The organism is Bacteroides sp. 14(A) (genome assembly GCF_000526555.1).
Lineage (GTDB): Bacteria > Bacteroidota > Bacteroidia > Bacteroidales > Bacteroidaceae > Bacteroides > Bacteroides cellulosilyticus.
Genome location: NZ_JAGH01000002.1, coordinates 2941245 through 2985711, shown reverse-complemented (window position 1 = coordinate 2985711; position 44467 = coordinate 2941245). Strand labels below are relative to the sequence as shown.

Sequence of the window (44467 nt, the reverse complement as noted above, 5' to 3'; positions counted from 1 at the left end):
TTGTTAGTAGAATAGAATTTACCGGTTTGTGCCGCCAAAGGCAGGACGGTCAAACATAGCAATAAGACTATAAGGAGGATTTTATTAAGAGCTGTTTTCATTGCATTTTATACTTAAAGGCAAGCAAAGATAAGAAAAACTTTCGAAATGGACAGGGAAGCCATTGCATATATGCTCTTTATCTCTTCGGCATTATACCTAAAGGAGCGGAACATTAAACCCTTTTGCCAGGAAGCCTTATACATCTATTGCAAAAGATGGCATCTTTTACATCGAAAGGTGGCATCTAATGATACAAAAGATGGCATCTTTTACAGCAAAAGATGCCACCTTTTGCATCAGCCCTCTTATTGATACGGATGAAAGGAATAAATGATATGAGTGAAAGGAATATGGGATTTATCACTTAATTCTCTATCTTTCGGACGTCAACAAACCTGGGACGTAACACCAGCGAATGATTTTGTAACACAGAGAAAAGTCATGTTACATTTAAATGTAACACAGGCTACAATTAAATATCCGCTTTTTCTTTTTATAGAATACCTTTGTCACAAACGAAAAAGCAATGTTTAACCCTTTAATCTGATAAATGCAAATATGGAAACTTGAGAATGAAAAACATGTCTTCACATCTTTATTAAGGAAAGAGAATATTATTGTTATCCAACTAAATTAATTTCAGTTATGAAATGCACAAATTATTGTTTTAAGCCTTTGGGGCTTCTATTCTTATTATGCCTGATACCTCTATGGGCATTCTCACAGAATATCACTGTGAAAGGTGTGGTGAAGGACGCCACAGGAGAATCGGTTATCGGTGCGAGCGTAGTGCAGAAAGGCACTAGCAACGGTATTATTACCGACATCGACGGTAACTTTACACTGAATGTTCCATCCAACAGTACCATCGTAATTTCATTTGTGGGCTACAAGACACAAGAAATTCCTGTAGCCGGGAAGACACAAATCAATGTCACGATGAAGGAAGACACTGAGATGCTGGACGAAGTCGTTGTAGTAGGTTACGGACAGATGAAACGTTCGGACCTGACGGGTTCGGTGGTATCGGTAAATGACCAGGCCATCAAGAAGTCGGTTCCGACTTCTATCGATCAGGTATTGCAAGGACGCGCTGCCGGTGTGCAGATTCAGGCAAACTCCGGTACACCGGGTGCGTCCACCTCTATCCGCATCCGTGGTATCAACTCACTGAACGCCACCAACCAGCCTATCTTCGTGATAGACGGCGTAGTGGTGGACTCTGCTACTGACGATGAAAACAGCAACCCTTTATCAAGCATCAATCCGTCGGACATCGTATCCATGGACGTACTGAAAGATGCTTCGGCAACCGCCATCTATGGTTCGCGCGCATCCAATGGTGTCATCATGATTACTACTAAACGCGGACAGGCAGGCGAAGCAACCGTAACCTACGACGGATATGCGGGCTGGCAGGAAATGCCTAAACAACTGGATATGCTGAATCTACGACAGTATGCACAGCATCACAATGACCGCTCGGCTCTTGGTCTGGTAGAACAAAGCAGTTCTTTCGTACGCCCTGACTTACTTGGCGAAGGTACCAACTGGCAAGACGAATTGTTCAGCAAAGCCTTCATGACGAGCCATAATATCTCTGTCAGTGGCGGTAACAACAAAACCACTTATGCTTTTAGCGGCGGATTCCTCGATCAAGACGGTATTGCATTAGGGTCCAGCTTCCGACGTCTTTCTCTGCGCGCCAATATCGATACTGAAATCAAATCGTGGTTACGCGGAGGTGTAAACTTCTCGTTTGCTGAATCCAAGCAAAATGTCGGTACCGACAATAATACGATTATGAGCGCACTGATACAGCAACCTACGGTCGCTGTTACATCTCCCGATGGTTCCTTCGACGGTCCGGACGATGTGTGGATGCCTGAAAATCCCGTAGGACTTGCTTCCATACGCACCAACAATAACCGTAAAACCAACTTCCGTTTCAATACCTATCTGGAAGCAAACCTACTGAAAGGATTGACTTTCAAGACGGAATTATCAGCTGACTGGAACTTCAATAACTATTATTATTATCAGCCAGACTACCAGTTCGGTATCAAAACAAGCGACACACGTACCTCACGTTGGACCAAGACCAACACCAAATACTGGTCATGGCGCAATATCCTTACTTATAATAATACGTTTGCAGAAAAACATAACATCAACGTAATGGTAGGTCAGGAAATGTCACACTCCAACTGGGAGACACAAGTAGGTACAGCCACAGGATTCCTGAGTAATACAACTCCCGACCTGAGTGCAGGTGATGTCACCACTTCCACTACCACCGGTTCACGCGTGGTGAATTCCATCGCTTCCTTCTTCGGACGTGCCTTCTACTCTTTTGACGAACGCTACCTGCTGACCGCTACCATTCGTCGGGACGGTTCCTCCAAATTCGCCAAAGGCAATAAGTGGGGTTGGTTTCCGGCAGTGGCTCTTGCATGGCGTGCGTCACAGGAATCATTCCTGCGCAACAACGCAATTATCAACAACCTGAAACTTCGCGCAGGTTGGGGTGCCACGGGTAACCAGAACGTTAGCGACTATGCTTATATGGCACTGCTCTCTTACAAAACCACTCCCTGGGGAACCGGTGTACTGACAGGCAATACCGCCAACCCTGACCTGACATGGGAAACTACTCATTCTTATAACGTAGGTATCGACCTCGGTTTATTCCAGAACCGTATCGAAGTAATCGCCGATGTATATTATAAGAAGACTAAAAATCTGTTGCTGCAACTCCCCTTGCCCGCCTATCTCGGTTCAAGTGGACAAGGTGCCGCTTCCAATCCTTGGGGTAATGTAGGTTCTCTTGAGAACAAAGGTATCGAGCTTACCGTGAATACGACTAACATCACAAACAAGGATTTCCAATGGACATCCAACCTCGTATTCTCACTCAACCGTAACAAAGTACTGGAACTCGATACGGACAATTCTTCCATTGAAAAGAGTTATCAACCCAGTTCCGCAAGCTACATCGTAACCAAAACGACCGTAGGACAGCCTATCGGACAATTCTGGGGCTACAAAGTAATCGGACGTTTCGATGAACCGACGGATTTCTACTACAAAGATGCCGATGGCAACGTGAAGCAAGTAGCCATACCCGAAGGTAATACAATTGCCAAGAACAGTACGTGGATAGGCGACTATATCTATGAGGACCGCAACGGTGACGGGGTCATCAACAACGAAGACTGTACCTACATCGGAAACCCGGAACCAAAGTTCACTTACGGTATCGGTAATACATTCTCTTACAAAGGATTCGATCTGACAATATTCTTCTCGGGGTCTTACGGCAACAAGGCTTTGAATCTGACCCGCTACCGTATTGAAGATCCCCGCTCCAACGGCAACATACTCAAATCTTCGCTGAACTATGCACAGATAGGTTTGATAGACCCCAACGGTCCGAATGACGACTATCGTAACCTCCATGTAGTAAACGGCTCTGCCACTACATTGCCGGCTTTGCAGGAATCGGATGCTAACAACAACTTCACCCGTATCAGCGATATGCTTGTAGAAGACGCTTCTTACATCCGCCTCCAGAATATTTCCATCGGCTATACATTCCCCAAGAAATGGATAAACAAGATTTTCCTCAACAATGCGAGAATCTATGCCAACATACAGAATGTATACACCTGGAGCAAATACAAAGGCCTCGACCCTGAAGTAGGTGCCATCTATGGAGATGCATTAATGACAGGTGTGGACTACGGGCGTTATCCTTCGCCACGCATCTACACATTCGGATTAAACATATCCTTCTAATCCTTTAAAAGAATTATACGTATGAAAAATAAGATATTAATCATAGCAACATTGGCCGGTTCATTGGTATTGAGTTCCTGCGAGGACTTCTTGACACACGATAATACCACCAGTGCCAACCAAGAGACCTTCTTCGACACTGACGAGGCTCTGGAAGCAGCTACCGCACCGCTTTATAACTATGTGTGGAACAGTTTTAATGATAAAGCCTACTATAGCATGGGAGACGGACGTGCAAACAACATCACCGCCCGTTGGTCAGACTATATCTATCCTTATACTAACTTTACGGAAACAGCATTGAGTCCGGGACTTGAAGATGCCTGGGGATCTTTCTACTCCGTAGTGGCACAATCCAACTACGCCATCAACAATATTAAGGATTATTCCGGTCCGCAAGTCAGTGAAAAAGCCAAAGTACAAGCTTATGCCGAAGCACGCTTCATGCGCGGACTGGCATACTGGTACATCGGCTCTTTATGGAACAAAGGTATCATCTATGAAAATACGGCAGAACAAGTAAATAACTCTGTGGTTCCTGCCAACCGTGGTGTGGATGTGATAGAATTCGCTATCCGCGACCTCGAATATGCAGCAGTCAACCTCAGCAAGACAGCATCTGATGTAGGTCGCGTCACTTGTTACAGTGCTTACGCTATTCTGTCGCGTATGTATCTCTCTATGGCAGGTTTGACTACTGAAGGCGAATACAACGGCAGTAATATAGCTACTGATTTCAACCGCGGTTCGCGCAACACGTACTATCTGGATATGGCGCGCAAAGCCGCCACGAAGGTGATCGAAGAAGGCCCGTATTCACTTCTCGACAACTATGGAGACCTCTTCGCACCAAGCACATGCAACAACAACAGTGAAGCCATCTTCCAGTTGCAGTGGTTGCAGGGTAGCACGGATGCCATCGGTTGGGGATGCAATAATTCCATATCAACCTATTTTGGCTGGTCTACTATGGTAAGCGAACAGAACTGGGGTAATGCCACCTATGCCTCTTATGACCTTGTACGCGCTTACGATCCTCAAGACCGTACCCGCCGCCATTACACTATCGCCACCGTAGGTGAATATTATCCGGATCTCAACACCAAGAACGGAGGGTACACGTATAACGTCACCGAAACCGGTTATGACAACAAATGTAACTTCAAGAAATACGTGATAGGTAAAATTGACGACAATGGCCAAAGCTATGCACAAAGCAGTGGAATGAATACCTACATGATGCGTCTGGCAGAAGTATATCTGAATCTTGCCGAAGCAATTCTTGGAAATAATGCTTCGACCAGCGAACAAGCAGCTTGTGACGCCTTCAATGCGGTGCGCAAACGTGCCGGTATGCCGTCCCTGACAACCATCACATATTCAGATATCCATTACGAACGCCGCATCGAGCTTGCTCTGGAAGGACAGTACTGGTACGATCTGCTGCGCCGTTCCTATTACCAGCAACAGGAAGTGGTGAACTACCTCAACAGCCAGGAGCGTAATGCCGGTTACGAATGGGATGAAACAGAAGCCTGCCAGTATGCAAAGACTTCTGACGGAACCGGAGTTTCAACCGCTACATCGGCCAATCTGACACTGCCTATCTCGGATGTAGACCGCGGACGTAATCCGCTTCTGAATAACGACCCGGTAGCTTACGAATTCGGTGCAAAAGAAGTCACAGAAAATGATTTGTTCAATGATTAACAAACTATAGAAGATATGAAAAGCTTAAAATATATATGGATATTATGCTTGTCATGCCTGGCCGCAGGCCTCACCTCATGCAATGAGGAGGATAAATACTTTGACAGCAAATACCAAAGCACAAAGATTGTGGTTGACCAGATCTATCTGGAAGATTATGAATCGTCTGTACCCGACCGACCGGTTACTTTCGCACGCCTCGGACAGTTGATCCGTGTAGAAGGTAGCGGACTCTATGGCATGAAGAAAGTCTACATCAACGGATATGAGACTTACTTTAACCGCGCCTACGTAACCGACCACTCCATGTTGATTCAGATCAACAGCAATACCCCCGTTGAAGACGCTGAAGAGGCAGACCGCAATAAGATCCGCTTTGTAAAAGATGACGCCACGCTGGAGCACCCCTTCATCATCCGTGCAGCATCTCCTACCATAACAGGCATCAGCAATACTTTACCTAAGGACAAGGAGAAAGTAACCGTATACGGCACCGGCCTACAGGAAACCACCAAAGTAACCCTGCCCGGCGGAATAGAAATCACAGCCGACATTGAAAGTGATGAAGACGGTGAATGGTATTCATTCATCATGCCGGAAAACTATTCAGGAAGCGGTTCCATCTATTCGGAAGGCGCCAACGGACAGGCAGCCACTCCGGCTTACTTCAACTTTGCAGACTGTATGATACTTGATTTCGATGGCAATGGCAGCCAAGGGTTCTGGAGCTGGAGCGAAACCGGTTCGATGATAAATGCTGACGACCTTGTAGAAGATCCTTATGATAGCGGACGTGGCAAATGCGTTCAGATTGTTCCCGAACGTTTATTAAAAGCAGGAGTTATATCCGGCAAACCGCGTGTATCCGAATGTTGGACAGCCGGCAATGACGATGCAGCAGATGATTGGAGCCGTATGTATTCTTATATACCGGCAACTACCCCACTGACCGAAGTAGCATTGCAATTCGACGTTTATGTGCCCGAAGCATGGAGCGGCACAGGACATCTGCAAATATGCTTATTCAACAACTTCAATTTCGGAGGTATAGGTTCCGACGATGATGGTGCTTCCAATCAGGTGGCATTCTATGTTCCCTGGATTCAGGAAGGTGCTATCGTTCCATTCTCAACCACAGGTTGGCAAACTGTAACTATTCCGTTTAGCCAGTTCAACAAATACGCCACCATGATAGAAGATAAAGAAAGCCCGGTATTCCAAAATGTGGTAGAAGACCGCAATGCCGCCACTTACAGAAACTTCGGTATGGGATTTGTCAATACAGACTTTACTTACCAAGATGTAAGCATCACATCCACAGCTTTCTCAAGCCGTATCTATTTGGACAACTGGCGTGTAGTACCTTACAAGACTGTCACAATCTCCGATTATCCTGAAGATGAAGAAACTACGGAATAAACTCAGTAGAAACCCATTAAACATTAAGAATTATGAAACTAAATAGAATTATTCTTCCACTGATGGCTTGCGCACTGACATGGAGTAGTTGCGATGACCAGATAATGGAATGGAAAAACTCCGACGGAAGTATCACAGCCTCCGACATTCCCCTTGCATTAAAGGAAAAGATAGCAAATTATGACTACATAAAATCGTATGTGGCACAATATGCTCCTAACATGAATGTAGGACTTGGCTTAGGAGCCGACCTATACATCAACGATGCGGCATACAGAACCATAGCCGATGCTAACTTCCAGATGTTTACAACCGGAAACGCCATGAAACATTCGGCTGTAGTGAAAGCGAACGGTGAATTGAATTTCACAACAATCGACGCATTCCTGAACCTGGTTCCGGCCGACATCCAGATATATGGGCATAACTTCCTCTGGCATACTCAGCAAAAACAGACATACTTGAAATCACTGATCGCACCGGAAGTTGTCGTTGAGGTAGGTGATGATGATGTATGCGAGAATATTGTCAGCAACTACGGATTTGAAGGAGGCAATGCAAATGGATGGACAGGGTTATGGGGCAAATACAACTATGCCGTAGAGCAGCCGGGCCATGACAGTGACTACGCCATTCGCTTCACCATGACCAGCGAATCAAATGCGAACTATGACTGCCAGCTGTTCTGGCCTACCGGAATGCTCGAAATAGGAGTAACGTACGCTTACTCATTCTGGGTGAAATCGGATCAGAACATAGCCGTTCAGTTCATAGGCCAGAACTCTTCTTATGGGGGCATCTACAAAGATACATTTACGGCACCTTCCGAGTGGATCCGCTGCACAGGCGAATTTACCTATGCAGAGAGCGACACTAAGGACATCGAGCGTGTGGGCATCCAATTCGGCGGAACACCGGGAAGCACGGTATGGGTGGATGATTTCAAGTTCGGAAAGAAGATAGAGGAAAAGATGATCAATATCATAGACGACGGAAAGTTTGAAGACGGAACTCTCGGCTCATGGTTCGGTTGGGGTAATGGCTCTACCCGTACTATCTCAGAAAAGGGACAAGGTTACAACAGTGATTACTGCATGGTGATGGTCAATCCTTCCGATGGAGATTCCTGGAGTGCTCAGACCGCTCACTCATTCCCAGAGACATTAACCGTTGGAAAGACCTACATGTACTCTGCTATGGTAAAGGCAACCGTCATCAATCCCGACTTCACACTCCAGGTACAAGACGCCAATGGCGGTAACGGTGAAGGATACGTAAGTGCTGCAACAGCCGTTGATCAGTGGATACCTATTGAAGGCGAATTTGTTTGTAAGAATGAAGGTATAGCTCGCCTCTGCATCAACTACGGAAAAGTTGCCGGAACTTACTACATTGACAATTTCAAATTCGGTGAAAAGAAAGAAACTGCAACAGCCCAGACTTTACGTGCATCAACCCGCGCCGGTGGCATAAGTTACAAACTGAAGACTCCTGAAGAGAAAAAAGCCGCTTTACTGGGTGCAATGGAAGCATGGATTAAAGGTATGCTGCAACATCAGGGAATGGAACGCGTAAAAGAATGGGATGTCATCAACGAACCTATTGCGGACAACAATCAATGGCGTGGCATAGACGGTAACTTCATGAGTAATGGTGATGACGCGCCGGACACTGCACCGGTAGAAGACGAAGAAAACGGTCTGAACCTGAACTGGGCAAACGATCACTTCTATTGGGGATACTACATCGGTAAGGAATATGCCGTGAAAGCATTTGAATATGCACGCAAGTATGCAGCTGCCGACGTTAAGCTCTATGTTAATGATTACAATCTGGAGACAAACCCAAGTAAGCTTGCAGCTTTGATAGACTTCGTAAATTACATCGAAGACAATGGACAAACCGTTGACGGTATAGGAACCCAGATGCACGTGACTGCTTCCAGTATCACAAGAGAACAAATAGATGCCATGTTCAAGACAATGGCTGCCACCGGAAAACTGGTTCGCGTAACAGAATTGGATGTAGCATTAGGAACATCCAGCCCCTCTGCCGAACAACTGGCAACTCAGGCCAACGTTTATCAGATGATCTTTGAATCATACAAAGCAAACGTTCCTGAATCTCAGCAGTCAGGTATTACCATCTGGACGCTGAGCGATAATGCCGCAGAACATGAATATTGGCTGTCAGGCGATGCACCGAACCTTTTCGACGCAAACTATGAACGCAAACATGCCTATAAAGGCGTATGCGATGGTATTGCCGGAAAAGATATCAGTGCAGATTTCAGCGGTGACGACTGGAAGAATGCGTATGAAACAGAAGGAGAAGAAACTCCGGCTGAATAAAGTGTGAAGACAGGAAATCCGGTAAGGCTCCGGCCTTACCGGATTCCATTCATCAAACCATTTACCAAACTATTCCCGAATACGGTAAAAACACCTATTTTACCCCCTGAAACAGGGAAATGTACGATAAACAAAAAATTATGTAACATCATTGAGGAATGATGTAACCGAAATGAAGTTTTCTGCAACACTGCGAAAAGCTTTCTAAATTATAGCTCACTATCTTTGTTGCAATGGAAAACATCTCAAATCAATACCAGAGACAAACGATGAAGAATTGGATTTTAATTTTAGTTTTGAGTGTAATGACAGTTGGGTATGTAAATGCTCAAAAGAGTACATTACAGAAACAAGGCACCGCTACTCAATTAGTAGTAGACGGCAAACCATTTCTTATTTTAGGCGGTGAATTAGGAAATTCATCGGCAGCATGCACAGAAGATATCGAACGTATCTTCCCGAAGCTGCAACGGATGGGACTGAATACAGTACTCGTTCCCGCATACTGGGATTTGATAGAACCGCAGGAAGGACAATTCGACTTCACCCTCACAGATAAAGTCATCCGTCAAGCCCGGCAGAACGATCTGAAAGTAATTTTTCTTTGGTTCGGTGCCTGGAAGAACTCCATGAGTTGCTACGCTCCCCTCTGGTTCAAAGAAAACTATAAGAAATACCCGCGTGCTTATACACAAAAAGGAAAACCACTCGAAATAGCCAGCGCATTCTCTGAAAATGTATTCCAAGCCGATAACCGCGCTTTTTCTCAATGGATGGAACACGTCGCAGCCATTGATAAAGAGGAAGGTACCGTCATCATGATACAGATAGAAAATGAGATAGGTATGCTGGAAGATGCGAGAGACTATTCTAAAGAGGCCAACGCACTGTTCAATGCACCGGTGCCCGCTGAATTAATGAGTTACTTGCAGAAAAATAAGAAAACGCTCCACCCCCAAATGCTTGAGAAATGGGAAAGCCAAGGTAGCAAGAAGCAAGGCACCTGGCAAGAAGTATTCGGAGCCGATATTTACACCGATGAATTATTTATGGCCTGGCACTACGCCCGCTATGTGGAAAGAATGGCACAAAGCGCCCGGTCCATCTACAATATTCCACTATACGTGAACGCTGCCATGAACAGCCGCAACCGGAAGCCGGGAGAATATCCTTCTGCCGGTCCGCTGGCACACCTTATTGATATATGGCATTGCGGAGCGCCCAACATCGACCTTCTTGCTCCCGACCTGTACGACAATGGCTTTACAGACTGGGTAGCTAAATATAAATTACACAACAACCCGTTGTTTATCCCCGAAATCAAACTGACAGACAATAATGGAGTAAGAGCTTTCTATATCTTTGGTGAACATGATGCCATCGGTATCAGCCCGTTCTCCATCGAAGGAGGTTCCGACTCTCCCAACTCTCCGTTGGTGAAAAGCTATCGTACGCTGAAAGAGTTCATGCCTCTGCTCGCTAAGTATCAGGGTAAAGGCGCAATGAAAGGATTACTCTTCGATCAGGAAAATAAAGAACGTATCATTTATCAGGATGATCTGAAGATAACCTGTCGCCATTTCTTTACTCTTCCCTGGGATGCGCGTGCCACCGATGGCAGTGTATGGCCCGAAGGTGGAGGTGTATTATTAAGACTGGCACCCAATGAGTATATCGTGGCAGGTAGCGGTATCGTTATCGAGTTTGAGAAAGCTACAGAAAATCAGGCCAAAGTCCGGGCGTTGGGCGAAGACGGATTTGCCCAGGCAGGAGGAAAGGGTGATGGAGTGGTAAGTGATAAGGTGATGTGGAAAGGGGCACGATGCGGCATCGGTTCCGTAGATGAAGTGAAAGTAAACGAGGACGGTACGCTCTCTTACATCCGCCGTCTGAATGGTGATCAAGACCATCAAGGGCGCCATGTGCGCATCTCAGTGGGAGATTTCCAGATACTTCATGTGAAGTTGTATGAGTATAAGTAGGTAGTAGCTAAGTAGTGAATAAAAAGATAAATTAGATATGAATCAGGTTAGTTTTAATAAAGTTAGGTTGAGTCTGGCAGTGTTACTTTGCCTTTGCGTTACTTCCATGGTAAACGCAAAGGTAAAGTTACCTGCCTTGATTTCTGACGGAATGGTACTACAACGCGAACAACCCATTAAGGTATGGGGTACGGCAGATGCCGGAGAAAGCGTACAGGTAAAGTTCTTGAAGAACGCCACCCCTACAGGTGTAAAAGGTGGGAAACTAAAAGCTACTTACACAGCCACAGCAGATGAAAACGGCCAATGGTCCCTCACCCTGCCTGCCATGAAACCCGGCGGGCCTTACATCCTTCAAGTAAATGACATCGAACTGAAAGATATTCTGGTGGGAGATGTATGGTTATGCTCCGGTCAATCCAATATGGAACTGCCCGTCAGCCGGGTTACGGATATGTTCCGTGATGAAATCTCCGCTTACGAGAACACGAATATACGGCAACTGAAAGTAGCCAATCTCTTCAACTTCCATGCACCGCAAACGGACTTGCCGGATTACGTTGCCTGGAAACCACTGACGCAGGAAAACGTCATGAACTTCTCCGCTCTGGGCTATTTCTTTGCCAAAGCCATGTATGAAAAGAACAACATACCCGTCGGACTAATAAACTCCAGTTGGGGCGGAACTCCCGTTGAGGCATGGATAAGCGAAGAAGGACTGAAAGAATTTCCGAAGTATATTAATGATAAACGGCAATATGAAGATGATGCCTATCTGAAAAGCATTAAACAGACAGAAGGTTTGAGCTTCTATCGCTGGAACACTTCCCTATACCGGGGAGATGCAGGACTGCACGAAGCAACACCTTGGTATGCCGCCAACTACAATGATAAAGACTGGAAGACCGTTGATCTATTCTCTACTGACTGGGGAACCAACGGTTTGAATCCGATAAACGGTTCGCACTGGTTTCGCAAGGAAGTGGAAGTACCGCAAGACTGGAACGGAAAAGAAGCGACCTTGCGTTTAGGTTGCATCGTAGATGCAGACTCCGTCTATGTGAACGGTACATTCGTAGGTACTGTTTCCTACCAGTATCCTCCACGCATCTATACCATTCCGGCAGGTGTGTTGAAAGCAGGAAAGAATACAGTAACCATACGCCTCATCAGCAATAACGGTTATCCGCACTTTGTAAAGGAGAAGCCTTATAAAATTGTTTGCGGAAATGAAGAAGTAAGCCTGCAAGGAGAATGGAAATACAGATTAGGTGCTTCCATGCCTCCGGCTCCGGGAATGATGTTCTTTTGTTACAAGCCGGTATGCCTGTACAATGCCATGATTGCCCCGTTACAAAACTATGGTATCCGTGGTGTACTCTGGTATCAGGGAGAGTCCAATGTAGACCGCCGCAATGAATACGCCGCACTACTGACAGCTATGATTGCTGATTGGCGTAGCACATTCGGCAACCCGGAATTACCTTTCTACATTGTAGAACTGGCAGACTTCCTGTCCCGAGATGACGTCAGCGGTCGGCAAGCCTGGGCTGAGATGCGCAAAGAACAGGCCAAAGTAGCTGAAACCAACCGGAACACCCGACTTATCCGCAACAGTGACCTGGGCGAATGGAACGATATACATCCATTGGATAAGAAAACCCTGGGACAACGCGCAGCAGAAAGTGCGCTGGAGAATAATAAATGACGGACAACCGGAAACGGATAACAGCAAACGAACAACTGATTACTGACTATTAATAACTGAATAATACAGCACTATGAACGCACTAAGTCAAAAAGTGTCTATGGCCGAGAAGATTGGCTATAGTTTAGGAGATTGCTCTGCGAACCTCGTGTTCCAGATGATGATGATTTATCAAACCAAGTTTTATACCGATGTCTTCGGTCTGGAAGGCGCCATTGCAGGATCAGTGATGCTGATTGCCCGCATTGTGGACGCTTTTGTAGACCCTACCGTAGGTATATTGTCCGACCGGACACAAACCAAATGGGGCAAATACCGCCCATGGGTACTCTGGACCGCATTGCCGTTCATGGTGTTCTATGTGCTGGCATTCTACAATCCCGGCATCGAGGATAAAGGTTTGGTAGCGGTGTACGCTACAATCTCTTATACCTTGTTGATGACGCTTTACTCGTTCAACAATACACCGTACGCATCGTTGGGTGGTGTAATGTCAAGTGACATCAAGGAACGTATAAGCATTACGTCTATCCGTTTCGTTGCCGCTACCATTGCGCAGTTTGTGGTACAGGGCTTGACGCTCCCGTTGGTAAGCAAGTTCGCAGGTGAAAGCGGTGATAAGGGGCACGGTTGGCTGTGCACAATTTCCTTATTCGCAGTCATCGGTTTCGTGTTCCTGGTTATTACTTTCTTCTCCAGCCGCGAACGTATCACACCGCCGGCAAATCAGAAAACTGATACCCGGAAAGACATCAAGGATGTATTCAAGAATATTCCCTGGCGGGCTATGTTCATCCTGACGCTCTTCCTTTTCACTACCCTTGCCATGTGGGGAAGCGCTATGAACTACTATTTTGAGAATTATGTGGATTCGGGCGCATTATTTGCCTTCCTCGATAAGCTGGGATTGGTGGCTACACAGGCCAGTGATTCGGTGGGCTATACGATACTGAATGCTTTCGGTCTTATTGTCAGCAGTCCTGAAAAGGCTTATGAAGTGGGCTTCGGTGTGTTCAACATGCTGGGAGCAGTGGTACAGTTCTTCGGCGTTATCTTCCTGTCCGGTTTCCTGGCCAACCGTTTCGGAAAGAAATCGGTATTTATCGTTTGTTTGGCTCTGACGGCAGTGTTCACCGCCTTCTTCTATTTCCCGAATGAGACGGATGTAGAGACGATGTTCGTCCTGAACTTCCTCAAGAGTTTGGCATACGCTCCTACCGTTCCGTTGCTTTGGGCTATGATTGCTGACGTGGCAGATCATTCGGAATATGTCAATCACCGCCGTGCAACGGGTTTCGTGTTCGCAGGTGTGGTATTTGCACTGAAAGCCGGATTGGGTATTGGCGGCGCTATATTGGGTTTCCTACTCTCCGGTTTCGGTTATGTATCGGGCGCAGGGATCGCACAAAGCGAATCGGCTATTCATGGTATCGTGCTTTCATCCAGCATTATTCCGGCCGTTACGTTCTTCATCGGCGTCATAGCGCTGTACTTCTATCCTATTACAAAGAAGTATAATGAAGAGATGCAGGCTGAACTGACGGAACGCAGAAGTAAAGAAGATTATTAAGTGTAAAGGCTGATAGGATTTATTCATAATGGTATAGAAAAGAACAAAAGTGATTAGTGTTTGGTGATAAGTGATTAGCGCCATCCGCGTCTAAAAGATTATTTATCATTTAACTCATAACCCGTACATTAAGAGTAAATCCCTTCAGCAACCAAATCATACCAATTATAGCATGAAATTAAAGTATTTAGCATTATCAGTTTGTGCTGCCGCATTAATGTCTTGTAATAGTGATAAACCTGTTGCAGCAGACCCGACTCTAACAAACATTCTCGGTGATAAATTCCTTGTCGGTGTCGCCATTAATTCCGAACAGGCTGCGGGGCGCGACACCAGCGCAGTCGATGTAGTGCGCCGCCACTTCAACTCCATTGTGGCCGAAAACTGCATGAAGAGTGAAGTGATACACCCGGAAGAAGACAGATATGACTTTAGCCTGGCAGACGAATTCGTTAAGTTCGGCGAGGATAACGGAATGTTCATCATCGGGCATTGCCTGGTGTGGCATTCCCAGCTCTCACCTTGGTTCTGCGTAGACGCCGAAGGAAAAAATGTTTCACCCGAAGTCCTGAAAGAGCGACTGAAAAGCCATATTCATACTATCGTGGGCCGATACAAAGGTCGCATTAAAGGCTGGGACGTAGTAAACGAAGCCATCGAAGGAGACGGAAGCTACCGCAAAAGCAAGTTCTACGAGATACTGGGAGAAGAATATATCCCGCTGGCTTTCCAATATGCACATGAGGCAGACCCGGAAGCGGAACTCTACTACAACGACTACGGTATGCACGAACCGGGACGCCGAGACGCAGTGGTGCGTATGGTCAATTCACTCAAAGAAAAAGGATTGCGCATAGATGCCATAGGTATGCAGGGACACATGGGATTGGATTACCCGAGCATAGGTGAATATGAAACCAGCCTTCTCGCCTTTGCCTCTACAGGCGCTAAAGTGATGATAACGGAATGGGACATGAGTGCTTTGCCAACCGTAAACCGCGGAGCAAATATTGCCGACAAAGTAGCCTTTGAGAAAGCCTTAAATCCCTATCCCGAAGCTCTGCCGGATAGTGTTTCCAATCTGTGGAATGCACGTATGAAATCGTTCATGGAACTTTTCATAAAGCACTCGGACGTCATTACACGCGTAACCGCCTGGGGAGTATCGGACGGTGACTCCTGGAAGAATGACTGGCCCGTACCGGGAAGACGGGAATATCCCCTACTCTTCGACCGTAACTATCAGCCTAAGCCCTTCCTGAAAGAAATTCTGGAACCTAAAAAGGCCGTGTTCGATGAGTTCACATATACGGTAGCTCCCAAGGATACCGATAAAGCAACTGATCAGGTTACCACACCGGGTACATTGAATCCCGTGTTACCGGGTTGTTACCCCGACCCGAGCATCTGCCGCGTAGGAAACGACTATTATATGGTCAACTCCTCTTTCGCCTTCTACCCCGGCGTACCCATCTGGCACAGCACAGATCTGACGAACTGGGAACAACTGGGCTACGTCCTCAACCGCCCCTCACAGTTGCCTATGTACGACGGCCTGCGCATCAGTGGCGGTATCTATGCTCCGGACATCAAATACAATCCTCACAACGGACTGTTCTATCTGATCACTACAGCCGTAGACGGTGGCGGCAACTTCTTCGTCACCACGGATGATCCGAAGAAAGGAAACTGGAGTGATCCCACTTTCCTGCCCGAAGTGGGCGGCATCGATCCCGGATTTCTCTTCGACGAAGACGGGAAAGCATACATTGTGAACAATGACGGTCCGGCAGGAAAGCCCGAATATGACGGTCACCGCGCTATCTGGATACGCGAATTTGACTGGAAAAACGGTTGTACCGTAGGAAAACAGAAAATGATTATTGATGGGGGCGTAGACAAAACCCAGCATCCCAGCTGGATAGAAGGTCCACACCTCTACCACATCAACGGCACATACTACCTGATGGCTGCCGAAGGTGGAACAGGCCCCAACCACTCGGAAGTGATCTTCACCTCTGCGTCTCCATTCGGCCCTTTCAAACCTTGTGTCATCAATCCGATACTGACGCAACGCGGCTTGCCGGGCGACCGTCCCAACCCGGTTACCTGCGTCGGTCATGCCGATCTGGTGGAAACTCCCGATGGCGACTGGTATGCTGTCTTCCTCGGCGTCCGCCCCTACCGCAACGGTCACGACGTGATGGGACGCGAGACTTTCATGCTCCCGGTGACCTGGAAAGAGAATCAACCCATTATTCTTCCTGAGGGTGATGTCATCACTTATACCGCCGACCGCTCCTACGGTCCTGCCCCACTATGGACAGCAAACGGACTGGCTAAAGAAGCATTTTTCATCCGCACTCCACTGGTGCCCTGCTATGATATAAACAGCAAAGGGCAGTTGGAAATGACCGCCAGCAGCACTGATCTTAACCAAAAACGTCAGCCTGCCGCCATCGGCCGCTGGATTAACAATTGGACATTCACAGCTCAGACCGGCTTGGACTTCGTGCCACAACAGCCGAAGGATTTCGCGGGTATCATCTGTTTCCATGATGATAATTGCTATATTCGCTTCGGAAAGACATTGGACCAAGACGGCAAACCCGTCATGCTTCTGGAAACATACAGCCATGGCAGACTGTGCAGCCAGGCAAACAGCCCGCTAACCCGGACAGATGAAAAAGTATATCTGAAAGTAGAAGGAGATAATGCAGTAAACTATACCTTCAGCTACTCCACCAGTCCTAAAGGTAACTGGACGCAAGTAGGCGACCCCGCCTCCGCCGACCTGATAAGCACGCAGACAGCCGGAGGTTTTACCGGAACCATGGTCGGCATTTATGCTACAGGAGGCTATTAGAGGCAAAGATCAACAGAGAGAACACTCATTTTTGGTAGATCGCCACATACCTATTGAGTGGATCGCAAAATTATAGCTTCTTCAAGCTGAAACTATTTTCTCGATAAGATGAAACAAATAAGAATATTAACCTTTTAAATTATAGAGTCATGAAGAAAGAAAAAAGATACTTGGTACCCGGAGATTATATGGCAGACCCTGCCGTGCATGTGTTCAACGACCGTCTTTACATCTACCCTTCCCACGACTGGGAAAGCGGTATCCCCGAAAATGACAACGGTGACCATTTCAATATGAAAGACTACCACGTCTTCTCTACCGATGCCCCCATGAAAGGTGAAATCGTAGACCATGGCCTGGTACTCACCACCGAAGATATTCCTTGGGCAGGACGCCAACTCTGGGATTGCGACGTAGCTGAGAAAGACGGCAAATATTATATGTATTTCCCCCTGAAAGACCAGAATGATATCTTCCGTATCGGTGTTGCCATCAGCGACCGTCCCGAAGGTCCGTTCATTCCCCAACCCGACCCGATGCGCGGAAGTTACAGCATGGACCCTGCCGTTCTGAATGATGGAGACGGTAACTACTACATGTACTTCGGTGGTCTGTGGGGCGGACAGTTGCAACGCTATCGCGACAACAAAGCTCTGGAAAGTGGAGCTACTTTCCCCGCAGACAACGAGCCGTCCATCCCCGGACGCGTTGCCAAACTCAGTGCGGATATGCTGCAATTTGCCGAAGAACCTAAAGCCGTAGTGATCCTGGACGAAAACGGGCAACCGCTGACAGCCGGAGACAACGAACGCCGTTTCTTCGAAGCAAGCTGGATGCACAAGTATAACGGAAAGTATTACTTCTCCTACTCTACCGGTGATACCCACCGCCTGTGCTACGCCATCGGCGACAATCCTTACGGTCCTTTCACTTATCAGGGAGTAATCCTGACTCCGGTGGTAGGCTGGACTACCCACCACTCCATTGTGGAATACCGGGGTAAATGGTATCTGTTCCATCACGACAGTGTGCCTTCCGGCGGACGCACCTGGTTGCGCAGCCTGAAAGTATGCGAACTGGAATACGACGCCGAAGGGAAGATTATCACCATTGAAGGACTGGATTAACCCTTGCCCGATAGAGTATAGAGTATGGATACTGTCAAAATAGGTATTATAGGTACCGGGTGGATTGCCGAAAAGATGGCAATCACCCTCGAAGGAATGGAGGGAGTAGAAGCTTATGCAGTCGCTTCCCGCCAGTTGCAGACTGCCTGTGACTTTGCCGACCGGTGGGGTTTCACCCGTGCCTACGGTTCTTATGAAGAAATGCTGGATGATGAAGAGGTGGAGTTGGTATATATTGCCACTCCCCATTCTCACCATTTTGAACATGCACGTATGAGTCTGCTGAAAGGCAAAGCGGTTTTATGCGAAAAGGCATTCACCGCCAATGCCCGCCAGGCGGAAGAACTGCTGAATCTTGCCAAAGAAAAGGAGCTCTTCATCACCGAAGCTATCTGGACACGTTATATGCCTCTATCGCAAACCATCAATGACCTTGTAAACGGTGGAATCATCGGACGCCCCATGACGCTGTCTGCCAATCTGGGTTACCCAATCGGCAACCGTGAGCGCCTCCGCCAACCGGCACTGGCAGGCGGGGCTCTGCTCGACCTGGGAGTGTATGCACTGAACTTTGCTTCCATGGTTTTCGGGACGGACGTAGAGCGTGTCACCTCTACCTGCGTAAAGACCGATACCGGAGTCGATGCACAGAATAGTATAACTCTTACATTCAAGGATGGGAAAATCGCTGTACTGCACAGCAGTATGCTGAGTATGACCGACCGCCAAGGCATCATTTCCGGTGACAAAGGGCATCTGATCATTGAAAATATCAACAATCCGCAACGAATCAGGGTGGTAACGGAAGATTATAAGACGGCAGTTGTCTACAACTGTCCGCCACAAATCACCGGATACGAATACCAGGTATATGCATCCATGGAAGCTCTGAGGAACGGGTGGCTCGAATCTCCCTATATGCCTCACGCCGAAACCCTGCGCATCATGCGCATGATGGATGACTTACGCCGCGAATGGGGAGTACGCTACCCCGCCGATGAATAAACCAACCAATACTTTTTGTTTATGAAAAAACTGCTCTCTTTATTCTTATTATCTTGTTTACTCGGACCCGTATCCGCGGAAGACGGCAGCCGCTTGTGGCTCCGGCAATCGACAGATGCCCACGCACAGATTACAACGCCTCGCCAGTCTCCGACACTAAACATAGCTGTCCGTGAACTGAAACAGGCATGGAAAGGGCTCCCCGTTACGCTTGTACTGAAGAAAGACAAACAGCTATCTTCCGAAGGCTTCCGCATACGGCAGGTAAATGGAAAACTCACCGTCACTTCTCCCAGCGAAACGGGCTTGCTTTATGCTGCCTATCACCTGATCCGTCTGCAGGAAATGCAGAACTTCGGAAAGCCCGCCGATCAGGAAGCAACGGGAAAGCCTTCGGAAACAGACCGGGAAATAACGGAGAATCCTGCCTATGACCTGCGTATTCTCAATCATTGGGACAACCTCGACCGCAGTATCGAGCGTGGTTATGCCGGCAAATCTCTCTGGAACTGGGAAGAACTGCCCGGCACACTCTCCGACAGATACGAAGCATACGCTCGTGCCAATGCCTCCATCGGAATCAATGCAACGGTACTGAACAATGTAAATGCTTCCTCAAAAATCCTTTCCGCTGAATATCTGGAAAAGGTAAAGGCTCTGGCAGACATATTCCGTCCTTATGGCATCAAGGTATATCTCTCTATCAACTTTGCCTCCCCCATGCAACTGGGCGGGCTTTCCACAGCCGATCCTTTGGACAAAGATGTCATCGCCTGGTGGAAGCAGAAAGCCAAAGAGATCTATCGCACCATCCCCGACTTCGGTGGCTTCCTGGTGAAAGCCAATTCCGAAGGACAGCCCGGCCCGTGCGACTTCAACCGTACACATGCCGAAGGTGCCAATATGCTGGCAGATGCATTGAAGCCCTATAAAGGTATTGTCATGTGGCGCGCTTTCGTCTACAGCCCAACGGATGCAGACCGCGCTAAGCAAGCTTATCTGGAATTCCAGCCTTTGGATGGGCAATTCCGCGACAATGTCATCGTACAGATAAAGAACGGTCCGGTCGACTTCCAGCCTCGCGAACCATATAGTCCTCTATTCGGCGCTATGCCCCGGACTCCGCAGATGGTCGAATTCCAGATTACACAAGAATATCTGGGCTTCTCCAATCACCTTGCCTATCTTGCCCCGATGTGGGAAGAGTTCTTCGACTTTGTGAAGCCGTCTTCACTGAAAGCCATAGCAGGCGTTGCCAATATAGGGACGGATACAAACTGGTGCGGCCATCCTTTCGCCCAAGCCAACTGGTACGCTTTCGGGCGCATGGCCTGGAATCCTTCCCTGACATCGGGAACAATCGCAGAAGAATGGCTGAAACAGACTTTCTTCGATGCAAGTAATCCCAAACATGCACCCATTGCCTATGAAATACATAACATGATGATGGAAAGCCGCGAGGCTGTGGTAGACTATATGATGCCACTCGGGCTGCATCACCTCTTTGCATGGGGACACCATTACGGCCCGGAACCTTGGTGCGACGTGCCCGGTGCACGCCCCGACTGGATGCCGTCTTACTACCATAAAGCAGACAAACAGGGGATAGGTTTCGACCGCAGTCATACGGGTAGCAATGCTACAGCCCAATATCCCGATTCACTCTGCCGCCTTTACGATGACATCCGTACTTGTCCGGATGAGTATCTCTTATGGTTCCATCATGCCCCTTGGCAACACACCATGCAGAGCGGACGTACTTTATGGGACGAGCTTTGCTATCGCTACGATCATGGTGTACAGCAGGTAAGAAGCTTTCAGAAAAAATGGGATCTGGCTGAGAACTATATCGATGCGGAACGTTTCAAGGATGTACAGTCACGCCTGAAGATACAGGCACGTGATGCCGTATGGTGGAAAGATGCCTGCCTGCTATACTTCCAGGAATTTTCGGGTATGCGTGCCCCTTACGAAGTGGAAAGGCCGATACATGAATTGGACGATTTGAAACAAGTGAAGCTTCCTATCGACAACCATGAATGCCCGACACCGAAAATGCTGAATGAAAGAAGGTAATCACATACTTCACAAACCTATCTTTAAGAGGAGAAGCCAACGCTTCCCCTCTTTTTTATATTCGGCTGATTCTATGAAAACAGGAAGGCTATTTTTATACACGAACAAAGTCCATGCTTACATATGCAACTATTTATCAATATATTAGCAATCAGCAAACGTATTTCAAACGTATAATTTACCTCCGGCAAAAGTATGTAAAGAGTAGTGATTCTCTTGCTTTTACTCCTCCCACCCTCTACTTTTGTATCAGCCAAACAGGCCAAAGGATGGACGGACTACAACGCGCGCTAATTTCGGATATTCCTTATTCCCTGTATTGCATGAAAACACTATTATTAACGATTAAATCTTTTAATATTATGAAGAAAAGACTGCCACTTATCACACTGCGGCCTCTTGCATGGATACTATTTCTTCTTATAACGGCAAGCGGATACGCACAAGAGAGTCTTATTCAAGGTCTGGTTATTGATGAAAACGGAGAGCCGCTGATTGGTGTATCCATACAGGACCAGAAGACACAAAAAGGTACCATCTCCGATATAGACGGTAAATTCTCGCTCGAAGCCCGCATAGGAAACATGCTGAAGATATCTTATATAGGATATCGCACCGTAACACTTGCCGCAGCCAAAGATATGCGTGTAGTTATGAGTGAAGACAACATGAAACTGGATGAAGTAGTAGTAGTGGGATATGGCGTCCAGAAGAAAGTAAATCTGACAGGTGCCGTAGCTTCCGTGAAAAGCGACGAGATCCTGAAAGCCCAATCGGCAAATACCTCCAACGCACTTATCGGACAGATTCCCGGACTGATAGCCAAACAAACCACCGGAGAACCGGGACTGGACGGCTCACAAATCTATATCCGTGGTGTTGCCACTTTCCAGGGAGGAACTTCACCTACCTATATCATCGACGGCATCGAACGCCAGGCAGAAGACTTTGCCCGCATAGATCCCAATGAAATAGAATCGCTGAACGTATTGAAAGATGCCGCCTCAGCCGCTATCTTCGGTATGCGCGGTGCCAACGGGGTTATACTGGTCACCACCAAACGAGGCAATACCGGAAAAGTCCACGTAAAGTACTCGGGTAACGTATCAATACAGAAGCCTACAAGTCTGCCGGAATTTGCCAATTCTACCGACTATGCCCGGATGAAGAACATATACATGGGCAATACAATCTATACAGACGAGGAAATCAGAAAATTCGCCGACGGCTCTGATCCCGAACGCTATCCGAATACCGACTGGTACAAAGAAATGCTGTCAAAGAATGCAGTGCAGCATCAGCACAACATTACCGTGGACGGCGGACGCGATAACATCAAGTTCTTTACCAGCTTCGGATATGTACATCAGGATGGTTTGTGGGACAATCTGAACTACGAACGCTACTCTTTAAGAAGCAATATCGACGTAAAGATCACTTCTACCACTCAGCTCTCGGTAGATGCATCCGGTCGTGTGGAATACCGTCATGGAAGCCCGCAGAGCAGTACCAATGTCTTCCAGCAGCTGATCCGTAATACTCCTGTGCTACTTGCCAAGTATGACAATGGCCTTTACACAGTACCCGATGCCACTCACCCGAACATCATGGCGCAAACCAGCAAAGACGCGGGATACAGTGACTCACGAAACAACAGTCTGTTAACCCGCCTCGAACTGACTCAGGACCTTCCGTTCGTAACCCAAGGACTGAAAATAAAGGGTGTCTTCTCATACGATAAAAACAATTACGCCCAGAAGACCTGGTCACTCTCCCCTTACCTGTATGTACGCGACCAAGACAACAACTACAACTTGCAGCCACGGGGCAGCGCCTCACTCTATCAGAATCAGAATGACAACGAATACATAGAGTGGCAGGGACATCTTACCTACGACCGTTCTTTCGGCAACCATACCGTTTCAGCCCTGTTGATGGCATTGGGACGCAAAGAAAAATACCACAACGTATGGGTATCCCGCAACTCATTCGACTCGGACGTAATGGATCAGATCAGTGCCGGTAACAGTACCGGACAGCAATTGGGTGGATATGACAGAGAGTCGGCACGTCTCAGCTATGTGGGTAGAATCAACTATAATTATGGCGGCAGATACCTGTTTGAAGCGAATATCCGCCGGGATGCTTCCGAAAACTTTGCTCCCGACAAACGTTGGGGAACATTTGCATCCGCCTCTATCGGTTGGGTGGTTTCGGAAGAGAAGTTCTTCGAACCTTTGAAAAATAAGATAAACTTCCTGAAGATCAGAGGGTCCTATGGTACATTGGGTAACGACAATACCGGTGGTGTAGCCTTCCCGTATTACAGCCGCTTCGACTTGTACGCTTCACGCGGTTCGCATGGCGGCGGACTGGCAAATAACCTTGGCGACTACGTATTCGGAGAATTGGTTACCAAAGGTTTGGTTCCCGGCCCCATAGCCAATGCACTGGCAACCTGGGAAACTTCCAAGAAGATGAATATCGCGATAGATGCAGGTTTGTTTGATATGTTCAACCTGTCTTTAGATTTCTTTAAAGAAACCCGCTCCGACATCCTTGCACAGCGAGGAGCCGAAGTGCCCTGGTCGTTCGGTGGAGAACTCCCGCTTGAAAATATCGGCAAGGTGGAGAATAAAGGTATCGATGCCAACCTGACGTTCAATCATCACATCGGCAAAGTCCGTTACTCCATAGGCGGAAACTTCACTTATGCCCGCAACAAGATATTGGAAATGGCTGAGGCCGCAGGAACCTCCGAGTACCTGAGAAAAACCGGACGTCCCATCTACAGCTACTACGGTTATAAGACAGACGGTATCTTCCAGAACCAACAGGAAATAGATGCGTATGCCAAACAGGAAGTGGCAGGAAGCGACTATGTGACCCGCCCCGGTGATATCAAATATGTAAACGTAAACGGTGACGAAGTGGTAAATGCCGGTGATATGACTTATCTGGGATACGGCAACGTACCGGAAATCGTATATGGTATCAACGGAAGCCTGGCATGGAAGAATTTCGACCTCAGTTTCCTCTTCCAGGGAGCAGCCCATGCGCAGGTTTATCTGAATGGTGGCGTAGTAATGCCTTACTTCAATGATGGCAATCTGCCTCAGTTCTGGGTAAAAGAAGCATGGAGCGAGAACAATCCCGGCACACGTTATCCGCGTCTGGAGCAGTCCACGCACAACTTTCCGAATACGGATTTCCCACCCGTGCAGACCTATCTGTATGATGCGTCTTATTTCAGACTGAAAAACATTGAAGTAGGTTACAACTTCCCGCGCAAATGGTTGAGCAACCTCCGTTTAGAGAATGTACGTGTGTACGTCAGCGGACAGAATCTCTTCACCATTACCGATGTTCCTCAGATAGACCCCGAAAATGTAAACTCACAAGGCTGGTCTTATCCGCAAATGAAATCATTTAACGCAGGTATCAGTATTCAATTTTAAACAGACAATATCATGAAAGAAATATTTAAACCCTTATTCATACTACTTGCCGCTATCAGCATGACTTCCTGTACTGATATGCTGGACATCAAGCCTACGACATTTGTCTCCGACGACTTGATTTGGCAGGACAAAAAGCTTATCGATCAATTCGTAGCCAATACGTACGGTACACTGGTATGCGGCTTCAACCGTAATACGCAGGGATGGGATCAGGACTGGGCTGCCGCTTTCGGCGGTAACTTCGATGCCGGCGCCGACGACTTCGACGGCAAGTTCGATGCAAATGTAAATCAGTTCAATACGGGACAGATCACAGCGCAAAGCACTCCGTTCATCGACGAAATCTGGAAGAGCAATTATAGCATTATCCGCAAATGTAACCTGATAATTGCCGCCGTTCCGGACACCAAAGACGTGGTGCTGACACCGACCGAAAAGAAATATTACGAAGCGGAAGCACGTTTCCTGCGGGCATTCTGTTACTTCGACCTTGCCAGGACATTCGGACGGGCACCGTTGATTACGGAAGCTCAGCAACTGGAAGACAATCTGCTGGTACCGGCCACCGATTTCGAAGGATTGATAAACTTCATTGCCACCGAGAGCGATAACTATGCGGAAGATCTCGACCCGACCGTTTCCGACGCCATGAAAGGGCGTGCCACCCGTGGTGCCTTCCTGGCGCTGAAAGCTCGTGCCCTGCTCTATCTTGCCAGCCCGCTCAACAATGCCTCCAACTCTAAAGAGCGTTGGGAAGATGCTGCCAAAGCCGCACAAGCTGTCATGACTCTGGGAGTGTATCATCTTTACCGCAACGGTGAATATGCCTACGGTTCTTTATTCTTCGACAAATCGAATGCCAACACGGAGATTATCTTTGAGCGCCGCTTCCAGTTCCCGGAAATTACGCATAACATCCACATGCAATGGAGTCTTGACCCTGCCGATGCCGACCGCGGTTCCTGGAACGGTTTATATCCCACCCAGAACTTAGCTGATGCTTATGAAACCACAGACGGTAAATTGATAACCGATCCTACATCTATTTACAATCCACAGGACCCATACGCCAACCGTGACAAACGTTTCTATCAGACTTTGCTTTATCATGGAAGTTACTGGGAAGGAAGTCAGTTGCTTATGCATCGCCATCTGCAAAACCCGGATTGGAGCGGCAACTGTCTGCCCAACGATTACCGCGCACGCTGCGGGTATGGACTTCGCAAAATGATGCAGGAATATGACGGAGCATCTGCCGACTTATACTCCGGAGCCTTTGCACAGGATAACAACTGGCCTTATTTCCGCTATGCAGAAGTGTTACTGAACTATGCCGAAGCGCAGAATGAGGCATTGGCTGCACCGGATAAGAGTGTGTACGATGCCATCAACGAGGTTCGCGACCGTGCAGGCCAGCCGGGATTACCGGAAGGTTTATCTAAAGACGAGATGCGTATCCGTATTCACAATGAGCGCCGCGTAGAGTTGTGTCTGGAAGAACACCGCTTCTTCGACTTGCGTCGCTGGAAAGAAGCAGCGACTCTACGGGCACCCATCAAGGGAATGACGGTTGAGTTTGACGGAAACAATAATAACTATAAAATAGTAACTATTGAGGAACGGGTATTCAATGAAAACAATTACTATCTACCCATTCCTCACAGTGAAACAGAGAAGAATCCGAATGTATTAGAAAGGAACTAAATGGTCAAGTAATACTATCTTAATTCTCCTCCTCCGTCGGAGGAGGAGTACCCGAAGGGGGAGGTGGTAGGTGAGAAAGTAATTCATTATTTATATGGTTCATAGGTATTTCTTGCTTTACCTACCACCCTGCCCTTTGGGCACCCCTCCTTCTAGAAGGAGGGGAATTGAGATACTCTATTTACTTAATATTGGGGTTATCATTTAACCCATAACCCTACTGAACTAAGTGATAATTTAGTGATGAAAGAATGGAGATGCGGTTACCGAAGGACTGGTACTACCAAAAGCCGGAAAATATCCCGTACCCGGGATAGGGGGCTATCCCTATACCGGGATAAAAACTCATCCTCCGCCCGGGTACAAAACCTCACCTGTTCTTCTATCGCTAACCTCGTCCCTGCATTTGTGAGCGGCTCGTCCTAGGAGGCTAGGACAGTGCATCCTAGCAGGCTGGGACGAGCCGCTCACAAATACAGGCAGATTTGCAATCCCTCCTCTCGGAAAAGTTATGAGCTACCGGCTACAAGCTACAAGTAGCTGCGCTATATTCCGAAAGGCACTTGTAGCTTGTAGCTCGTAACTAAGTACAATGAAACTATAAACTCATATCAATCATGAAATCAATATTAAAGTATATCATACTTCCCCTCCTTTTCACCTCCTGCATCGGATGTGAGAATAAAGAGCATGATACCCCCGCCCCGGAACCTAACGAGCGGGAACTCTCCAAATACGAACCTGAAGACGGCAAATGCTTTGTCTTCATCGGTCAGGATTTAGGAGCTGTAGGCGGACTGGAACAGTACAATGAAGGCTATTGCGATCATTTCCAGACTCCGGCAGGAATAACCGTTTATCTGGGACTGGGCGGTAGCGACACCGATAAAGTATCCGGTCTTTATGATATCGACAATTGGGGTTCAGGTGATTGTTGTGCCAACTTATACCCTCAATCGGAACGTTTCAATAACTCAATGATCGCCGTAGGGCTTGCCATTGTGGGAAATGAAACGGACATAGCATCCGGCAAATACGACCGGAAGCTGGATATAATAGGTGAATGGTTCAAGAAGCTTGCTCCCCGTCCCGTCTTTCTGCGTATCGGCTATGAATTCGACGGTACAGACTGGAATCATTATGTACCCGAAACGTATATCCCCGCCTACAAACACATCAAAGATCATTTTGATGCGGCAGGCATCCACAACGTAGCTTATGTATGGCAATCCAAAGGAGATGGTACTCCCCTATCCGATATGCAGAAATGGTATCCGGGAGATGAATATGTGGACTGGTGTGCCTACTCTTATTTCGGGCAGCCGGATCAGGTAATGATCGAATTTGCCCGGATGAAAGGCAAACCGGTATTCATAGCCGAATCGACTCCCGTCTTCCAGAAGGGACAGACTTACTTCGATGCGGATATCAAAAAGCCTGAGATAGCCCGGAAGATATGGGATGAGTGGTTCACCAAATTCTTCAGTGTTATCGAAGAAAATAGCGATGTGGTTAAAGCTTTCTCTTACATCAATGTGGAATGGCTCTCACAACCGATGTGGATAGTAAATGTAACCTTCCAGCAATGCGACTCACGTATTCAGCAAAGTGAATATGTAAGCAACCACTGGAAAGAGAAAGTTTCGGGCAATGGCTATATACATGCTGCGGAATTGGATTGGAGTAAACTGCCCCAATAAACACACTGTAATTATTTACCCTGAATAAATCAATCAATGGATAAAAGAAACAATGCATATCTGTACATTACCTGCTTCATCGTCTCGATAGGTGGTCTGCTGCTGGGCATATCGGCCAATGTATCGGGAGCAAGCATGTACTTCGGCGACTTTTTCGGTCTGCAATCCGGCTCCTTTCAGGAAGGGCTGGCTGTAAGCATCACCATGCTGGCAACCTTCATCGGTAACTTCTTTGCCGGAAATGTCAGCGAAAGAATCGGACGAAAGAAATCACTCATTCTGGCAGCACTGCTCTTTTGCTTCTGCACATTGGGCAGTGCACTCAGTCAGACGTATCTGTTTTTTCTGATAAGCCGCTTTATCGGTGGACTGGGTATAGGAATCTCACTGCTGGTAGTCCCCATGTACATTGCGGAACTTGCACCTTCCGATAAGCGGGGCTTTCTCGTATCGTTCAATCAACTGAACATCGGAGTAGGTTATCTGGTGGCTTACGCTTCCAATACGTTGGTGAATGGCTGGTTCGACAGTCCGGAACTGAAATGGCGCTGGATGCTCGGATTGGGTACTTTGTTCCCGATTATCTACCTAATCGGATTGACATTCGTACCGGAAAGTCCGGTATGGACCGAAAACCGGAGCCAACGGAAAGACAAGGAAAAGACTGCCCTCTCCTATCAGGAACAGGGACGCAGATTGTTTAAACGCCCGATGCGGCTGATACTGTTTATTGCTTTCAGTGTCGCCTTCTTCCAGATGGCATGCGGAATCAATGCGGTATTATTCTATGCACCCAAGGTGTTCGACATGGCGGGTTTCACCCCCGACAGTTCTTTCCTGCAATCCAACCTTATCGGGATATGTATGGTGGTTATGACCCTCGCATCCATGACATTGATTGACCGGCTCGGACGAAAACCTCTGCTGATTATCGGTTCGTGTATCATGATAGCCTCACTGCTGACTGTATCTGCTACGTTTTATATGTCGGGATCCCCCGTCATTATCCTGATCGGACTGCTCTGCATGATAGTCGGCTTCTCTATTTCACTAGGTCCGATTACATGGATATTGCTGTCTGAGATATTCCCGTATCATGTAAAAGGATTGGGTATATCGCTTGCAGGTGTCTTCAATGGAATTATCAGTTTCGCCGTCATCACCTTGTTCCCGGTCGAGATAGAACATCTGGGTGCAGGCAATACCTTTATGATTTATGCTATCATCATGGTATTCTGCCTGATCTCCGTCAGTCTGCTCTACCCCGAAACAAAGGGACGCAACATGGAAGAACTAGAAAAAGAACTCATAAAAACAACTTAGCACTATGAATATGATTACAAACCCTATTCTGACCGGATTTAATCCGGATCCGTCTATCTGCCGCGTAGGAGATGATTTCTACATAGCCACCTCCACTTTTGACTGGTTTCCGGGTGTACAGATACATCACTCCCGTGACTTGGTTCACTGGCATTTACTAACCCGGCCACTCACCCGAGTGTCTCAACTCAATATGAAAGGAAATCCCGACTCCTGCGGAGTCTGGGCACCCAATCTGACCTACAAGGACGGAACGTTTTATCTGGTCTACACAGATGTCAAGCGCTTCGACGGCAGATGGAAAGATACACACAACTATCTTGTGACGGCAACCGAAATAGACGGTGAATGGTCCGATCCCATCTATCTGAACAGTAGCGGGTTTGATCCTTCGTTGTTCCATGACGAGGACGGACGCGCCTGGGTTCCCAATCTGCTTGTAGATCACCGGAAAGGAAAATTCTTCGGTGGAATTGTCTTGCAGGAATATTCTTACCGGGAGCGCCGGCTTATCGGAGAGGTTTATTACATCTTCCCCGGCACTGGATTGGGAGTTACGGAAGGTCCCGTACTCTTCAAACGCAACGGTTGGTATTATCTGATAACAGCCGAAGGTGGAACGGAATATAATCATGCCGTAACTCTGGCACGATCCCGGCAGATTACCGGTCCCTACGAAGTACATCCTACGAATCCGGTACTGACTTCTGCTCACAATCCGGATTTGTATCTCCAAAAGGCAGGTCACGGCTCGGTAGTATCTACTCCCGATGGCAGATGGTACTTGACCCACCTTGCAGGGCGACCATTAACGACCCGTGGCAGATGTACCCTGGGGCGCGAAACATGCCTGCAAGAAGTAGTGTGGCACGAAGATGGCTGGCTGTATCTGAAAAGCGGAGGTAATGGACCGCAGGTACAAATTGAAGCTCCCGACTTGCCAGTCTGCCGTTGGGAGGCTTTACCGGAACGATGTGATTTTGAAGACGAGACTATGCCTATCGACTTCCAGTCACTCCGTGTACCGATGGATGAAACCTGGGTATCACTCAGGAAACGGAGTGGATTCCTGAGTATTAAAGGTAGGGAATCACTTTGTTCCACCCATCACCAAAGCATGATAGCCAGGCGACAACAAGACTTCAACTTTACAGCTACCACCCGACTGGAATTTCAACCGGATACTTTCCAGCAAATGGCAGGACTGACCTATTACTACAATACAAGGCACTTTTACTATCTCTTCATGTCGTGGGAAGAATCTCTCAACAGCTATGTGCTGAATATATTCGTCAATGATGATAATCGCTGGAGTGAGCCGTTACCGGAATATATCCGGCTGGAAAAGGGAGAAGTATGGCTACGGGCAACCGTTCAGAGAGAAAAGTTGAACTTCAGTTATTCCATCGACGGGAATACATGGCAGGAAATAGGGGGTACATTGGATGCTTCCATCATATCTGATGATTACGTTTGCAACAAGTTTGAATACAAAGCCGCCTTTACCGGAGCTTTCATCGGTATGTGCTGCCAGGATGTATCAGGACGGGGCAAATGGGCCTATTTTGACAGCTTTGAATACAAACCTTTATTGTAAACTCTATTAATTTGCTATATGAAAAAGCTATTTTATCTCGCTATAGTTCTTTGTGCTATAGCTTGTACAAACAAGAAGTCTTCCGTAAACTATGCCAAGTTCGAGCCGGAAGACGGCAAGTGCCTGGTTTTCATCGGTCAGGATATGGAAGCAATAGGCGGTATAGAAGGGAAAGAAGGATATGTTAACTTCTTCGGAACTCCGGCAGGTATAACCATCTATACCAACATCCGTCCGGGAGATGTATCTTACGGATATACTTACCAGGGACTTGACGGGCTTACATCGAATGCCAATTGGGGGGCAGGCAATTGCTTTGCGGACGCACAACTTGCATCTCCCCTGCTTAAAGGCTGTGACGTAGCCATCGGTCTTGAATTAGTAAACCATGAAGAAAAAGTAGCCAGCGGGGAACATGACAGTTATATCATTCGCTTGGGAGAATGGATACAAAACATTACCCCCCGAAGAGTATTTCTGCGCATCGGCTATGAATTCGACGGGCATGCCTGGAATCACTATCAACCGGAAGCTTACATTACAGCTTTTCGCCGTATCCATACCCTATTCGATTCACTGAACATATCCAATGTAGCTTATGTTTGGCAATCCACCGGAGGCAACAGCAGTATGGACGAACTTTATCAATATTACCCCGGTGATGAATATGTAGATTGGTTTGCATACAGCCAGTTTGCCCAGGGGCGTTGCCAGGCTATGATAGACCTGGCTCGCAAACATGGCAAGCCGCTCTTTATTGCGGAATCTACTCCTATGTTTCAGGAAAAGGGAGTTGTAGCTTCCGAGTTACGCCTTTCCAATCCGGAACAGGCCAATCGCGCCTGGAGTACCTGGTACAAGGAGCTGTTCAATACGGTGGAGAGTAATCCGGATGTCGTGAAAGCATTTTCATACATCAATGCAGATTGGCCTTCAGAAGCAATGTGGCAAGGAGATACGGTGATTTTCAGCAAGATAGATGCACGGTTACAGATCAATCCGGACATCACGGTGAAGTGGAAAGAGAAAATGAAAACGGAAAGATATATCCATGAACCGATAGCTCATATTGAATAAATTTATATTTTTGGAGCAAAAGAGGCTGAAATGAAATACACACTGACATTGTTATTACTCATCTTCTCCGTTCATATATACTCCATAAAGAACTGGTTACCTTATATCAATAACATCAGTCGTATGGAATATGGTGGGGGCACGCAGAATTGGACAATCACCCGTGACAACAACGGCTGGATTTATGCAGCCAACAACTCAGGGTTACTACAGTTCGATGGTTACTCATGGCATCTGTTCAGCAATGGCATGATTATCCGGACGGCTTACCATGACGGCAAGGAACGTATCTACGTAGGAGCATTCAATAATTTCGGTTATTTCTCGCCAGACGAAAAGGGAGCTATGCACTATCATTCCTTATCCGACAGTCTGGAAGATAAGTATCGCAATTTCAGTGATGTATGGGATATCTATTGCATAGATCATAGCATCTACTTTGTATCCTACAACCATATATTCAAACTTACGAACGATGAAATTACTGTTATCCAAAGTAAGGAACGTATGCTCTGCTCCGCCAATATAAACGGAAATTTATATGTGTTCAAGGAAAACGCGGGGGTATTTCTGCAAACCGGACAGTTATTTATACCGTTGGCAAGTACGGAAAAGATCAGTAACTACCATATCAGCGAAATACTCCCCTATCAGGATCAAAAGCTATTACTGATAACTGAATATCATGGCATTTATATCTATGACAATTCAACAACTGTTCCGCTCATCACTCAAAATGATCCGTTACTCAAATCCAGTCAGCTGTATTGCGCAGAAATAAAGGATGACAAGATTTATATCGGGACGATTAAGAGCGGACTGATTATTGCAGATATTCCTACAGGAGAGATTGAGCAATATGATATTCGGTCGGGCCTGCAAAACAATTCCGTACTGAGTCTGAACGTGACCGAAGGAGATAATATATGGTTGGGACTTGACAATGGCATCAGTTATCTGGAAACCAACAGCCCATTATCAAACCTCTATACCGGAAACCAGAATTACGGAGTAGGCTATGCGTCAATTATTCATAATGGATACATCTATTTCGGAACGAATCAGGGATTATATTATAGCCCCTGGCCTATCAAAGACATCCGCCACCTGGCTCTCCGTCCCGTAAAAAATGCCGATGGACAAGTCTGGAATCTGACCGCCATTGGAAAAACTCTGTTCTGCGGTCACAATAATGGAGCCTTTATGATTGAGGAAGGAACGGCCATCCCCCTGATAGGTGAAAATGGCTTTTGGAACTTTACACCGGTCGGAGAAAATAAATCCAAAGTGCTGGCAGGAAGCTACACCGGATTGGTTTTATTAGAAAACAAAGGCACGGAGCCTGCACCTCGCTGGATATCCACACGGAAAATAAAAGGTTTTAATCTCTCGGTACGCTATGTAGAATATGATGAATCTGATGATATTTGGTGGATATTTCATGGAACAGGTCTGAGTGCCATCAAGTTGAATTCGGAATATAGTAAAGTAGTATCCTGCCAGCATTATCCGAATCAGAATAACTCTTACCAGACCAATCTGTTTAAAGACAAAGGCCGTGTTTACTTCACAACAGATTCCGGTATCTATCGTTATAACTCCATCAGGCAGGAATTCGAATTATCCGAAGAATGGAATCAGCGTATAGGTAACAGAGATTATCTTCGTGTAGTCAGCAATGAAGAAAACAGTTGTGTATGGTATATGCAGTCCGGTAAACTGAAAATCAATTACATTACCCCACATGGTTATATAACAGATTCTATCAGTACCACCCGTTTGCAAAACAATCTGATGGGTACCTTCGAAAATATCAACAGAGTGGACTCGGCTACTTGTATTATCAGCACTCTGGATGGTTTCAGTCTTTATCGTATCACTACAGATTCATTGTCATCCCTCTCCAACAGTTACAAGTTCCTGATTAAAAAAGTAATAATCTCTTCCAGCAATGAAGAAATAGATTCTTATTTCTACAATGGCTTTCCAACTGACAAACAACATCAGACTATCCTAAGAAAATATCGGCCGGATGCTTCATATCGGTTTGAAATGAATCCGAATACTAATTCTTATGATAAAATCACTTATTCCGTTCAGCTAAAAGGGCTGGATGAACAAATGCTGGCATTGAACGCTTCAGGCATAAAAGAATATACTGGACTGAAAGAAGGAAATTATACCTTCCTTATACGTGCCTACAATCATCATACCCACCAGACGGAAGTAGAAGAAATTCATCTCAGAATTCTTCCACCCTGGTATAGAAGTATTTATGCTTACATCATGTACGTACTTCTCCTTGTTGCACTCGGATATGGAATCTATAAACTATTGAACCAGAGATTCAACAAGCAACACCAAAAACGTCTGGATGAACTGAAGGAAGAAAGCCTTAAACGGGAATTCAAACTAAAAGAGGAAGCTCTTGCACAGGAAAAGAGGATAGTTGAACTGGAAAATAACAAGCTTCAACAAGAGTTATTATTAAAGAGCCAGGAACTCTCAAATTCCATGTTCTATGTAATTCAGAAGCAGGAAATTTTCACTTTCATGCAAGACGAACTCCAGAAAATTTCTGCCTATCTGCGTAAAGAACAGACCAAAGACGCCTTGCGTAAATTGAACAGACTTCTGGAGAAAGTACATGCCAATATCGAAGATGAAGATAACTGGCAAAAGTTGGAAAATAACTTCAACATCGTACACAATAACTTTCTCAGCCGCCTGAAAGAACGTTATCCCGATCTTACATCCAGCGAATTAAAATTAGCCGCATATATCCGTATGGATTTAATCACCAAAGAAGTTGCACCACTATTCAATCTATCGGAACGGGGTATGGAATCAGCACGATACAGGCTTAGAAAGAAATTAGGTTTGTCACGGGAAGAGAGCCTGTCGAAGTTTTTGCAAAACTTCTAACAGGATTGTAAAAAGTGGCTAAAAGTATAATAAAGCAAATCCCAGTCCGCATTTCCATAAAAAAAATGAGTTGACTCTTTTAAGTGAACAAGTTGTAAGTACTTCTCCGGAATTGTTCTCTCGAAGCACTTCACACTGGAAGCACTTACCAACTCATCATCATCTGCATGAAAGACCAATGTAGGAATAGAGACCTGTGGTAGTACCTCTCTTGTTTTCTTCATCAAACAAAACAAGTCAATCATTCTCGGTACCCAACTCAAATAAGTGAGTATGGAACAAGGAGCTACACTACTCGCCTCCAATAGAGCATGAGCAGGATCACTTTCCGGAATTTCTTTGCAGAAGCCTACCTTCAGATTATTTCTGAGAGCTCTACCCTTAACCCTCACATATAAAGGGGTATCTATAGCTACTATGCCTATTATTTGCTCCGGACTTTCCATATAAGTAAGAAACGATAAAAGACTTCCCATAGAATGCCCAACCAAAATAATCGAATTATAGTTTTTCTTATAACGAGCTATTTCCGCATTGACATATTCCAGCCACTGCTGTCTGCTACTGCGTGCAAACTCCTCCCCTGTTCCGCCATGTCCCGGTAATAACAAAGAAGAAGAAGCAAAACCCAGTTCGGAACTTCGTTTCATTAAACCCAGAAACTGATCCGGTCCTTCCACTATGCCATGTATAAAAACAACAATAGTACTCGCACCTTCCCTTGGATAATAACACGGTTGTTGTCTCTCCATCTGCTCATTAGTTTCTCTCTTCTTCATCTTCCCATTCGTTACTTTTCAATTGACGTGGTATCCATCATTTACACCGTAATTCAAAATTAGTAAAAACATAAAAGCCCCGCAAACTCTGAATAAGAAATTCGACATATAAGTTCATATTTTAAAAGGAAATATAGCGGATATTAAGTATATTTGCAAGCATAAAATTAATAACTATGAAGACTGCATTTATTTTATGCCTATTAAGTTTATGCTTATCTAGTACATCTCATGGGCAAGAAGGAAAGATGTTCACGGTTGATAAAGACCTATCAAGCAGTATGCTCAATAAAATATACCAGGATCGTGACGGAATAATATGGATTGCAACAGAGGATGGATTGAATCGATATGACGGTGCTAAATTCACCGTTTATAGAAATGAAAAAAGTAATCCCCACTCTCTACTTAACGACTACGTACGTACACTCTATGAAGACAAGCAAGGACGCCTTTTCATAGGATCTCTGAATGGACTACAAATATATGATCGGGCAACAGCTAGTTTTACCACCATTCCGATGTACCTTTCCAGTGGAGCTTCGATAGACCCCAATATAGCAACAATACTTGAACGCAATAATGGAGAAATATTAATAGGAACCTCAGGACATAGCATGTTTTTACTGGAAACAAGGGGAGACAGTATAAAAGCCAGGCAAATAAGCCGCTTTATCTCCAGTAATCTGATTACTTATGCATATGAGGATAGAAAAGGGAATTTATGGATAGCGACAGGAGATAATGGCATCTTTCGTTTTGATAAAAACAACCAATCCAAACATTATTCAGGCGAAAAAGACATAGCCAAGAATACTGTTTCAAGTATGTGTGAAGACAAACAGGGTAATCTTTATATGAGTAGCTTAAAGAAAGGGTTATTTATATATGATGACAAAAAAGATGTGTTTATTCCCTTTACAGATACTCCTAATCCAGATTTACCTATCAAAATTTTATATCCCGGAGATCAGAATGAGATATTTATTGGTACAGACGGTTCGGGAATGAAAGTATATGATACTCAAGAACAAAAGATAAAGGAAGCCAATTTTAATATCACTACATTTAACCTGAAAAAAGCCAAAGTGCATTCTATTCTGAAAGACAAAATAGGAAATATATGGTTAGGCTTTTTCCAGAAAGGAGTTATGATTATACCTGCCACGACAAACGAATTCAAATACATGGGCTATAAATCTTCAGTACATAATGTAATCGGTTCTAACTGCGTCATGTCAGTATACAAGGATCACACCGGAACACTCTGGGTAGGTACTGACAACGATGGAATTTATGCAATTGCTCCGGACAACACGCTGAAAGCGCACTTTACCCCTACAGATGATCCACATTCTGTTCCTGCAACCATCATGAGTATCTTCGAAGATTCCAACTACAATCTGTGGATAGGCTCTTACCTTCACGGCATGACACGATTGGATCCCAAGACCGGTCGTTGCGAATATCTAAAGCTAGCGGAACAGCCGTCTAATCTGACAGAGAACATATATTGCTTTGCAGAAGATGACAATAAGACATTGTGGATAGGAACCATGGGAGGTGGCTTATTTTACATGGATATCAATACCAGAAAAGTAGTCCGTTGCCCAATGCTTGCCAATAATAGCACCGACTGGACAAAAGTAAACATGCTACATAACTCATGGATAAACAGTCTCTTATACACTAGTGAAGGCAAACTGTACATAGGAACTTATGACGGTTTGGGATGCGTGGACATAAAGACCATGGATTTCATTTCTCCTTTGAGAAACAGGAGAATATTATATGGAGACGTAATCTATGCCCTTCACGAGGGTAGTGATGGAAGCATCTGGATAGGAACATCTAAAGGATTAAAACACCTCAATCCCAAAAGTCTTGATATTCGCGAATATACAATAGAAGATGGTTTGCCGAGCAATTATATATGTGCAATCAAGGAAGATGTGAATGGATATCTCTGGATCAGTACGAATTATGGAATCAGTCGGTTCAACCCCAAAAACCAAAGTTTCATTAATTTCTATGCAAGTGACGGACTGCAAGGCAATGAATTCAGCAAAGGAGCTAGCTTTGCATACCATCAAAGCGAACTTATTTTTGGAGGAACAAACGGTATCACCTATTTTAATCCAGCAGAAATAACCAACTCAAGTAAAAAACCTGAGATTCGGATCACAGACTTTTATATCCATGATAAAATGGTAAAGAAAGGGATGGAATCAGGAGGTAAAGACATTGTTACTACTGCAGTAATGGATGCTGATCATTTCCAGCTTTCCCACAAAGATAATTCTTTCAGTATAGAATTTTCAGCCATGGAGTTTTTCAGCCCGGAACGAATTACCTATATATATCGCATTAACCATACGAGTTGGATTAGTTTGCAACAAGGTATCAACCGAGTATCATTCAGCAACTTAAGTCCGGGTGATTATACATTCCAGATAAAAGCAAAAGATAATGACTCTTATTCTGATATTAAAGAAATACGTATCACCATTGACCCGGCATGGTATGCATCCGGATGGGCCAAACTAATGTATGGGATATTACTGATAGCCATCATCTATATCATCGTCATCCAAGTACGCCATCGTTACCGTGCCCGTCAGGAGATATTAGAGCATATTCACGCAGAGCAAATCAATGAAGCCAAATTACAGTTCTTCATCAATATATCCCACGAGATACGTACCCCGATGTCTCTCATCATAAGCCCACTGCAAAAGCTTATCTCTACTGATAAAGATGGAGAACGGCAAAAAAACTATCATACTATTTATAGGAATGCTGAACGTATTCTTCGCCTGGTTAACCAGCTGATGGATATTCGAAAAATCGATAAAGGGCAAATGTCACTGAAATTTCAAGAGATTGACATTGTGGGTTTCATCCGGGATTTATACTACACCTTCGAATATCAGGCAAATGCCAAACATATCACTCTTTGTTTTCAAACAGAGATGGAAAACTTACAGGCATGGATAGATCCTAAGAATTTTGATAAAGTTATCCTAAACATTATTTCCAATGCATTCAAATTTACACCGGAAAACGGAAAAATCAATATTTATCTCCGTACCGGTAAAGATATGAATGCTCCCTGCCCTTTACAGCATTATTTTGAAATAATAATAGAAGATAGCGGCATCGGAATTGACCCCGCAGAGATAGGAAGAATTTTTGAGCGTTTCTATCAAATCCGTAACAGCCACAATAACTCTAATGTAGGTACTGGTATCGGATTGCATCTAAGTCGTTCATTAATAGAATTACATCACGGTACAATAGAAGCAGAAAATAATGAGGGGAAACCAGGCTCCCGCTTTATTATACGATTGCCTTTAGGCAAGGAACATCTGAACGCTGAAGAAATAGATAATAACCCGACTGACAATAATTCTCCCGTACATATCACAACTGCCCTACCCACTTCTCCAGTTGATGAAGAAGACGAAAAAATACGTTCCAGAACAAAGAATCGTGTCCTGGTAGTAGAAGATGATGAAGAAATACGAAAATACATCTGTCGCGAATTGGCAAGTGATTTCCACATGAGCGAGTGTACTAATGGAAAAGAAGCACTTGCTATGATTCTAAAAAAAGAACCTGATCTGATTATCAGTGATATCATGATGCCTGAAATGGATGGATTGACACTTTGCAAAAAAATAAAGCAGAACGTAACCATCAACCATATACCAATTATCCTCTTGACGGCCAAATCAAGGGAGGAAGATAATCTGGAAGGTTTAAACATGGGAGCAGATGCATATATAGTGAAACCATTCAGTATTGAAATACTGAGAAAAACGGCTATCAACCTCATCAAGAGCAGAGAAGTATTGCGTAATAGTTTCAGCGGTAGTCAGATGCAAGAACAGAAGTTGAAGAAACTAAAAGTCCAATCACCTGACGACAGGCTGCTTAATAAAGTGATGAAAGTTATTAATGACAATCTCGGTAATCCTGACTTGAATGTTGAAATGATAGCAACTGAAGTAGGTATCAGTCGCGTACATTTGCACCGTAAGCTAAAAGAGCTAACTAACCAGTCAACCCGCGACTTAATACGCAATGTTCGTCTGAAACAAGCGGCATCATTATTAGCAAACCAATATCATAACATTACTGAAGTCGCTAGCCTTACAGGTTTTACTAATATTGCATATTTTTCTACCGCTTTTAAAGAATTATACGGAGTACCCCCCACCTCCTATATGGAAGAACAGCAAAAGTCTTCTTTTTCTGACGGTGACAAGATTGAGCAACAGAACTAAACAAAACAAAAAGAAAGCCAACTAATTCATGACAATTAGCTGGCTTTCTTTATTATATCAATATATTACGCTTATACTACTTTTACACTTTCCATTCACCAAGCTACTTGATAATCCGGAAGTTTCCACTGACATGCAGCATAGACATCATATATACCATACCGCTATAGTAACGGAATTTCCCCGTAGGTAATGGTTCATCCCACAATTTCTGTATACATTCTTTCGCCAGATCCTTGTCATTCAGAGCAAAGGCTCCTACAGCATTTGCACCGATCATACCTGTTGAATAATTACCGGCAGGTGCTGAACCATCCACATTAAAATATTCGTGCGTAAAATTATCTTGCTTGAAAAAGTTAAGCAATCGACTCATCATCTCTGTCTGGTTAGCAGCATCTTTCCCAAACCAATAATAATCCATACCAACATTCATGGCACAACGGAGAGCATCAAACTGGTATCTTCTTGTATCATACCCCCAATTCTTAGGTTTCCAAGGAGTGCCATCGAATGCAGAATAATCAGGAAACAATCCCGTCTTTTTATGCGATGCATCAGCCAACAAGCGACGGGCTGCATCAGGCGTTTGCTTCCAGAATTCCTTATTAGTGTCAGACCACAAAGCCCAAAGTTCAAAGAAAGCAGGCAGATTATAAGAAGGGTCCGTATAGTTATAATAGACCTTTTCCGGTACAAATGTAACGAGTTTACTCTCAGTATTGAACAGGTTATAAACGCCTTGGGAACCATCTTTAGACATAACATCTTTCAAGATTTTCTGAGCTTCCTGATTATAGTCATATGCTCCGCCATTCCCCCAACGGTGAGAAGCAAAGAATAAAGAAGTTATAAAATAAATTTCACCATCAGAAGCGCAACTCGGCTCCTTACCTATTTTAACGCCATGAGGTGTACAGTGCCAGGCATAATATCCCGACCATTTGCCCGAAGTATATAGCATGTATTTCTTGGCCCACCGCCATAACTTATCGAATTCCGCCTGCTTATCCAACTGTACACATATCATCATTCCATAGGACATTCCTTCTGTACGTACATCCTGATTCCCTGTATCATAAATATAGGCAGTATTGTCATCACTCTCATAGTAAACCTTTGTTTTTTCATTCACAAAGAAATGATTCCAGATTTGCTCCATTTTCCGGTCGGTTTGTTGCTGAGAAATACCTAAATACTCATTAAACAAATTCCGATAGTTATCAGTATAGTAAGCTCCTGCAGGAATCGGGTCCCCACTGCTGTTTTCCTGAACAGGATGAGCCTGAACTCCAAGTGAACAAAAGCCGGAAAGTATCAGGCTGACACTAACCGCAAATAAAGTCGTAAGTTTCATCACTCCAAGGTTTTGTCACAATTAATAGACTGCTAATATCATTACATACTACGCTCCAGCGAATAGTCTTCTCCCGGCTGGGTAACAATGTCATATTCGTAAGTACGATAAAGGACCGGCACCTGAGGATTTATCAGTTTTGAAACTACCGGTTCTTTTATAACTGCCGATGCATAAAGAGGATTCGGGCAAGCACCGTCTGCCACTTTCACTCCTTTTCCCTTTAAAGAAACATAAGAACGGATACGTAGTACCCCGCCCAAACGAGAATGTATCTTCGCCTTTTTCAGTTGAACGCCATCCCATTCCATATCCACCACAAAACCACCACGGGCAACAAGGCCTTTCACACTTCCTTTTTTCCATGCTTCAGGCAGTGCAGGCAATAAGTGTACTGCACCATCATGGCTTTGCAACAACATCTCTGCAACTCCTGCCGTATAACCAAAGTTTCCATCGATCTGGAAAGGTGGATGGGCATCAAATAAATTTGGATAAGTACGTCCCTCAGGATATTCTTTTTGAACTTTATCATTAGGCAAAAGATGAAGCATATTCTGTATAATCTTATAAGCATGATTGCCATCCAACATACGCGCCCAGAAATTAATCTTCCACCCAATGCTCCAACCGGTAGCCCTATCTCCACGCTGTATCAAAGTATTCCGGGCAGCTTGAAATAACTCTGGATTTGTAGTCGGAGAAATCTGATTACTGGGATATAAGCCATACAAGTGCGAAATATGCCGATGGTCATCCAGCGGATTATCAGCATCGATTAACCATTCCTGCAATTGGTTATGTTTCCCAATCTGCATTGGCGGCAACTTACTCAGCATTACCTGCAAAGAATCCTCATACTGTTTATCTCCACCCAAGATACGACTAGCCTGAAGTGTACTGTACAAAGCATCAAAAGCAATCTGATTATCCATTGTACAACCTGCCGTAATCGTTGTTTGTGAACCCCGATAACCATGTTCAGGAGACATGGAAGGTACTGTAACCATCCATTTATACTTCGGATGTTCCACTAAATGACTTAAATAAAAATCAGCAGTTCCCTTCAACAGCGGATAATACTTCCTTAGAAACTCTTTGTCACCGGTAAACAGGTAATGCTGCCACAGATGCTGTGCCAGCCAGGCACCTCCATTAGGCCACATGCCGAAGTATGCAGCATCCACCGGTCCGCAGGCACGCCATATATCCGTATTATGATGTGCCACCCAACCTTTAGCATCATAAAGAACTTTAGCAGTCTCACTGCCTGTAACTGCCAAGTCAGTCACCATATCAAAAAGAGGTTCATGTGTCTCACTCAAATTGGTTACTTCAGCAGGCCAATAATTCATCTCCGCATTGATATTAATCGTATATTTGCTATCCCAGGGAGCATATGGACTATGATTCCAAATACCTTGAAGATTGGCAGGCTGACCACCGGGTTGCGAAGAAGAAATCAGCAGATAACGACCATATTGGAACATCAAAGCTGCCATCGCCATATCATTCCCTTCCATAAAACGTTGCACACGGACAGGTGTCTCCAAAGCGGAAACTCCGGTACTTTCTAAAGTCAAGGACACACGGTCATATTGCTTGCGATAAGAGGCGATATGACTCTTCAAAGCCTGTTCGTAAGGAATGCGGGTGGCTTTCTGCAAATAAGTAGCTGCACGTTTTGACTCGTTCGCACTGACATCATGATAATTCACAAAATTAGTAGCTGCTGAAATGTACAAGGTAGCTTCAGTAGCCCCATTCACAGCAAGCGCGCTTTCTTCCTTACTCACTTTACCATCTGTTCTCACCTGTACTTGACATTCGGCACGCATAGCAGCAGGAATTCCTTCATGTTCAGCTCCCTGACAAGAGATAATCAGCTTGCCCCCCTTTACTTGTACATCTGATTTCAGCGGACTGCTGTATGATACGGCAAAATTCAAGGCCTTTGCCTTATCCGACTGAATACGTACAATAATCACATCATCACTCAAAGAGGCAAATGCCGTACGGACAAACTTCACTCCATCCACTTCATAACGTGTTGTAGCAGTAGCATTCTCCAGATTCAGATCCCGATAATATTCAGAAGGATTTTCATGCCCGGGGAAATTCAGGAAAAGACTCCCCAGCGTCAAATAACGCATACCATGCTGAGGCGTCATATAATTCTCATCAATGAGTTTCTGCGCCTCCAAAGTTTTGCCTTCAAAAATAAGGCGACGTATTTCAGGCAATACCTGCAACCCTTTAGGATTATTATTATTGTACGGTCCACCAGCCCAGAACGTCTCTTCATTGAGTTGCAATTCTTCACGGGCAGTTCCGCCAAATACCATAGCCCCCAAACGGGAATTACCTAATGGCAAAGCTTCCAACCAATCTTGTGCCGGACGATTATACCATAACTTCATATTCTGAGCAGACGTCCAATCTCCATATCCTAAAATAGAAAGCATTTTAGCAGCATAGCGAGCTCCTAACATCCGATATCCTTCAGCTGTAAAATGAAGATTATCGAATGCAGCCGGACAACCGGCAGAAGATATCACGTGTGCAGTAGGAATCACCTGTGGCAAACTGTCGATGATTGTA

22 protein-coding genes (1 of these 22 running past the window's edge) are annotated in these 44467 nt (G+C 45.4%); 19 read left to right on the top strand and 3 right to left on the bottom strand.

What is annotated here, in order from left to right; all coding sequences use genetic code 11:
- Positions 1-687 precede the first annotated feature (687 nt).
- The 18 genes from K429_RS0118695 (at position 688) to K429_RS0118610 (ending at position 35441) form a co-directional block, all read left to right on the top strand.
- Positions 688-3840, top strand: coding sequence for a TonB-dependent receptor (locus tag K429_RS0118695; RefSeq protein ID WP_026367893.1), 3153 nt, complete (start codon positions 688-690; stop codon positions 3838-3840).
- A gap of 21 nt (positions 3841-3861) precedes the next feature.
- Complete coding sequence (locus K429_RS0118690; RefSeq protein WP_007215513.1) at positions 3862-5550, top strand: RagB/SusD family nutrient uptake outer membrane protein; 1689 nt, start codon at positions 3862-3864, stop codon at positions 5548-5550.
- Positions 5551-5565: 15 nt separating this feature from the next.
- A complete protein-coding gene (locus K429_RS0118685; RefSeq protein ID WP_007215512.1) occupies positions 5566-6969 on the top strand; it encodes a glycan-binding surface protein in 1404 nt (467 codons plus the stop codon).
- Between the two features lie 32 nt (positions 6970-7001).
- Positions 7002-9320: an endo-1,4-beta-xylanase gene (locus tag K429_RS0118680; protein WP_026367892.1), complete on the top strand. Its 2319-nt coding sequence runs from the start codon at positions 7002-7004 to the stop codon at positions 9318-9320.
- A gap of 269 nt (positions 9321-9589) precedes the next feature.
- Complete coding sequence (locus K429_RS0118675) at positions 9590-11302, top strand: DUF5597 domain-containing protein (protein WP_026367891.1); 1713 nt, start codon at positions 9590-9592, stop codon at positions 11300-11302.
- Between the two features lie 37 nt (positions 11303-11339).
- Positions 11340-13010, top strand: coding sequence for a sialate O-acetylesterase (locus K429_RS0118670; protein WP_026367890.1), 1671 nt, complete (start codon positions 11340-11342; stop codon positions 13008-13010).
- Between the two features lie 73 nt (positions 13011-13083).
- Entirely contained in the window at positions 13084-14580 is a 1497-nt protein-coding gene (locus tag K429_RS0118665) for an MFS transporter (protein WP_026367889.1), read from the top strand.
- A gap of 172 nt (positions 14581-14752) precedes the next feature.
- Positions 14753-17446 (top strand): endo-1,4-beta-xylanase, encoded by a 2694-nt coding sequence (locus tag K429_RS0118660; protein ID WP_026367888.1) that lies wholly within the window; start codon positions 14753-14755, stop codon positions 17444-17446.
- A 149-nt stretch (positions 17447-17595) separates the two neighbouring features.
- A complete protein-coding gene (locus K429_RS0118655) occupies positions 17596-18573 on the top strand; it encodes a glycoside hydrolase family 43 protein (RefSeq protein WP_026367887.1) in 978 nt (325 codons plus the stop codon).
- Between the two features lie 24 nt (positions 18574-18597).
- Positions 18598-19578 carry a Gfo/Idh/MocA family protein gene (locus tag K429_RS0118650; protein ID WP_007212785.1) on the top strand — a complete coding sequence of 327 codons (981 nt, stop codon included), beginning with the start codon at positions 18598-18600 and terminating at the stop codon, positions 19576-19578.
- Positions 19579-19599: 21 nt separating this feature from the next.
- The gene (locus K429_RS0118645) at positions 19600-21654 is read left to right on the top strand and encodes an alpha-glucuronidase (RefSeq protein ID WP_026367886.1); all 2055 of its coding nucleotides are present in this window, start codon (positions 19600-19602) and stop codon (positions 21652-21654) included.
- A 362-nt stretch (positions 21655-22016) separates the two neighbouring features.
- Positions 22017-25112, top strand: coding sequence for a TonB-dependent receptor (locus tag K429_RS0118640; protein ID WP_026367885.1), 3096 nt, complete (start codon positions 22017-22019; stop codon positions 25110-25112).
- 12 nt (positions 25113-25124) lie between these two features.
- The gene (locus K429_RS0118635; RefSeq protein WP_026367884.1) at positions 25125-26819 is read left to right on the top strand and encodes a RagB/SusD family nutrient uptake outer membrane protein; all 1695 of its coding nucleotides are present in this window, start codon (positions 25125-25127) and stop codon (positions 26817-26819) included.
- A 617-nt stretch (positions 26820-27436) separates the two neighbouring features.
- On the top strand, positions 27437-28519 hold the full coding sequence (locus tag K429_RS0118630; RefSeq protein ID WP_026367883.1) for a glycoside hydrolase family 26 protein: 1083 nt from the start codon (positions 27437-27439) through the stop codon (positions 28517-28519).
- A gap of 36 nt (positions 28520-28555) precedes the next feature.
- Entirely contained in the window at positions 28556-29842 is a 1287-nt protein-coding gene (locus K429_RS0118625; RefSeq protein ID WP_026367882.1) for an MFS transporter, read from the top strand.
- Between the two features lie 4 nt (positions 29843-29846).
- Entirely contained in the window at positions 29847-31439 is a 1593-nt protein-coding gene (locus K429_RS0118620) for a glycoside hydrolase family 43 protein (protein WP_026367881.1), read from the top strand.
- An 18-nt stretch (positions 31440-31457) separates the two neighbouring features.
- On the top strand, positions 31458-32516 hold the full coding sequence (locus K429_RS0118615) for a glycoside hydrolase family 26 protein (RefSeq protein ID WP_026367880.1): 1059 nt from the start codon (positions 31458-31460) through the stop codon (positions 32514-32516).
- A gap of 30 nt (positions 32517-32546) precedes the next feature.
- Positions 32547-35441, top strand: coding sequence for a triple tyrosine motif-containing protein (locus K429_RS0118610; RefSeq protein ID WP_026367879.1), 2895 nt, complete (start codon positions 32547-32549; stop codon positions 35439-35441).
- On the opposite strand, the gene K429_RS0118605 is transcribed toward K429_RS0118610, so the two are convergent.
- Positions 35438-36220 carry a carboxylesterase gene (locus K429_RS0118605; RefSeq protein WP_026367878.1) on the bottom strand — a complete coding sequence of 261 codons (783 nt, stop codon included), beginning with the start codon at positions 36218-36220 and terminating at the stop codon, positions 35438-35440. The genes K429_RS0118610 and K429_RS0118605 overlap by 4 nt on opposite strands.
- A 176-nt stretch (positions 36221-36396) precedes the next feature.
- Between K429_RS0118605 and K429_RS0118600 the strand changes: the two genes are divergently transcribed.
- Positions 36397-40509: a two-component regulator propeller domain-containing protein gene (locus K429_RS0118600; RefSeq protein ID WP_026367877.1), complete on the top strand. Its 4113-nt coding sequence runs from the start codon at positions 36397-36399 to the stop codon at positions 40507-40509.
- Between the two features lie 103 nt (positions 40510-40612).
- On the opposite strand, the gene K429_RS0118595 is transcribed toward K429_RS0118600, so the two are convergent.
- Both K429_RS0118595 and K429_RS0118590 read right to left on the bottom strand, forming a co-directional pair.
- Complete coding sequence (locus K429_RS0118595; protein WP_026367876.1) at positions 40613-41866, bottom strand: glycosyl hydrolase family 8; 1254 nt, start codon at positions 41864-41866, stop codon at positions 40613-40615.
- Between the two features lie 41 nt (positions 41867-41907).
- Positions 41908-44467 carry the 3' portion of a glycoside hydrolase N-terminal domain-containing protein gene (locus K429_RS0118590; RefSeq protein ID WP_026367875.1) on the bottom strand. It continues 665 nt past the right edge of the window, so only the last 2560 of its 3225 coding nucleotides appear in the window; its start codon lies off the right edge, out of view — the gene reads right to left on this strand; its stop codon occupies positions 41908-41910.

Excerpts from the sequence above, each read along its gene's own strand:
- K429_RS0118595 (WP_026367876.1), bottom strand. The coding sequence starts at position 41,866 with ATGAAACTTACGACTTTATTTGCGGTTAGTGTCAGCCTGATACTTTCC.
- K429_RS0118600 (WP_026367877.1), top strand. The coding sequence starts at position 36,397 with ATGAAGACTGCATTTATTTTATGCCTATTAAGTTTATGCTTATCTAGT.
- K429_RS0118670 (WP_026367890.1), top strand. The coding sequence starts at position 11,340 with ATGAATCAGGTTAGTTTTAATAAAGTTAGGTTGAGTCTGGCAGTGTTA.
- K429_RS0118615 (WP_026367880.1), top strand. The coding sequence starts at position 31,458 with ATGAAAAAGCTATTTTATCTCGCTATAGTTCTTTGTGCTATAGCTTGT.
- K429_RS0118630 (WP_026367883.1), top strand. The coding sequence starts at position 27,437 with ATGAAATCAATATTAAAGTATATCATACTTCCCCTCCTTTTCACCTCC.
- K429_RS0118695 (WP_026367893.1), top strand. The coding sequence starts at position 688 with ATGAAATGCACAAATTATTGTTTTAAGCCTTTGGGGCTTCTATTCTTA.
- K429_RS0118655 (WP_026367887.1), top strand. The coding sequence starts at position 17,596 with ATGAAGAAAGAAAAAAGATACTTGGTACCCGGAGATTATATGGCAGAC.
- K429_RS0118640 (WP_026367885.1), top strand. The coding sequence starts at position 22,017 with ATGAAGAAAAGACTGCCACTTATCACACTGCGGCCTCTTGCATGGATA.
- K429_RS0118660 (WP_026367888.1), top strand. The coding sequence starts at position 14,753 with ATGAAATTAAAGTATTTAGCATTATCAGTTTGTGCTGCCGCATTAATG.
- K429_RS0118675 (WP_026367891.1), top strand. The coding sequence starts at position 9,590 with ATGAAGAATTGGATTTTAATTTTAGTTTTGAGTGTAATGACAGTTGGG.
- K429_RS0118680 (WP_026367892.1), top strand. The coding sequence starts at position 7,002 with ATGAAACTAAATAGAATTATTCTTCCACTGATGGCTTGCGCACTGACA.
- K429_RS0118625 (WP_026367882.1), top strand. The coding sequence starts at position 28,556 with ATGGATAAAAGAAACAATGCATATCTGTACATTACCTGCTTCATCGTC.
- K429_RS0118610 (WP_026367879.1), top strand. The coding sequence starts at position 32,547 with ATGAAATACACACTGACATTGTTATTACTCATCTTCTCCGTTCATATA.
- K429_RS0118620 (WP_026367881.1), top strand. The coding sequence starts at position 29,847 with ATGAATATGATTACAAACCCTATTCTGACCGGATTTAATCCGGATCCG.
- K429_RS0118605 (WP_026367878.1), bottom strand. The coding sequence starts at position 36,220 with ATGAAGAAGAGAGAAACTAATGAGCAGATGGAGAGACAACAACCGTGT.
- K429_RS0118665 (WP_026367889.1), top strand. The coding sequence starts at position 13,084 with ATGAACGCACTAAGTCAAAAAGTGTCTATGGCCGAGAAGATTGGCTAT.
- K429_RS0118645 (WP_026367886.1), top strand. The coding sequence starts at position 19,600 with ATGAAAAAACTGCTCTCTTTATTCTTATTATCTTGTTTACTCGGACCC.
- K429_RS0118650 (WP_007212785.1), top strand. The coding sequence starts at position 18,598 with ATGGATACTGTCAAAATAGGTATTATAGGTACCGGGTGGATTGCCGAA.
- K429_RS0118635 (WP_026367884.1), top strand. The coding sequence starts at position 25,125 with ATGAAAGAAATATTTAAACCCTTATTCATACTACTTGCCGCTATCAGC.
- K429_RS0118685 (WP_007215512.1), top strand. The coding sequence starts at position 5,566 with ATGAAAAGCTTAAAATATATATGGATATTATGCTTGTCATGCCTGGCC.
- K429_RS0118690 (WP_007215513.1), top strand. The coding sequence starts at position 3,862 with ATGAAAAATAAGATATTAATCATAGCAACATTGGCCGGTTCATTGGTA.